This window comes from Amycolatopsis sp. H20-H5, from assembly GCF_035828755.1.
GTDB lineage: Bacteria > Actinomycetota > Actinomycetes > Mycobacteriales > Pseudonocardiaceae > Amycolatopsis.
Genome location: NZ_JAYMZS010000055.1, coordinates 1 through 57,671, shown reverse-complemented (window position 1 = coordinate 57,671; position 57,671 = coordinate 1). Strand labels below are relative to the sequence as shown.

Here is a 57,671-nt window from a genome sequence, read left to right as displayed (position 1 = left end):
CCTTGATCGGGTCACCGGCGGGACGCCATTCGCGTCCGGCGTTCGTGAACTCGCCGACGATTTCCTTCTTTTTCGTGTCCACACTGACGACCGGTTCCCCGGCGGCGTGATGGGTCTTGACCTGCTCGTTGATGTAGCGGAACTGGGCATCTCGATCGGGATTCTGTTTACCCTCCAGGGTCTTGGCGTTGCCTTGCAGGCTGAAACCCTGACTCCGCAGCACGTCCGCGACGGTGTCGGCGGAGACCCGGTGTCCTTGGGCGGTGAGTTCGCCTGCCAGGTGGCGGGTCGAGAGCGTCGTCCACCGCAGTGGCGACATCGGATCACCCCGCGTGTCTGGTTCCACCAGTGCCAGCAGCGCCGGGCGTAGTCCGGGGTCGGTGTCGACCACGCGTTTGCGGCCCCCGCCAGGGCGGCGGACCCGCCCCAATGGAGGCGCTCCGGAGTCGAGTTCGGTGATGCCCAACGACACGGTGGCTTCGCGGACACCTGCGGCGCGAGCGACGGTTCTGATTCCACCGTGCCCCAAGGACCTGGCCTCCGCAGCCAGCAGCAGACGCCGCTGACGCTCGTCCAGGTGCGGCAACAACACCGCGAACTTCGCCGCCAGCACTGCCCCGATGTCCCCAGCCTCACGCATACCACAAGCATGACAGCTACAACCGGACTCTACGGGTTATTCATCGGCGCGCCCTTAGTGCATCGCATGCCGCCTCCAGGTGGTGCGCCTTGACGCAATCCCAGAGCGTTTCCGCGATGGCCGAGCGCAGCCTCATCGGGGTGACGGTCGAGGTCATGCCGCTCCACCGAGTACGTCAGCCCTGACCGCGCCCACCTGAGCACGTCGGGTTCGCTGGTTGACCATCACATGACGGTAGCGCGCAGCACCAACAGTAGATCTCGGAGCAGCGCGGTGTCCGGCAGATGCCCAGGCGCGAGGGCGAAGCCGTCGTGAAGGGGACTCGACGCGGGCTCTTTTACCGCCAGCGCCGAGTCGCCCCACGAGCGCCATAGGCGCCGTTTGTGGATCAACCCCGGCATCACCTGCGATCAGAACCGCTATGCAACTGAATATCCGACAGGTCAGGTCCGAAGAGCGCGTTCTGCCGGTCGGTGCCGGCTCGGTGGCGTGCGTGGCGCGAATGGGCGGACGCGGTCGTACGGTGCGGTGTAGTTGCTGATCTCCAGGGACGCCGTGCCACGCTCGACTCGGACGAGGCCGTCCTGGTGGCCGGCGATGCGAGCTCCGGCGATTCCGATGCGGGCGTCGGTCAGGGCGACGGCGATGTCGTCGGCGGGGATCGGGCCGTTGTAATGCAGGATCCAATCGTTACCCGACCCCCACAAGTAACGGCGGTACGTGACCGCCTTCGGGTGACGGCGGCGCAGTGGATCCCAGTCCAGCTCGCCCAACGCCCACCTGTCGTCGGGGTCCTTGCAGCTCAATCGGACGACCAGGCCGGCGAGCAGCGTCTCCAGGTCGTCGTGCATCGCCGGGATCTGCGCCAGGACGTGCGCCTCGTTCTCGGTCAACGTCTGGAGCGGGGTGACCGGGTTCCATGAGTCCGGCCAGTCGGGTTCGGGACGGAAGCAGTACTCCTCCGGGGTCGGCCCGGCGTATTGCAGGCGGAACATGCCTCCCGTCCCGACGTGCAAGAACCGGTACCAGCGGCCATCAGGGTCGGCGTCGAGGCATCGCAGGCCGGGGATGCCGTGCACAGTCGAGGCCACGTCCCTCGGCAGCACCTTCTGGATGAGATGGTGCGGGATGTCGGAGAGCACGACCAATTCGTCGGGCCTGGCGGAAATGTGGATCATCTGACGCAGGACGCTGCTGGCAATGCAGCGGGCGACGGTGTCCTGGCCCAGGTTATGGTCGGTGTGCTCGTTGAGCATCAGAACGGCTAGGACGGCGCGAAATCGCCGCTGTTCGAGCGTGCACTCATCAAGGCCGTGCGAGCGGCCTCGGACGCCTGGAGCGGCCTGCTCGGTGGCTTCCCCGGTGAACTTGCGCCGTTGGGCGATCATGCGGCGACGAACGGAATGCGGCACAGGTGTCTCCTCGTGACGTCCCGGACAGTCAGAGAGCACTACGCACTCGGCGAGGACGAATACGACGATTTCACGAGGTGAGCGGCCAACACCCTCTCGCCGTGAACCTCGACCCTCCGGGTGGCCTGGTTCCGGCCTCGGTGCCTCGCGCTCCGAGTGATGTGGAGGGTACCGCTCTACGTGGCGCTGCTCACAAGAAGGGTGATCGACGAGTGCGCCGACCCCGCGAGCAGGGAACTTCCAGCAATGGCCGACACCAAGGATGGCGGCACAGATTGGGTAGCTGAGCCAAACCTCGCCCACGTTCATGGTCGCACCGCTGTGCGCCGGGCTCAGGGCACGCAAGCCAAGCCCTGGATTGACTGGCGCCTCGCCTCATCACGGCACTGTGCTGATTCCTGGGGAACCATTGCACGCAGGCACCTGCGGCTCGGGGCCACTCGGCTCAGTGGGTGCGAGTGCCAGACAGCCGGTCCGTGCAACCGCCAAGCGCCTTGCCACGCCGCCAGAAGCGAGGACCGCGTGTCCGGTCAGCCACAGCCGCGCGACGCACCCCGCGATCAGTTCCAGCGCACTGGCTGTGGCTAGTACCAGCTCCAGTTTCGGTCACGTCAACGACCGTAGCCAACCACAACGCGGATAGGAACGGGCGATCGGTCAAGTCCGACGCCTCCGTGCCGGAAGGTGGTCTTCACGAGCAACTGTCGGCTCCGTCCGAGCGGGGGTGCCGGAGTTGGCCCCCGATAGCCGCGCGGTGGACAGCAGGCAGCACGTTGTCGCGCAACTCGGCGACCAGAGTCGATTCGTGTGGTACGACGTGCTGCAATGCAGTTTCGAAGATCGCTGACCCGTCAGTGTCAGCCAAAACCGCGAGGACGGACGATACGTCGATTCCCTGTGCTGCGCCGTCTTTGAACGACCGCACCGCGCTAGCAGCAGTCCGGACAATCGCCAGCACGGGATCGGCTACCGGAGCGGTCTCGATCTCGGCGTCGAAATCGCCCCAGCCGTCAAGTGGCGGAGCCAGCGGATCCGCACCAGCGCGGGAACGCACGATGGCGAGCCCGTTGATACGTGCGCGTGCTCCGATCTCCTTGACGACCTTGGGCACCAGGTCCTGCAGGGCCTGGGTGGTGTCGCGAGCGGTGAGCGAGATTGCCTGCGCGTCGCGCAAACCGTCCTCGACTGCTCTTTGCTGTGCGTCGCCGGTGTCAGCGATACGGATCAGGGATCGCGCGATCGCGGTCAGGTCCTGCGGGCGTGGTTCGTGCAGGACCTGGAGAGCGTGGCGGACAAGCCGGTCTCGCGGCCGTGGCCAGGCGCGTGCCATCCCGTCGTCGATGAGATCCAGAGCAAGACGCGGGCCGACGGGCACGATGTTGCCGAGACGTTGGCCGGCGTCGTCATCGACGGTCTCGACGAGTTCGACGATGGCCTGATGCCTATGGTCCTGCGGTTCGGAAAACCAGTGCCCCGCCGCGAAGATAACCGTGTTGCGCCAGTGCGGACTGGCTGCCGAGACGCGTAGTCGTGCGAGTGCGGCATCATCGGTGCCGGTCGTGAGGTAGCGAGCTGCCATGAGTTCTTGGAGCGATCGCACATCGAAGCCGTAGCCTTCGTCGCCTCGCGGAACGATCAGCACCAACCGATGGGTGGCCGTGGTGAGGATCTTGTCTAGCAGTTCGGCGTCCGCATCGGATGGCTTGAAGCCGGCGTCATGCAGGATTTGCCAGGTGATCCCGTGTAGTTCCTGGCGGGTGAGGGCGGCAAAGGAGCGATCGGCGGCTTCGCTGCGCGTCTGCAGTTCGAAGCCAACGCGTTCATGCAGCCGCTGGATGTGCTGACCGTAGGTCTGCAGGATCGATCGTACGCTCGTGGTTTTTTCGCGCTCCCGCCTGAATACGGTGTCGTAGTAGCCCCAGAACAAGCTGTATCGGTCCGGGGCGAGATGGCCGGCGTTTCCGACGATGATGGTCATGATCAGGACTTGGAGCGGAGTGCGCAGCAGCAACCGGAGCGAGTCGTCGTGAGCGGCGATCTCCAGCTGGCGGACAATCCGGTCGATGCGGTCGTGGTCCGCCCGCAGCCGGGCACGAGTTGCCAGCTCGCCGTAGCGGATTGCCTCTCCGGCGGACAGGTAGTCCAGGTCTACTCGTTCGAATTGCGTCGGTGCGATGTTCTCCACGTAGCCCATCGGTCGTGTGGTCATGACGACGAACACGTCGCAGTCGTCGCCCTCGGCGTCGGTTACGAACTCGACGACGCGCTCGATGACCCACTTGCGCACCTTGGGTTCGGTGACTTCGTCCAGGCCGTCCAGAATCAGGAACGACGGCCAGCGTTGCAGCCACCACAGCACCGAGGACCCGCGGATGCTGCCCAAATCAGACCGGCTGGAGACCTTCTCGGCGATGTAACCGATCAGCGTGAAGCCGTCGCTGAAGCCGTGATCCTCCGCGTACTGGGCAAGGTCGATCCGCATAGCCCACCGAGGATGCCGAGGCAGGGCCCGCTGGAACCGTCCCAACGCGGCTTCAGTCCCGGCAATGACCTGCCGGTGGTCGGCACTGAGGTTGTCACCGTTGGCCAGCGAGGCGGCGCGATATGCCTGCGCGAGGAACTTGGAGATCGTGGTCTTCCCGTTGCCCGGGGCACCGGCGATGACCAGGTGGCGAGGGCCTTTGAAGGTGGTGAGCGTGGGCCTGAGCATGCGCTCGCCGCGATCGAGGACGTACTTGATCACGCTGTTGGATGCAGGGTCGTCCGGCAACGTGATCGGCAGATCGATCACGACGTCATGCAACGGCATGCCGGTGACGTCGCCGCTGCCGGCCTCGTCGAAGTAGACGGAGCTTTCTCCCATTAGCGTGGTACGGGCATGAGCACGGAGTCCTGGCTCCAGCTGGTTTTTCGGCAGGTACCCGGCGAGTTCGGACATGTGCGCGAACGCGTCGGCGGCGGTGAAGAAACCAGGGAAGGCAAGCCTGACGCCGGCGTTGACGTCGAGCAGGGTCTGGATCTGGTTCGCGTCCCAAATCCGGAACTCGCGAATGCGCGAGAGCCTCCGGTACCTGGCCTGGCGGTCGTCGCCGCTGCCCACGTCGCGGCTGTCATCGTTCAGGCTGTCGATGTAGTTGCCGATGTCCTTGATCGTCTGGTCGTGTCCCCCTGAGCCAGGCGTCGGGGTGAGCGGGACGTTGGTGATGAACACCAGATAGTCCGGAACCGGATCGCGGCCGGAAGCCGGGTCGGCCCATTTCTTCAGTTCGCTGCGAATCTGGCCTTGCAGCCAGCGAGCGTTGTCCGCGGGGCGAGCCTCCAGGCCTTTTTTGTGCTTGACCTGGAAGACTGTGTATCCGTCCCACACCTCGTTGGGTTGGCCGTCATCGCCCTTCCAGACGAGCGGTCCCCGGTGGTACAGGTCTCGGCCGCCATCGCGGCCCGATCCCATCACTTGAATGCCGGGACCGAAGGACGCGACGCAGAGCGCGCCTGCGAGATCCTGGAAGCCGATCGGGCCGAGCTGTTCAAGGTCCGCTGCCACGCTGATCCCCCTTCAACGCTAATCCCGACGCCGGAGTTCGCTAACCGCTGTCGGCAGGATAGTGGCATCAGGAGGAGGAACGAGGAGGGCATCGGATGGAGCAGCAGGCGAAGGCTGGCGGCGTCGGCGGGTGCGATCACCGAGAATTGTCGGACCCTGTTCTTACGATGCGCGCATGACTAACCTCGAAGAGTTATGGGCAGATGGCCAATTACTCGCGCTCGACCTGGAATCCACCGACGTCGACCCGCGTCGCGACCGCCTCGTCACCGCGTCCATTGTCACGATCACACCCAGCCGAACAGGCGGAAAACCGCAGATCGAAACCAGGAACTGGCTTGCTGACCCCGGTATCGACATCCCCGCCGACGCCACCGCTCTGCACGGCATCACGACGGACTACGCGCGCACCCACGGCCGGCCCGCTGCGGAGGTCGTCGAGGAGGTCAGCAGTCATCTGGCTCGGATCTGGACCGCGACCGTTCCGCTCATCGTCTTCAACGCGCCCTTCGACCTGACCATGCTCGACGCCGAACTGCGCCGCCACCACGGCCGCGGATTCGACCTGTCCGGCCCCGTCGTGGATCCCATCTGCATCGACCGCCATCTGCATCCGAAACGGGCGGAAAAACGCACCCTTGCAAACCTCTGCCAGCACTACAAAGTCCGGCTTGACCAGGCCCACAGCAGCGCCGACGACGCCGTTGCCGCCGCGCGGCTCGCATGGCGGCTGGCCACAGCAGAGCCGGAACGAATCGGTCGACTTGCGCCGCGCACGCTGCACAACCAGCAGGCCAAATGGTTCCGCGAGCAGCAAAGATCGCGCGCCACCGACCTCGAATACCGCCTCGGCCGCTTGCCTCGCAGCGACACCGCGCGGATCGACCGACTGCAACAGCAAATCTCAGACGCCCGAGCCGCTGCCACGGCCTGGCCGCTACTGCCCGAAACCACCGCCGCGCCCGCCCGACGAGTACTGCCGCCCCGACCCGGCGGACCCGCCCGGTCGCACGCATCCTGGACTCCTGCCCTGAAAGCCGAACTGCGTGAACAATGGCTCACCGCCGACTGCAACACGGCACCGGAAACCCTGCACGACCAGCTTGCCGAGCAACACTGCCGCAGTGTCGGCGCCATCTGCTCCCGCCTGATCAAGCTGCAATGCGACATCGACGCACCTGGCCAAAGCTGCACGCCGGAACGCGCAGCTGAACTCAAAGCCAGGATCGAGGCGGAGTACGCAGTTGCTCGCGCCTGACCGCTCCTCCACCTGTGTTGAGCAATACGGTTTCCGCGGAGGGGTACGGCGGGCCACTGTGCCCCTCCGCGGTCGTCTTCCGCTCGCGATTTCGGGGGACTCCGCTCGTCATCCGCCAATCCGGCCGGGATCTCTGACCTGCAACACCGCGCTTGATCTGCGCTGGTATAGAGGAGTCCTTGGCGATCGGCCAGGCGTCCAGTCGGCGAGCGCAAGGGGTGGGGGGCTGAATCGGTCCGCGAACAGGTCGTCGAGCAGGGCACGCAGGTTGGCGGGCAGGATCTTGTCGCGGCACTGCCGTAGTTCGTCTGCCCTCCACCAGCGGCCCTCGATCAGTCCGGCCTTCTCGTTCTCTGTGAGTTCGGCAGCGACTTGCGCGGTGGTCAGGGGCCGGCCGAGCAAGACGTGCTCGATGCGATGGTGGTCGAGGTTCTACGACATCGCGATTTTTGCCGATATGCGGCTTTTGGCAGCCAGCTTGCCCGAGGTCGTGCCAATGCTTGGTGCCGGCGACATCGACGGCGTTTCCGCGCTGAGGTCGCTGGCAGGTAATGGACAGTTGTGATCAGCCTTGGAGGGCGCAGACCCGATCGCGCTGAGCGGTGAACTCCTCGACCCGCTTGGTGCGCTGCTTCCACAACACGGCGAGCCACCGCAGGGCGATGGTCCGCCGCGCGGCGTCGAATCGGGCGCGGTTGCCCGGCGTGACGCCGAGATCGGCTTCGGCGTTGGTCCAAACGTCGTCAGGAATGACGCGGGCGCTGATGTGCTCGATGTGGTCGGCCGCGTCGACGGCGATGTCAGAGAAGCCGCTGAACTCGAAGTCCGCGACGTAGGTGGACTCGCCGTCGTGGAGCCAGTTGAGCAGATTCGCGTCGCCGCGGGAGTAGACGCGGGTAGCGGGCTGTGCGAGCAGTTCGGCGTCGCCGCTGTTCTCCCATCGGCGCAGGAGAGCGAGCATTTCCGGGGTCTGGGGATCGTCGGCGGCGTCGGCGAGTTGGCCGGCCCAGACATCGGTGAGCCGGGCGATGTAGTGGCCGATGGAGTCGACGCGCTCCAGGCCGGCAAGCGGCGCCTTCAGCGGAACGCTCTGCAGAGCGCGGGTGGTGTCGGCCAGCGACTTGATGGCCGACGCCGGGTCGAGAACGTCGAGGATCGGGGAGCCGGGCAGCAGTGTCATGCCGAGGGCTGGCTGTTCGGGGTGCTCGTCGAGCCATAGCGGTTCCGGAGCGCTGCCCAAGCCGGCGGCGTGGGTGAGGCCGTGCCACTCGCGCTCGACGCGCTGTCGGTCCGTCTTTTTGTAGAGCTTGATGCAGATCGGTGTGGTGGCCGCGGTCCAGGCGAACACGTCGTTGTTGCGACCACCGTCGAGCGCGTGCAACCCGTGTTCGTCGAGTGTGGCGGCCAGTGCGTTGGCTCCGGCCGTACGCGCAGTGCGCAGGGCGCTTAGCAGGTCGGTGGGAGCGGTGTTCTCGCGGTGGCTGGCCAACGTGGTCATCGTTTCGGACTCTCGGTTTCGGCTTGGCACGAATGGACGGAGTCTGGCGGGGCCAGCGTAGGAGACGGGCTCGGCGGTTTCGTGGTGCCCCGCACACGGGCTCAGGTCGATGTCACCCGTCTGGCTGATCTGACGCAAGGTGGCGTGAATGGCGAGGTGAGTGTCGACCGGGTCGAGGTCGGTGACATCGAGGACGGTGAGCTGGGGGTCTCGTTCGGCGAGCAGCGCGTAGGCGTGGTCGACCCAGGTGAGGTGAGCGCGCTGCTCGCTGGTGAATGCGGAGCGGCGGCTTCCGCCGCGTTCGTCAGCGCGGCGGGCGGCGACCTTCGGGGGTACCCGCAGCCAGAGCGCTCGGGTGGGGCGCGGCCCCGCCAGAGCTGTGAGGGCGTTCAGCCAGTCGAGAGCGACGTCGGTTGGGGCGCGGTGCTGGCGGAGTAGGGCGGCGATCGCGTAGGAGGCCATCGTGTGGATGCCACGGTCTTCGATCACGATGGCGGCAGGGTTCTCGGCCAGCGCCGGATCGAGGACGGTGGCGACGAGGTCAGCCCGGATCGCAGCGGTGATCATGGTGTCGGTGATGGCGTCGCCGCTGCGAAGGAAGGGGTCGTCTCCGGTGCGCAGCAGGTCGACGAGCGTGGCCGCGACGGGCTCGGTGTCCAGGGTGGCCAGGTCGGGGAGGGCGGTGACGGGCCAGCCGCTGGCTTCCAGGCACCTCGCGAGCATCCGGGTCTGTGTGCTCTTACCCGCTCCGGGCAGCCCTTCGAAGGTGATCAGCACGCCACGTCCTCCTCGCCGGTGAAGCCGTTGATCGCGCTCGCACGCTGGACGATGTCGAGGATGTCGTCGATCAGGGCGGGTGCGGCGGCGATGGTGCAGCGTGAGGCGGTGGTGTGGTCGGTGCCGTCGAGATCGGTCACGTGGGCGCCGGCTTCGCGGGCGATGACGGCTCCGGCGGCCATGTCCCAGGTGCGGTTGCCGAGGGTGATCGACGCGCCGAGGGCGGAGTCGGCCAGCAGCGCGAGGTCGGCCGCGGCGGATCCGAGCATCCGGATGCGTTGTGCTCGGGGCGCGAGGGCGGCATGGATCGCCAACAGCGTCGCGTTGCGGGTGGCGGCGCCGGGTCCGGTGCCGTAGTCGCCGATCGCGACGATCGCCTCTGCCAGCCGGGCCGGGCCGGCGATGCGGATCGGGCGGCCGTCCCGGCATGCGCCGAGACCGTCCGCCGCCCAGTACGTGCGGTCGAGCTGGGGCAGGGCGATGACTCCGAGCAGAGGATCCTCGTCGACAACCAGGGCAAGGGAGATGCCGGTCAGCGGGATGTCGTGGGTGAGGTTGGCGGTGCCGTCGACCGGGTCGATGACCCAGCGGGTGCCGCTGGTCGGGCCGCCTTCTTCTTCGCCTTGGACACCGATTCCGGGGGTAGCGCGGGTCAGCTCGTCTCGCAGGATCCGTTCGATGGCCAGGTCGACGTCGGTGGCCATGTCCCGGTCGCCCTTGCCAGTGCAGGTGCGGGGGCGGTGGGTGCGCAAGAACGCCGCGCCGTGCTCGACGGTCGCCTGCGCGATCAACAGCAGTCCTGGCAGTTCGGTGGTCACGAGGTCTCCACGGTGGTCGGGGCCGGCGGGCGGATCACGGCTTCGGACGGAGCGACGGTGTCCAGGTGACGCAGGATGATGTCGAGGTTGGTCGCGACGGGCTTTCCGGTGTCGAGCAGCAGTTTCGGGCCGGTGATCGGCACGGCGGTGGCGGCGAGTTCCTGGTGTAGCTGCGGGGTGCGGTTGGCCGCTGGGTGAAGGCGGTGCTGATGATCAGCGGCCAGCCGGGCGTGAGCGACGTCGATCGGGCAGACGCATTCGAGCAGCAGCAGGGATTGCCGGTGCGCCGCGGCGAAGGCGCGCAGGTCCTCGACCTGGCCGGGGGCCAGCCAGGTCCGCCCGTCGAGTACGACGGTCGTGGCGGGGGCGCGCAGCCACTGCCAGACCGCAGTGGCGAACAGGGCCTGGACGCAGTGGTCGTCCTGGTCGCGGGTGTAGGTGGTGTGCTCGGTGCCGAACAGCGCGTGCCGGACGGCGTCTTTGCGCAGCAGCAGAGCGCCGGGAATGTGGCTGGTGAGCTGCTCGGCCAGCGTGGTCTTGCCGACGCCGGGCAGCCCGGCCAAGGCGACGATCATCGGTGCAGCTCCTCGTCGGCAGGCAGGCGGGCCGGGGCGGCGGGCAGCAGCGGCCAATGCGAGCGCAGCACCGACCAGCCGGCGAGGACGTCGGCGTGGTGCGGGGCAGGCGGCGCGGTCGCACGGACCTGGCGGATCGCGTCGGCGGCGAGCGCCCAGCGCGGCCGGGCCGCGAGCCTGGCCAGTGTGTGCTTGACCGCGTCGGACGGCGCGAGAATGGGGAGCGGGTGGTCGTGTGGGGGAACGGTGATCCCGGCGCGACGGGCCAGCAGGCCGGGGACGTCGTCGTCGGTGCCGCCGCGAGGCAGGGTAGTGGCCAGGTCGAAGACGATGAGCGGGACGATCTGGTCGCCGGTCTGCCGCGTCCAGGTCCTGTTGTTCTGGCTGGGCTGGTAGCCCTGGGTGCGAAGGACGGCATACGTGCGTTCGGCGTCGCCGGGCGCGATGAGCACGTCGATGTCGCTGAACTGGCGGGCGCCGGTGCTGGCGTAGAGGGCGTGTTCCACGCTGAGTCCCCCGAGTACGACCGCGGATACGCCGGCAGTGTGCAACGCCGCGGTGTCGGTGAGCGCGGCCACGCGGCAGGCGTAGGTCTTGTACCGGTTGGTGCGCAGCGTGCTGTCGAGGAACCGCGTCACTGTGCGATCCAGCTCGGGGATGGGGTGGTCGTGCAGGTACGCGGCCAGTAGGCAGAGGGTCTTTGACCGCACCAACTGCTCAAGTACCGCGCCCAGTTCGGCGACCACCGCATGGGCGATCGTCTCGTGGCTGTCGGCTCCGGTGCCCCAGCACAAGGCCCAGACGGCGTCCTCGGCGAGGCGGCCTATCTGTCGGTCGGTCATCCCCGATCACCCGGCGTGGCCGCTTGGGTTGCTGTGTGGTCGAGCAGGGCAGTCACGCGGGCTGCCAACGTGGCGGGAGAGTTGGTGACCGGGATCCGAACACACGGCACGGTCCGGGCGAGTTGGTCCGCGACGGCGGTGAGCGCGAGCGCGGTCCGGTCTTGGTCGGGCGGCAGCAGCCAGTGGTTGCGGTGCGAGGTGACGCGGGTGACCGGGTCGTGCATGAAGAACTGGGTGCGTACCAGGATGTCGCGGACCTCGGCCGGCGGCACTGGCTCGGGCGGGAGGTCGCTGGCGCTGCGATAGGGCCAGAGCATCAGCGTGGGCCGGACCTCGCCGAGGATCCGCGTGTCGGGCAGCGCAGTCCGTAGCTCGCCCGGCTCGATTGCGATCTTGCCGCTGGGCGCCGACTGGCCGGCCGGGCTGTTCTGCTGCTGTTCGGCGGGCAGGAACCTGGTCATCCCCGGTACGGCACGCAGCGTGCTGGCGGTGGCCCGCAGGTGCATCGGCCAGGCGTAGCCGACCGTGCCACCGTCGGGGTCGCGGCGGAGCAGGAGCCGGTCGTTGGTGACGAAGTCCCCGCCCACCAGCCGCAGCGCGCTCAGCAGGGTGGTGGTCTTGCCCGCACCCTTCGGCCCTGCGATCAACAGGCCGCGATCGGCGCGCACGAGCGCGGCGGTGTGCGCGTAGACCGCGTCGTGCTCCAGAAGCTGGGCGGTCATGGCCTGCCGCACGAGTCGGACGGCAAAGAACCGCGCAGCATCCAGGTCGCCGGCGTGCACGGTGATCGTGCCGAGCATCTGGTCGAGGTGCACAAGGGTCGCGTGGTCGCGGATCCAGAACGCCCGGCCGCCGGGCACGCCGATCGACTGCGCCTGCAGGTTCGGGCCGATGTCGTGGTCATCGGCGTCGGCGAACAGGGCGTCGGCGCCGGCCTGGTCGACGGGCACGCCGGTGTGGAGGGTGATGGTCCACCGGCTGGCCGCGGTCCTGGTCCGCGCGTAGGAGTGGAGCGTGGTCTCCGCGTCCCTGATCAGCTCGCTGCGGTCGGCGCGCAGGGTGACGCTGGCCGGGCCTTGGGCGAAGCGGCGCGTCGCGTGAGCGGCCGCGGCATAGCCGATCAGCGGCCGGATCGGACAGGAGGCGTCGGCGGGCGCGGGTTGATGCTTGCGTGACCTTGTCATGACGCTGTGACGGGGATAGGGCGACGGCCGAGATGCGCAGCGTGCTCCTGCAACCGGGCCAGTTCGGCGGCCGGGGCGTGGCGGTAGAGCGCGGCCAGCCCGGAGGGCATCAGCAGGGCCTCGGCCCAGCTCGGGGACTCACCGCGCCGCAGAGGTCGCTCGGTGAGCTCGCGGCTGGAGCCGACCACGGCGATCTTCGAGGCCGTGCGTGCGATGGTCAGCGCGGGCGCGGGCGCCGCTCGGTACTTCAGGTCGCTGTCGACCGCCTCCCGGCTGGTGTGTCCGGTCAGCAGGTCGGCGACGTCGGTGTAGATGTTGAACACCGCAGCTGGGGCGTCGAGCACGACGGTCAGGTGCCAGGCACCGAACGGGATGACGACGTGATCACCAGCCTGGCACACGTGATAGTCCATTGTGGAGTTTCCATCGTCGTCGATGTTGGTGTGCAACATGAGAACCCGGCCGGACAGGCACTGGAAGATTTCTATCTGTGCCGGGGTGTTCCAGTGGCCGAGCGACCGGCCGAGTTCCGGGCTGCCACCGAGGTTCGCGGCGGTGTAGACGACGAGGTCGGCGAACCAGGCGTGCGTGCCGTCGGTGCTCGGCTGGCCGGTTTTGGGCCGGGGCGCGGCGATGTCGCGGTAGGCAAGGTAGAGCTGCGGGTCGATGCCGCGATGAAGCATCGCGCGCACCTCGTCGGGGTGGACCAGGTAGACCGATCTGTCGGCGTCGGCACCCGTAAGCAGATCGCGGAGGTGGCGGGCACGGCCTTCGCGTGCTGATGCCGCGACGAGTAGATCCAGGCCGCTCGGCGGCAGCGAGCGAGGAGCAACACGGGCCGTGGGGACGTCGAGCGGCGTGATTATCAAACGGGTTCCTCGGATCGTGGGTTCAGGAGCAGGTGGCCAGGACGGCGGTTGGCATCTGGTCGAGGCTGGTGATGTCCCGCACGCCGGTGGGGCAGGGTTTGCCGCGCGGGTTGAACAGCACCGCGCGGCATCCGGCGTTCAGCGCGCCGTGGATGTCGGTGGTCAGGCTGTTGCCGACGTGCACGACCCGGTTCAGATCCGTGCCTGCGGCGGTGGCGACCGCGGCGAACATCTCCCGGCGAGGTTTGGCCAGCCCGACGTCGGAGGAGAAGACGGTGGCGTCGAACACGGTGGTCAGGTCGTGGTCGTCGAGGATGAGCCGGGACACCGACGCCGGAGTGGCGAGGGTGTTGGAGGTCAACACGAGCCGAGCTCCGGCCTGCCTCAGTGCCCAGAGCGCGCTGTGCGCGCCGGGGATGAGGTCGGGGCAGGCGCGCAGGACCGCGTGGGTATGCGGGACGAGCAGGGTATCGACCAGCCGCGTGCCCGGAGACAGGCCCATGACGGTGAGCATCTGCTCGACTTGGCCACGCACCGGAGGTTGTTCGCCAGTCGTGCGTTGACGTCGCTGGGTGTCCGCGCGCACGGCGAGGATCGCGTCACGGACCTGGTCGTCGGGTAGGTCGTGACCGAATTCGGCGAGCACGGTCTCGAACTCGCGAATCCGCCAGGCGGCTTCGGCCTCGCGGTCGCCGTAGGTGATCAGCGTTCCCCACAAGTCGACGCTGACCACCCAGCTCTCCAACGGACCTGCCGCGACCGGTGTCACGTTCGCTCCTCGGCGCGCCGTCCGTCGAACGCCAAGTCATGCCGCTGGCGGTGAAGCCAGGTGGTGGTGGCGGCGAGGTCGTCGCTCCCCAGCAGCAGCGATCCGGCGACCACGGCGTCGGCACCGGCGTCGGCGAGCGTGGGAACGGTGTTCTCGCGGATGCCGCCGTCGGCGATGACGCGAAGCTGGTCTCGGCCGGTGCGGGCGGCCAGCGCCCGCAGTTGCCGGACGCGATCGGGCGCGGCCGGGTCCATCGCGGTGCCCTTGGTGCCCAGCGGCGTGCCGATGAGAACCACGAAGTCGACGTCGTCGAGGTGCGCCTCCACGGTGTCGATGGGTGTGTCCAGGCGCAGCGCGAGGCCGGCTGCCCCGCCTTGCGCGTGGATCGTGTGCAGGGCGTCGGCGACGTCGTCGGCTTCCGCGTGCACGGATAGCAGGTCCACTCCGGCGCGGGCGAAGTCCTCGACCAAGGGCAGGGCGCGCTCGGCCATGACGTGGACGTGGAACGGCACCCGCGTGCGCGGGCGCAGCGCCGCGACGAGATCGGGGAAGAACAGCGGGCTGGGCACGAACCGGGTGTCGGAGGCGTCGATGTGGAAGACATCGGCGTACGGGGTCAGCCGGGCGACCTCCGCGCCGAGGTCGGCCAGGTCGGCTGACCACAGCGATATCTCGACCGCGAGCCGGTCGCGCGGGTACAGGTCAGCCAGCGGCAGCATCGCGGACCACCTGCGCGTCGACGGGGAAGTGGGCGCGGCAGTGCTCGACGGAGCTGGTGATCAGCTTCAGCACCTCGGCGGTGTTGTCCTCGAACCGCGGGTAGACCTCCAGGATCACCGAGATGTCAGCCAGGTCGTTCTCGGCCAGGCAGGTCGCGAGCGCACCGACGTCGAAGGTGCCCTGCGGGTGCGGCCAGCCCCAGTGCGGGTCGCCGTGGCCGTCGGTGTTGTCCAGGTGGATCTGCCGGATGCGCGAGCCGAGGTTGTGGATCCAGCTCTCGATCCCGGCGTCGACGCCGTGCAGCCGCTGGAACAGCGCGTGCCCGATGTCCAGCGTGAGCCCGACGTTGCCGACCCCGCGCTCCCGCAGCGCGTTCAGCAGGGCCTGGCAGTGGTCGATGTAGGCCGGATACTCCCGCAGGATCGGGGTCGGCTCGACCAGCAGCTCGGGCACTCCACTGTCGGCGGCTCGGCGGGCGAGGCGTTCGAGGTGATCCAGGAGCTCGTCCTGGCGGTCGGCTCGGCGGTCGGGATCAGCGGCGTCGGCCTCGCTGATCGTGCCGAGCGGACCGCCGACGGCCGGAGCGCCGAGTTCGGCGGTGAGGTCGATGGCGCGTTGCCACCAGGTCAGGGCCGCGGCGCGGGCGTCGGCGTCCGGGTCGAGCAGGCCGCTGGGCACGTAGTGCGCCAGTCCGACGAAGCACGAGTCGATGATCAGGTCGTGGGCTGCGGCGGCGTCGCGTACCCGGCGGGCCAGGCGGGCGCGCTGCTCGTCGGGCCACCAGGGGTCGAGCAGGTCGAAGGTGAACTGCACCCGGTCGAGTCCGAGGTCTTCGCGGACGAACGCGGCCCATCGTTCCGGTTCCGGCATCCGCTTGACGGCGAAGCAAAGGTTGACGCCCAGGGGCATGGCAAGTCTCCTTGTCGGATCTGTGAGGGGGCAAGCGGGAGGGTTTGGTCAGGGAACGGGCGTCAGCGCGTCGAGGTGGGCGCGCAGCAAGGTGCTCAGCTCGTCGATCGAGCGGGCGATGCCGCCGTTGAGCGAGTAGTCGATCATCAGGTTGTTGGAGTCGGTGCCGCCGAAGCGGCGGGAATCGGTCTGCAGCCCGAAGCAATCCGCGCCGCAGGCGCGGGCCATGCCCAGTTCCACGCAGCCGCCCTCGTCGGGGACACGGCCGTCGAGGATGAACACGAAGATCGCGCACTCGGTGATCGCGGCGCGGTCCAGCTCGTAGAGCCGGCGCCGAACGGTGTCCTCGTCCAGGCCCTGGCGGACCAAGGGGGCGGCTTCGCCGCCGTCGCGCTGGGGCAGAAAGGTGTCGAGGCCGAGGGCGCGTACCGCGGCGTCGACTTGGAGGTTGAAACCTTTCTCCGCGTCGCAGAACAGCGGGGCAGCGATGTATGCCTTCATGGAGATGCTCCTCGATCGAGGGTCGGCAGGGTTTGTCAGCTCGCCACGGCCGCGCCGACGGTGGCCAGCGCGGCGAAGAACTCATGAGCCCGGTGGTCGGGGTACCGGCCATCGCGCATGGCCGGGACGTAGAACTCGCGAACCCGATCCCAGGTCCAGGGCTGCTTCTCGAACTCGGCCTCGATGCCGTTGTTGACCAGGGACGTCCAGCGGCGCAGGCAGCTGGAGCACTGGCCGCAGTGCACCGTGGCGCCGTCGGTGCGGCTGCAGGAGAAGGTCAGCAGCAGGTGCTCGACTGGCAGGTTCTGCGCGAGGTACCAGGCGACGATCTCGGTCTTGGTCATGTCCCAGAACGGGCTGTCGATGTGGACCGGGCGCCCCGAGAAGCGGGCGATGAACTGGTCCATGTCGGCGAACGCGCCGAGGCTCTTGTCGAGGGTGTGATCACCCTTGACCCCGATGCACCACACCGTCTCCGCGCGGTTGGCCGCGAGCATCGCCAGGTGCACGTTGCGCAGTGGGATGATCGCGTCCTCGGCTTCCCAGGCCCCGAGCCGCAGTTCGTCGCTGACCTCGACCTCGATCCCGGTGGCGCCGGCGAGCGCGGCGATGGCGGCGCGTTCCTGGGCGGCGTATCGGTGGCCGAGATCGAAGTACAGGCCGGGCGGACAGCCGAGGTAGTGCCAGGCGGGGTAGGAATCCAGGCCGGCGGAGAACAGCAGGACCTCGGGGATCCGGTTCGCGGTCATCGCAACGCTCCTGTCTCGGTGTGCAGCACTGGGCGCAGCAGTTCGTCGATCTCAGCCAGCACGCTGGACGTGGTTTGGGTGCCGGCCCGGATTCGCCGGACGCGATCGGGCTGGGCGTCGGCGACCAGGCGGTAGGCGCGGCTGTAGCGCGGCAGAAACAGCAGCCGTTCCACCGAGCCGGGGTTGCCGCCGCCGTGGCCGCGGTCGATAGCGCGCTCGCGGGCCAGGGGCCAGGGCATGTCCAGCCACAGCGCGAGGTCGGGGTGCAGGAACCACGGGGCGGCGACCGCGTGGACCTGGGCCAGCAGCGTCGCCTGGTCCACCGACGGGTGTTGTTCTGTCAGGACGGCGAGGGCATAGGCGAGCTTGGAGTACACGCCGTGGTCGATGACCACGACGTCGTGCTCGGCTAGGGCCCGCCGATAGAGGACACGGTGGTTGTAGGACTCCCGGCACAGCCGCAGCAGGACGTCGACTGTTGCGTGGTGCGCGGCGTCGTAGCCACCGAGGCCGTCCCGTCGGCGCAGTGGCGCGGTGTCGAGCATGTCCGACAACCGGGCGGTGACACCGTCGCGGGGCCTGTAGTGCATGACACGGGTGGAAAACCCAGCTGCGGTCAGCCGCTCGCCCAGTGCGGTGGCGGTGGTGGTTTTCCCGGCGCCCCAGAGCCCTTCCACGGTGATCAGCACACCGCGGGCGGCCTCGTAGAGCGGCGCCTGCGCTCGGCCGGCGGCACGGTCAGCGGCCACGCTGGTCTCCCCAGGTGAGCACATGCAGCCGGGTACTGAGGTGAAAGCCTCGCGCGATGGCGGGGTCGGCGATGTCGGCCAGTCGCTGGACAACCTCGGCGGCGGTGCGGCCTTCGGGCATGACGTACACGGGGTCCAGGTGGTGATCGGCGACGAGGTCGCTGATGTCGACGAGATCGGCCGGGCTGGTGACGACGAACTTGAACACGGCCCGGCCGCTGACCGCGAAGTGGTTGAGCACACCAGCCTTGATGCGTTTCGCCCGCGGCATCCCGGCCCCGAAGCTCGACAGCTTCGGCGAGACGTTGAACCGTGTGACCCAGGCCAGCAGGTCCGCGGTCGGCGTGATTGTCCCGTTGGTCTCGACCTCGACCTGCAGTCCAGCCTCCACCAATCCCCGTGCGAGCGGGATGAGACGGCGCTGCTGCATCAGCGGTTCGCCACCGGTGATCACCACGAGGTCGACCGGCTGCACCGTCGCCCAGGCCAGTAAGTCCTCGATCGGGGTGACGGTGACCTCGGCGCGCAGGTCAAAGCGGGACCCGTCCCAGGTGTAGGGGGTGTCGCAGTCCTTGCAGGTCAGGTTGCAGTTCATCAGCCGGATGAACACCGCACGGCGCCCGGTCGACGGGCCTTCGCCTTGGACGGTGGGCCCGAACCTCTCCGCGACGAGCAGTTCGTCGTCGGCCACCGTGATCGTCACCGGCCGCTCCGCTCGTCCTGAGCGAACTCCGCCCATCGACGCGGCGATTCCCACACGCGGACCGCGAGAACCGCGGCGGCGTCTCGGGTGCTGGCCTGGTCGAGAATGCAGGCGTACAGGTGCTCGGCGAGCAGTTCTGACGTCGGCTGGAACGCGAGCACGGCGTTCAGGTCGCGGTAATCCAGGTGACGGTCGAGGTAAACGGCAAGCAAGCTGCGGAGCCTTGCGCGGCGGCGGGGATTCGTCTGCGGGTCCAGCCGGAGATCCACCCGATAAGAGTGGCCGTGAGGCCGGCCGCACTTATGTCCGTCCGGCAGGCCCTCCAGGTGATGGGCCGCCTCGAAGGTGAAGGACTCGTCATCGACATGCTGGTGCGCCCCGGTTGCCGAGCTGAGTCCGACGTGGATGGCATGGAGCTGCTTCCCACGCTCGGGCGGCATGTGGGCCAGGAACCACGCGGTGATGTGCTGGGCGAGCGCGTCGGTGGTGGTGTCGAACGTGAACAACGCATTGAGGTCGCGATGGTCCAGTTCGCGCTTGAGGTACTCACCGACAGGGGCGAGTTCGGCGTAGTCCGCTACGAAACCGGGTGCCCGCAGTTCGGCGTCGATGAGCTCGACCTCGACGGTGAAGGTATGTCCGTGGGGTCGCCCAGCCTTGTTCTCGAAGTCGGGCAGATCGGCGAGGTGATGCGCCGCGGCGAACGAGAAACTGCCGTCTCCGATGCAGTAGCGTCCCCGAGCCAGGTCGCTCACCGCGACTCGGGTTGAGCTCGCTGGATGGGGGCTCACGGGTCCGTCCTTTCGTTGCTGCTTGTGACCAGCTCTCATGGAATCGCGATATGGATCGCGGCGGGAGGGCTCACGAGGGGGCTCACGAATCAACTGGCGTGTGGCGGCTTGCGCTCCCAACCGGTCTGACTGGCGACGAGGTGAATGGGCAGGCAGTGCGGCAGCCGTACGCGCAGTTCAGCGCCGACCTGCGCACGGGCCTGCGTGTTCGCCGACGCAATCCGCGCGCCGAGCGCCATATCGGCGGCGACGCGTGCGATGAAGTCCCAGGTCGGTCGCATCTCGGCGAGAACCGCGGGGTGACGCCGGAGTTCGTCAGCAGGGTGCCGGAATACCCATGCGCGCGGCCGGAGTTGCTCGACCTCGAACCAGCGGTCCGGTTCAGGATCGTCAGGAAAGGCATGCTCGAACCTGATTGACTCCACCTGTTCATTGCCGAGACGAAACACTACGAAATGGCCTTCGTCGTCGATGTCTCGAAGCGTCTGATCCAACAGATCGGCGTTCTGGGCGAGGACGTCATCACGAATGATGCTCGCCCGGCTGTCAATGCGCTCTCGACACCACTCCGCGCTGGCGGTGAACACGAGGGTGATCGTAGGTGTCCTAAATTCCGCTGCTATGTTGAGGAGTTGCGCGCGCTGATCGCTGCGGAGGTTCGTGGAGTCAACCACGGTGGTGACTTTGTTCCGGAGGCGCTGACGGAGCATGTCGAGCAGTTGCCTGCGCGCCGGCGAACTGTTTGACTGACTGGCTGGGTCGTTGCACATTCGGGCACGGAACTCATCCATCGAGAGGATCTCAATGGGCGCAAAGTGTCGGTGTGCGAAAGTGCTTTTACCGCTCCCCTGCAAGCCGACCAGAATTACCAGGGCAGGATTCGGAAGGTTGATTATAAATGTGTCGAAGGTTGTCACGATCAGGTTCTTTCTGTACTCAGGCTGCATATATTTCGCTCTTTACTCGACGTGTCAGTTCGGCCACGCCGGGTTCCGTGCGCCAGCGTGACATCCGGGAGATTAGGGCGTGAAGGTAGTCCACGGCGCGGGTCGAGCTGACAACGGCGAGAGCGGACACAGCGCGGTGGCCGTGGTCCAGAGCGTGTTCGAGGTCGGGCTGGTATCCCTGCAGGTAGGTGCTGCCGAGGACGCTTTGGCGGAGGGCGTACGCCCTGGCGTAGGTGTCGATAGGCATGGCGGCTAACTCGTTCCAGCGTTGTGCCTCGCGCGGCCGGCCGAGATCGCGGTGGATCTCGATTGCGTCGGAGGCGAGCCGATGCTCGTCGAAGAAGTCGATCCAGGCCGGGTCGTCCCCGGTGCGGGAGCTTGCGGCGTCCAGCAGGCGCTCGGCCGTGGCGAGGGCGCCGTCGGCCATGCGGGCGTTGCCGTTCCGTGCCCAGATGCGGGCCTCGATCAGCTTGAAGAAGCCCTTCACACGCGGAGTGGCGTGTCCGCCGACGCGGTGAAACGCGCTGTCGGCCATGTCGATCGCGTCGTCGTGGAAGCCGCCGAGGCTGCACTGCAGGGCCATGCAGGTCAACACGTAGCCGCCGAGCTGGAAATCCCCTGCGGCACGGGCTTGGCGCAGCGCCTGGATGTAGTGCCGTTGGGCGTTGGCGTGGTCGCCACTGTCGAACGCGGTCCATCCGGCGAGCCGGGCGAGTTGCGCCGTGGCGGTGAACAGCCGGCGCCCGACGACGTCGCTGTAGGAGCCGTGCAGCAACGGGGCCGCCCGCTCCTTCAGACAGACCGTCAGCTGCGACGTTCGCCAGTTCCCGCCTCCATAGCGCGAATCCCACTGCCGCGCCTGTTCAGCTGTTTCGAGCAATTCGACGACGTCGGCTTCCCCAACGCGCCGGAACGCCGCGGGTGACCGCGAGGCTGCGCTGCTGTCAACGGGGAGCGCCAGCCAGCGACGAACGGGGGTGTTGTAGTTGACAACGGCGACGCCGGGGCCTCGGATGTCGCGGCGGTCCACCTGGCTCCAAAACCTGGTCGCGACTTGCACGGCGGTGCCGAGCTCGCGTGGGAACTCCAAGCCGGTGCCTGAGTCGACGCCAGGATCGTGATCAAGGTCGATCTCTGCCAGGCTGACCGGCCGCCCGAGTCGTTCTTCCAAGACCTGGGCGATAAGCGGGCGTACCGCCTGTGCCGGACGCGTCCCCCTCTTCATCCAGTTCGTCCAACTGGTGTGGGTGTAGTGCGTCTCCAGACCAGCGGTCTCCGCAAGCTGGTTGAGCCTGAAGGCCAACGACTTCTTCGCTGCACCAGACGCCTCGACCAGACGGATCAAAGCGAGATTGGGCCGAGGCGTGGCACTCACGGACCGCGGTGGGCCGAGCGCTCCCGCCAGCACACCCGCGAGTGAAATCCCGTCGAAATGGAGGGCGGCCTCACCACCACTCACCCCTCAGCGGCGTGTCTCGGTGCACGGTTCCGGCTACCTGGGCTACGTCGAGCGGACGTTTGTTGGGGCGCCGCCTGCGCACGACGACGCGGCGACTCGTCGTTGTCATCGAGCCTGCTCCTCATGGCCGAACCAACAACCGCCAAGGTTCTGGGCAGAGGACGGTGGCGTTCGCGCCCTTTTCGGCGGCCACAGGCGTTCGTGCGAGTCGAGTGGGGACCGCAGGGCTCGTTTCATCGATCCTGCTCCTTCCGATCGAACCAACTGCCGGTGTCCCGCGGTGATGTCGGTGGTGACGGTGGCCTCCTTCGTGGCCACAGGCGCTCGTGCAAGTCGAGCGGCACTAGGTCGCTGAGTCGCAGGCCGGCAGCCAATGCACGGTGGGCCGCGTCATCGAACCCAGCACAGGGCCAAGACTGAGCCGAGCACAAAGGGCACGCCCGCGGCTGATCCGGCGCCGGCAGATGCGCCGCCAGGTCGTCGACTGCTTGGCTCACTCGACCGACCGGGCTGTCAGCCGCAACGATCACGGCGAGAACCTCGCGGACGCCCCCCACCTGTCACACCACCGCGTTTGGAGCACCACGCCATCGCACCTGCCCATCGACCAAGTACGCCTCCGTGTCATCTGTCGAGCTTTCTCCTACCTGCCAAGCGATTTGCCCCTCCGCCGTCGGCACATAATGCCCGCGCTGAACCGCGCCGAACAGGAATGCGCCTGCCGTTCCGCGGGGGCGTTTGGCTACCCATATAGGGAACTCCGCGACCGGAAGTTCTTGTTCAACCCACGACCGAGCATCACGGGATGACGGGAATGCCCTTTCCGCGACCATGTCTGCCGTGTCGTTGTCACCGATGCCGACACAGATCGTTGCCAGGAACGCGGTGGCGCCGGTAACGTGTTGGCCGGGCGACCTCAGTTGCTGAACCTGCAGGAGATCATCGACAGGCAGCGACTGGTCGACGTACCAGTGGACCACCTCAGTCTTAGTCATGTCCCGGAACGGGCTGTCGATTCGAATATCACGGCCGGCCACCTCGGAGATGAGCTTCGAGAGCCGCTCGAACGCCGCGGAGCTCCTGTCTGCGCCGAGGTTTCCTTTGACCGCGATGCACCAGACGGTGTCTGCGCGGTGGCACGCAAGGACAGCGAGATGTAGATGCCGCAACGGGATCACGCCGTCCTGCAACTCCCACGACCCCAAGTCGAGCTCGCGGCTCACAGGCAACCTGATGCCGTGTCGACGCGCGAGGGTGTCGAGGGCTCGGTACTCCTGATCACGGTTTCGGTCGCCGAGGTCGAAGTAGAGCGCCTGCGGCTTGCCGAGGTAGTGCCACGCGACGAAGCTGTCGATGCCGCCGCCGCAAAGGAGAATCTCCCTCGGGGGCGTCGTTGCGGTTGTCGCCCTGTTGGCGCTCACTCCGGTGCCGCTCGCCACGGCGATCGCTTCGGCGGTGCCAAAGTGTTGAGACAGCTCCCTCTCGTACAGATCGACTTGACCGGTAGCCCAAGGATCGGGCATTTGTGCTGAGACGGATGTCAACGCGTCGGGCAAAGTGATGGTCACGCGGCAGATCCAGATGCGGAGTGTTCGGCCGGTTCGTGAGAACCTTCACGGCCTACCTCGCGGTCCACCAGTCCGGCTGCATCCATGGCGATGAGCTCGCTCGCGAGTGCGGTCTCCAGCCGGCGTGCACGGTTGCCGGCCTTCCCCGACTCCGGGGACCTGAACGTCATCGGGCGCTGAAGGCGAGCCGGGACGATCATCAACTTCGGCGGCTCCGTCGTTGCACTCGGATGGTCGGGGTGGTCGGGGTGTTTCAAGTTCAGGAAAGCCCGAAGGGTCGGTTCAGCCTCGTTGCCGAAAGCCCAGACAACGTTGCCGGGGTTGAAGACGTCGAAGTCTGGCTCCAGGAGGGCTCGCGCGGCGGTCACGCGGTCCGACTCCGTGATGGTGAGCAAGTCGACGTGGCCCCTCAAGTGGTAGGAAGCAACCAGAGCCACCGGGTCCAGGCGCTCCCCGCAGAGGTGAAAGGCGAAGCCGTCGTCGACCAGCTGGTGGAGCATGTTGTCAACCGCGTTGGACCAGCCGTTCTTGATCGTCAGGCGGTTCATCGTGGTCAGCAGGCTCATGGTGATCACCGTGGTCGTCGTTGGGATGGGCAACCGGCCGCGGCGAGGTCGGGGGGCGACCCTCGCCGCGGCCGGTGCGTCCATGAGATCGTGACCAGGTACGACGGGGGTAGATGACATTCGATGACATTCGCGGAGGAGCAGGCGAGCGTGGCTCGACACGTGACGATCACCGGTACCCGCTCGATCCCCGTCGAGTCTGAGCTTCCCTACTTGTTCGACGGCTACCTCCGGCCGTTCTCTGCCCCGGATGCTCACTTCTACCTCGGAGGCGCCGCCGGCATCGACACGGCCGCGCTGGACTGGCTGGCCGAGCGCAGTCAAGCGTCGCTGACCGTCGTGGTGCCCTGCGCGGTGGCCGACCAACCGGCAGCAGCTGTGACGTCGATCCGCCGATGGCAGAACGTGGGCCGACTCGTCGAGATCGTGGAGTTGGGCGCCGACCGGTTGGGCACTGCGGCCTATCACGCTCGTAACCGGTGGATGGTCGATCGCAGCGGCTTCGTGATCGGCTTCCCCCGAGGCACCGAACCGACCAGCGGCACCTGGTACACCGTGAACTACGCAGCCGAGCAGTGCAAACCGCGACTGGTCGTGCCTGTATGACCTCGTCCGGATGGTGTACTGGACATTGTGACCACGACCGATCGGGAGTCCGGGGCGCTTCTGCTGCGTCAGCTGCGCGAGGGGCGCGGCTGGTCTTGGGCTGACTTGGCCCGAGCGCTGCGGGATACCGCGCGCCAGCTCGCGGTTGCCTCGTTGATGAACAGGCAGGTCGCCAGCATCCAGCGCACCGTCGCCCGGTGGGAAAGCATCGCCGACCGAACCAGGCCCGGCGATCGCTACCAGTTCCTTCTGGCGCAGCTCTATTCGCGAACCCCAGCCGGCAACCTGGCGATTGGTCCCGGATCTGATTTCGACACCCTGCTGGACGCGCTTCGTCATCTCGGAACGCCGCCTCAGCGGGTACGACAGCTCGTCGAACTGGTCGGCCACAGCGGACGAAGCGATAACGCTGACCTGTTCATGCTGCTGTCGCCTGGGACGCAGTCGACCATCGCCGCCATCCAGCGTGATCCCTCGAAGCTCGATCATGAGGTCGTCAGCCGGCTGCACGACTCGGTCGCGGCGATCAACGGGCTGGTCGGTACGACCCCGTTCGTCCGTCTCCAGCTCCAGCTCGCGCCCATCGTCGAGTCCTGCCGACGGTTGCTGGAGCTTGACCAGGTCGGTCCGCGGCAGGAGTTGATCCTGCTCGCCACGGCCGCGTACTCGCTCGCCGGCCGCTTGGCCTTCGAGACCCGTGACGACGAGGCGGCGATGGCCCTGTACGCCGATGCAACCAGGGCGGCCGGGCACCTCGCTGACCGAAGCCATCGAGCCTCCGTCCAGACGAGCCACACCATGGTGACCCTCCACGCGACCGACGACCTGGAAGCGGCGCAGACTATCGCCCGCGCCGCGACCGTCGACGCTCACCGTGGCGCCAGTTACGCCATTCGAGCTCGCGCCCACGCCGTGCACGCTGAAATCTGCGCTCGGGCCGGTCAAGCCAACGAGGCGGCTGCTGCCCTGGATCGAGCTTGGAAGACCGTCGAGCAGTTGACCGTCGACGATCCGCACGGCGGGTTCAACGCTGATCGCTTGAACGGATTCGATGGTCTGTGTGCCCTCCACTCGGGCGACGCGGGCCACGCACACGACAGTCTCGCTCGGTCGGTCTCTGCCTTGCGGTTGTCGCGAGACGCTGTCCAACGCGGCATCGTCAGCACCGATCTGGCGCTCGCGCGGCTGCGCCTTGGCGATCCGGCCGCCTGCGTCGATCTCCTGCACGAGGCTGTCGACATCACGGCGGCCACGGGGGGCCGGGTCGCCGCACAGCGGATTCGACTGGCTCGGCGCGATCTTCGGCCATGGCGAACGGAAGACTTTCTGGCCGAGCTCGATGACCATATTCACGACAGCCTGATTGGGCGCTGACCAGGATCGGCGTGCTCGGCACGCACGGTTGCCGGCCGCGGCGACCGCTGAGGCCGAGCGCGCCGCATGTCCGACATGTGACCACCCCCGATAACGATGCGTGCATGAACCGAGACGCATAGTCAACACTCCAAGATCGTGACGAGGTACCGTCCACAACCCGTCCGCTGGGCATCCGCGGGCCTCCTCCCGAGCATCGAGGCACCCCCGTCGGGCACCATGGCGGTGACCGTCATGCAGGCAGGAAGGATCTTCACGTGGCAAGGATCGAAGCGGTCTTCTTCGACGTGGGCGAGGTACTGGTCGATGAAACCCGCGAGTACGGGACGTGGGCCGACTGGCTCGGGGTTCCGCGCCACACGTTTTCCGCCGTCTTCGGCGCCGTGATCGCTCAGGGCGGGGACTACCGGGAGACCTTCCAGGTCTTCAAACCGGGCTTCGACCTCGCAGTGGAACGCGAGCGTCGGGCCGCCGCCGGCCAGCCGGAGTCCTTCACCGAGGAGAACCTTTACAGCGATGTGCGTCCGTGCCTGCGGGAACTGCAGGATTCCGGCGTTCGGGTCGGCCTGGCGGGGAACCAGACGGCGCGGGCGGAGAAGATCCTCAAAGCGCTGGAACTGCCGGTCGACGTGATCGGTACCTCCGACGGCTGGGGCGTGGAGAAGCCAGCACCGGGCTTCTTCGATCGGGTCATCGAGGAGGCTGGGGTGGCTGCGAGTTCGGTGCTGTACGTCGGCGATCGTCTGGACAACGACGTTCGCCCCGCTCAAGAGGCCGGCATATCGACAGCACGCGTCCGCCGCGGGCCGTGGGGGCACATCCTCCGCATGCCCGAGGTCGAGCAGCGCTGCCTGTTCCACCTGGCTGGGCTGGCCGAACTACCTGCTCGCGTCGCCGCCCACAACGCCGAGCACAGCTGATCACGCCTCGCGGACAGGGCCACTCAACGCCCGGACTCGCTCGTCCAGCTCGTCAACGTAGGGCGTGGCGCTCAGAGCTGCGCGAACGTCGGGTACCCGTTGTAATGCTGTGCTGTACGGGGTCTGACCAACCAGGTCGCATGCCTGTCGAACGGTGGCGACAGCATGTTCGGCATCGGTGGATGCATATGCCGCCGCGAGGTCGAACAACAGGACGGCCTTCTGCTTCGTCGCGGTTTCGGCGAGGTTGTCTAGCGCGTTCTGAAGCCGACCTGATGCTTCGCGGTTTCGGCCAGCCAGCAGGAGGGCGTTGCCGGCGAAGCCGTCGAGCCGCGAGGAATCGAAGAAGTCGAGCCACGTGGGGTTGGTTCCGGCTGTCACGAGCGCATCTTCGGCAGAGCGGATACGAGTGAGGCTTGCCCTCGGCTGCCCAGCGCGGGCGGACACCTCGGCGTCAACGCAGTGGAGCCAAGAACGCAGCAAAGGGCCCGCACCGTAGCGTGCGTGCGCATGCGCCGCCGAGAGGTAGTCGCTGGCCGGCTGCAGCTGGCCGGCGAAGCCGGGCACGAACGCGCGATGGCCCAACACAGCGGCTGCCAGGGCGTGATCTTGCGACGTGCTCGCCGCATCGTCTGCAAGCTGGAAGAACGGCTCAGCAGCGTCCCCTTGGGCCAGGTCGAAGAACAACAGTCGCGAGGCGAGGAGCGAGGACTCGGCGACGGCGGATGCCAGTTGTCGTGCCTGCGGCCCTTCGGCGTCGGAGGTCGACTTCAGCATGCCCGTGCCGAGGTGGACGTGCGCCGTGGCGGACGGCACGAGTTCGGCCGCTGCGGTCGTCCAGTACAGGTCACGATGGGAGGCGGTGATCGCGGCGAAGGCGTCGACGGACTGCCGGTCCAACCGCGTCCGCTGTTCGGCAGCCAGTGCTTCGGCACCATCGGGGATCGCGACGCCATTCGAGAACAGCGCTGCAAGACTCGCCCCGAGCAGGCCCTTTAAGAACACGGGCCGGCCGAACTCAGCATTGCCTCCCAGCAGCACCAGCATCACCTTTTTCACCACGACGTCGATGAGCTGCTCGTCCATGATGACGTTGGTCGTAGGCGCAGGTACGACCGGATCAGCCGGACACAGCGCCAACTCCTCAGAAGAGAGCAGACCGAGCTCACTGGCCGGAAGGTCGAAGACCAGCACGAGGTGCTTCTTGTACCGCGGGTCCGGCTTACGACCGCCCGTTTCCCATCGTCCGACCATGTCAGCGTTCAGGCCGGCCTCACCCTCGTCGGCCTGCTCGATGCTCCGCTTGATCTGTTCGACGACTTCTTGATGGCTCCAGCCGCGCTGGAGCCGTTGCCACCTCAGCCGCGTGTTCGTAGGGTGTTTCGGCGTCGACGTTCGACGTGTTCCCACCGCGTCCTCCTCTGGTCGACCTGGTGAACTCGCCTTACCCGAGGGTAGGAGCTGACGTAGCCGGGCGCGACGCTGGCCGGGATACGGACGGGCACTGGACGGCTCCTGGGCGGTAGTCCTTCGCCGCGAGCGGGGGTTCAATCAACAGTGGACCGCTACCAGCGCAAACGCAGGGATGCCGACGACAGTGACTGAAGACCAACGGGTGCTGGGTTGCGGGCGACGACGGGATCGCCGCCCGTGCGCACTACGGGATCTTCGGCAGGTTGAAGCTTCCACTCGCGGCGCCGCCAAGGAACGCCTCCCACTCCCCATGGTCGAAGACCAGCACATGCCCGTCCGGGTTCCGGCTGTCCCGCAACCCGACGGCGTTGCTGCTGAACGACACCTCGACGCACTGGTTGTCCGGAGGATTGCTCAGGGGCGACTTGTGCCATTCGGCGAAGTTGGTGTCGAGGTGGCGCTTGTGGGTGTCCTGAATGTCCATCTGCTTCTTCGTGCCCTTCCGGTCTCAAGTCGCAGGTCAGCTACAACGATGCGGCGATTTCCAACAGGGTCCGCCTGGTCTGCTCGGGCCCGCTGGCCGCCGCCTTCTGGTGCTCCCACAGGGTCAAGTACCGCGCGGTCCGCTTGCTGTTGTCGACGTACTCCCCGCCGTCATGCTGCTCCAGGTAGATGATGTCAACCGTCGGCTTCGTGTCGTAACCGAAGATCGTGTAGTCGTGTCCTTGCCCCATGTAGTAGCCGACGCTGAACGGCACGACCTGGAGCTCGACGTTTGGTCGGTCGATGGTCTCGACGAGCTTCGTGATCTGGGCCTTCATGACCGGGCCGCCCTCCGTCCGGCGCAGGGCCGCCTCGTCGATGATGAACCAGAACTTCTGGTCGACGTTGTCCAGAACGGTTTGCCGGGCCATGCGGTCGGCGGCATACTTTTCGATCTCCTTCGCCGACAGCGAGGGCCGCCAGGCCCGCGCGTTCGTGCGCGAGTAGTCCTCGGTCTGCAGCAGCCCTGGGATGACCAACGCCTGGTACGCCGAGTATCGGTTGCAGCTCGGCTCCATGTCGACGAGCAACCGGAGGTACTGCCGGAACCTGGTGCTGAACGCTCCGCGCTTCGTGCGGTGCTTGCTCTCGGCTTGGAGGTCACGGGTGTAGTCCCGGTCGGCTTCGTTGGCGCCGTAGAGATCCAGCAGGGCGTTCAGTTCGGTCAGCTGGATCCCGCTTCCACCTTCAATGTGGGCGATCTTCTGTTGTGTGCATCCGAGGACTTCAGCCGACCGTTCCTGCGTGACGTCCGCGGCGTCCCGGAGCCTAGCGAGTTGGTTGCCGAGGACGACCTTCATCACGGCCGGCGGCAACTCTTGGCGCGGCTGGATCACGGACTCTCTCACCTCCACAGCGTGTCTGATTGCGGAGCGTGTCCGCAATTCACCCGAACGGTCGCCTAGTTAATCTGAGTACACAAGTTATGGTCTAGGCGTAGGCATATCAAATCCCCAGGCCAAAAGGAGCGCAGAGCGATGAGTACACAAGTTAACATCGCCGCTGCGTGGTCCGCGGTCGCCCCCAGTGCCATACAAGCCCCTACCAAGATGTCGTGGGGGTCTGGGTTGGTGCTCGCAGCGACGCTCCTTCTCATGGCGGGCTGCGTGGCCGGAGTCGGTGCCGGCTGGTGGTACCTGAGCGAGCGGTGCCGAGTTCGGCGCTGCCAGGAACAGGTCCCTCCGCGCCCGCGCCCCGAGGCACCGCGGACGACGGACTTCGCCCTCGCCTCCCAGGGCGTTGATCTCCCCGTCGCCCGGCCACGCAGCCCCCGGCACTCCTCAGCCGCTCCTCATCGAGCCGGTAATGGTCGCCGGCGTCAGCCCGCAGCACAACCCGCGCTGCCTGATCACCCTGTCCACTCGAAGGAAGTGGTTCGCCGTGACCACGTCGACCACTGATAGCCCTGCCGCACGCTCGGGTTCAACACCGGCGGAACGGTGCGCCTTCTACCACCACGTATACCGACTGCCCGCGGCCGTTGACCCGGCAACGCACCGCATCCTCTTGCCGGTGGGTGGGCTGGTGGGGGCGATCACCATGCCCGTCGAACTCGGTCGGCGAGTGCTTGCTGGCTTGCGGGTTCGCATGCTCGCCGGCCCAGTCGTCGACCGCCCCCAGACTCAGCGATGGACCTTCATCACCGGACCCGGTCACAAGCTCGATGAGACGGTCTTTGCCGATCTGCTCCGGCTTGGGGCGTCAGTCGCTCCTACGGGAGACAACGTCGTGCTGCCGTCTCCCAGCGACGAACGTCTCGGGCTCTGGCGGTGGGAGCGCGTCCCGGAACAGTTGCATGACTTCCCGCCGCAGTCCGCAGTGATCGCCACCACGAGAGTTATGGCGACACCGACCGCTTGGTGACCAATCTTTCCAGCTGCGCTGGGGACCGAAGCGCCGGTGCCCACCGCAGAATCCCCCGACATGAGTCGGGCCACCGGCTTCAGTCGAATGCCAAGCCCCTCGATCTAATTGACGAGGCAACCGAAGGAAGGATCGACGATGAGCACTGCGACCCTGCTCGCTCCGTCGACTCTGGGCGTACCGACCCTCAGCAGGCCGGAGTGTCAGCGATGACCTTCGACTACACGCCTGACCGTCGCGTAGCGTTCGAACTGTTTAACAGCAATGAGATCTGCTCGATCAACGGCATCAAGCATAGCGAGGGGCCTCGTCTGGAGCCGGGAGTGTCGGCGTCGCTCGTCGCGCTGCATATCGAGGGCTATCTCGACGAGCACGCGGGTCGAGTCGGTCCGCGTGACCACAAACAGTGGTCGGCGAGGCTAGCGACGAACGCTGTTGGACTCCTTCCCATCTTTCGCCACGAAGACACGGGACGGCAGGCAGCGTCGGGCAATTCGTCACGACCGGCCAGCGACTGGCGATGCCACCCCAGGCCCTTCGTGCCTACTCGATTGTCGCCAACTCTGCGCGTCGCTGCATGCTTGCCGGTCCCTCGAAGTGCCCCGCTGTACCTGGCAGCCTCCCGACGACCTGCGCAGGCATTTGCAGAAAAGGGTGGGCCCGGCCATCGAACTGCACCGGCTCGGTGAACCATGCAGGCGCAAGCAGAGCCGAATACTTTGTTGTATTGGGGAACCAACCAACAAGGCGGAACCGGGGATCACTATGCGGGCCGGGTACATGTCGTCTGGCCGAACAATGAATGCCTCGCCCTGTGCGGGCTCCCCATCGAAGAAATATGGGAACAGCGGCCTCCGGTACCGGATAACTTGTGTCCATTGTGCTGCGTACGTGCGATGGCAGCCCTGTTCCCCGCCTTCTCCGTATCGCTACTTAGCGCGCCACCCGAGCCCGGAAGGCACGAACTCGCGACGGATTATCGGCACACGCCCCCGGAAGGCCCAGTAGAACGCACCGCCGTTATCCCCCTTGTCCCCAACGAAGGGCGCCCGATCTTCTGAGACGAATCAGCCGATCCACGCGACTGCCAATTTTAGCAAAAAATAGAAGTGGGGTGTGCAAATGGTTACTCGACTTGTCGGCTACCTTGACGAGCCGGAGGGATGGCGCAGTCTTCTTCGCTGTACGACAATTGAAAACTCCGGCAACCGAATAGCTCTCACTGGTTCAGAGTCCCGAGCTGATGCATTCGATTTGACTATTCTTGACTGCCTCCCAGGACGCGTGCCAGCCGAGCCTTACTCCCGCCTCAGTTGTGATCGTGCCGTTCCGTCGACCATCACAGCGCCGACCAGTCAAGTCCGAGTCTATCAAGACTCAGAGCTGATCGAAGCAGTTCGACACGGTGACATTGCTGCGTACGGCGGCCTGTACAAGCGCCACGTCCGTGCGGCCTACAACTTGGCGCGCCAGATGACTCGTTCAATGGCCGAGCAGGACGATCTCGTTTCAGAGGCGTTCAGCAAGGTGCTTGATGTGCTTCGTGAGGGCCGCGGCCCCGACTCGGTCTTCCGTGCGTATCTGCTCACAGTGTTGCGCCACAAGGCTTACGACAAAACTCGGAATGATCGCAGAGTTGAACTGACAGAGGACGTTACGACGACTGTCAACTCGGTTTTGATTGCCGTGCCGTTCAACGACACGGTGGTGGCCGAGCTGGAACGAGCACTCGCCTCGAAGGCGTTCACTCAACTGCCCGAACGGTGGCAGTCAGTGCTCTGGCGCACTGAGATCGAAGGTAAATCGCCGTCCGACATCGCGCCAGAGTTTGGGCTCACCGCGAATGGTATCTCGGCGTTGGCGTACCGGGCACGTGAAGGACTCCGGCAGGCTTACCTCCAAGTGCACTTGAGTGAGGCCAGCGCGAAGCCGTGCAAACCAACGATTAAGCTGCTCGGCGCCTGGACCAGAGGCGGGCTGACGAAGCGAGAGACGCTGCGCGTCGATGAGCACCTTCTTGTGTGCGAGTCATGCCACGCGCTGTCTGTCGAACTCGCCGCAATCAGTAGCGCGTTCCGCCTTGGCGGGGCAGCAAAGTCACCGTGCATCCGAACGGCCAGTAAACGCCAAACCCGCGGCAGGCAACTATCGCTGACAAAGGAAAGTGGCCATAGCTCAATCAGCATGAAGCTGGCGAGCTAGCAGCATGAACCTTCGCAAGTTGACCGCGCCCCGCCGTTGGAACTGGGGGTGGGGGTGGAATGTCGAGAATTCATGCAGGAGGCACTGCGGCGTCGAATGGATAGACGAGCGAGCCGTCAGGCCGCTGGCCAAGGAGCTGAACAAGGTCAGGGAAACAGGTCCTGCCCGCGAAGCCGATGTTGGCTCGCCTCAGCGTGCCGGGCGGGGTATGACGCGCCGCCGCAGCACTAAACGGGCCACGCGGAGCCGACGGAACTACCTTTGTACTCAAGTTTCGTCAAAAAGGAGGAAGACAAAATGATTAACGAACACGAACCGATTGAGTGTGACGCGTACGGCGAACTGATTCGTGACGCATATGAATCCGACCGCGTCGATGACAACAAGACAGATCACGTGCACGAATGGGAAGACGGGCATATCACCATTCACAGCGCGCGCTATCTGTTCCACGACCGGGACGACTGGCGAGACATCGAATGGTGGGGCATAGATCGCGTGACCGGCCACGTCCTGGACGTCGGCACCGGAGCAGGCAGGCACGCGCTAGCCCTCCAAGCGAACGGCAATCCCGTAGTGGCCTTGGACGTCTCAGACGGCGCGGTCGAGGTAGCACGACGGCGAGGTGTCGATGAAGTAATACAAGCTGATATAGCGGAAGCCGGGCAACTCTTTCGGCCCGGCCTGTTCGACACGGTGCTTTTACTCGGATGCGGGTTGAGCATGCTTCAAACCCCCGAACGCGCGCCGGGAATTCTTCGCATGCTGCACACGATTGCCGCGCCGGGCGCACGCATCATCGGCGAGGGATGCAAACCTCCCATTCCGAACAACGACCGAAATCGTGCACTACTGGAGATGCGAAAGTATGACGGACGTTGGCCAGGCCACGAACGGACCCGGCTTCGCTATCGCGAGTTCGCGACCCCGTGGCGTGATCAACTCTACGCCGAGCCGGACGTGCTCAACGAGCGTCTGACCGAACCGAACGGATGGCGACTGAACTGCTACGAGGTCGACCCGGAAAATCCTGCGTACGGGTACATCGCGGAATTTGTCCGCGTTGACTAGTGGACTTCACTCCCAGCCGGAGTTCGGCGCGCTGCTCGACTCCGAGACTTGACGGCCGCACGCAGCCAGCTTAGCCGCGGCTGGCAGCCTCTCGACCTGCTTGCACACCTTTGATCTGTAAAACGAACGCGCCCGATAGACCACGACATCCGCACGCCACCACGAACTCCCACCGACAGGTGACCACGATGAGCGACAGCACCATCTCCAGCACAGGGCCTCGCGTCATGGCCTACGCCTTGATCGGCCAGCAGAACAAGCTCCTGCTCGTCGCCGACGACAGAGGTCGCCATTCCCTGCCCGGCGGCGCGGTGAACGACGGTGAACCCGTCGAAAGCGCGCTTCGGCGAACCCTGCATGACCAGCTCGACGCGACCATCACTCACCTCGACTTCTGCTCCGTTGTGGAATACCACGCCGCGAAGCTCGGGCGGCACTCCGCATCCGAAGTGGCCGTACTCTTTGATGTCGCACTGACCGGCCTCGACCATCTCGATCCTCGTCGGCCGAACATGCCCTGGTGGGCAGACGAGCCAGACCTCGCGTCTCTGCGGCCTGAGGCGATCCGGGACGGTCTGCTCGCGGGCACGCTGTCGTCGGACTATCCGTGGTGGGCGTGGACACCGTGACCCCAGAGGGGCACGCGGCGGCTTTGGGCATAGCTTCCCACACTGCAACGATTCATCGATCTGTACTTCTCTGCGCCAAGCTAGAGGGCCAAGAATCACCGCGGCGTGAACGCACGCCCCTTCGACACGCCTTGTAACCGCGTTACTACTTCAGAGTGAATCTCGATAAATGCCACATCGCACTCCCCGCAGACACCTAATGTAGATAGTCAGGGTACCTACGGTGACCACTGGCATGCGCCCGTGGTAGGCAAGGGTGGCGGGGGAGCAGTGACGCAGGTAGCGACGGTCGGCTTCACGCGACCGCTGAAGATTCGCGAGTTTCGGGCGTTGTGGAGCGCCGAGCTCGTTTCGCTAGTCGGCGACCAAGTCGCCCGAGTCGCGCTGTCGCTCGTGGTGTTCAACCAGACCTCGTCAGCTGCGTTGACCGCGCTGACCTACGCGCTGACGTTCATCCCGACGGTGCTCGGCGGTTTCCTGCTGTCCGGACTCGCCGACCGCTTCCCCCGGCGAGCTGTGCTCGTGGTCAACGATCTCCTTCGCGCGGCCCTGGCGGCCTTGATGGCGGTCCCCGGACTTCCGCTGCCCGCGCTGTGGATCTTTGTCGCCTTACTGAGCGTCGCCGCCGGACCGTTCAAGGCCGCTCAGATGTCGCTTCTCCCCCAGGTCCTCCACGGCGAGGCGCTCTACGGGGCAGGCTTGGCGTTGCGGCAGGCAAGCACGCCGGCCGCACAGCTGGTCGGCTTCGCATGCGGAGGCGCACTGCTGGCCGTTGTTGATCCTCATCTCGGGATGCTGCTCAATGCCGGTACGTTCCTTGTCAGCGCTGCGTTGGTTCTCGGGGGCGTACGACCTCGAGCAGCAGCTCGCAGCACTACGACCACCGAGGACGACCGCGGCGCCCACCACGGCGTCGACCTTCCCCGCGGCAAAGCGAACCTCGCCAGCTTGTACGCGTTGGTGTGCCTGATCGGCCTATATATGGTCCCGGAAGGCCTCGCCGCACCGTATTCGAACCAGCTCGGTGGCGCAGCGTTTGGGGTCGGCCTGCTCCTGGCCGCGGATCCAGCGGGCGGCGCAATCGGCGCCTGGTTGACGACCCGGGTGCGCATCCCGACGTCACCCCTGTCCGCCTCAATCCTGGCGGCAGCTGCGGGCTTGGCGCTCGTGGGCTGCGGGGTAGGCCCCGGGCTCCCGCTTTCGGTCGCGCTCTGGGCAACCTCGGGTGCCTTGATGGCCGCGTATTTGATCAAGACTCAGCAGCTGGTCGTGGCCGCGGTACCCGATCGCAACCGAGGTCGAGTGATGGGGCGAATGGGAACCTGCCTGTACTGCTCCCAAGGGCTATCAGTACTCGTCGGCGGTGTCGTCGCCCAAGCCATCGGTTCCTTTCACGCCGTTGCCAGCGCGGGGTTGCTGGCCGCGCTGCTCGCGCTGGGGATCGGCATATTCTCAAAAATTGCTCGCTCCCGAAGCGATACCGGGAGCGAGCGCGACATCGTTCCAGAAAGCATCACCACTCCTTACCCTTCACAGCAGACACCTCCTCCCAGCACACGGACTGCCCGGACAATCCGTCGGCCCGTGCTGGCGAGGCATGGGAGACCGACAGGACATCCACGGACGCAGGTGCAGCCAGTATGACCGGCGAGGACAACGTCTCAAAGAAGCGGCAACGTATTGCTGCCAAGGGCGCCACCTGGCCTACTAACTGGGCGTTGTGGGAGCTACCACACCGCGTAATCGCCTTCGTGGTGTGCGCTGAACTCACCACCGTCGCCCTGACTGTGGTGCTGGCCACCTGGGCCCCCGTGAGCAGCGGAAACCCAGCGCACTTCCTTGTCCTCCTCGCGCTGGGACTGCTCGCCGCGGAGACCACCTGCTACATCGAGCGGACGCGTCGGCAGCTGTCGGACACCCCGCACGTGAACATGAGTTCGGTCTGGATCCTGGCGGTCACCTTGCTGACCACGCCCATCCTGGGCGCAGCCACCGCCGCGATCTTGTACCTCCACCTTTGGTGGCGAACCTGGCGCTGGGTCAGTGGCGTCACCAAGTATCGAGCGGTCTTCAACACCACAGTGATGATCTTGTCCGCGTATGCAGCGGCCGGCATCGCCGCGGCTCTTTCCGGTCAGCGACTTCTCCAAGCCGATCACCCGCAGCAGCTCGTCGGGCTGGTCGTTGTTATAGGCACATTCTGGGCCGTGAACTCGGTGCTGGTGGCAGGCGTGATCGGGCTAGCCGAGGGCGAACGCTCGTGGGGCCGACTGCTGGGCAACTGGAGTGACAACGCCTTAGAATGTGTCACCTTGTGCATCGGCGCGTTGACTGCGGCGCTGGCGGTCTGGCGGCCGTGGCTGATACTGCTCGTCCTGCCGACTGTCTATGTGCTGCACCGCAGCGTCCAGGTGAAACATCTGGAAGAGGCCGCGACGACCGACCGGAAGACCGGCCTGTACAACTCCGCCAGCTGGAACGCCCTCGCCGAACAGGGATTGGCCAAAGCAACCCGGCCGACGACTCCAGTCGCTGTGCTGATGCTCGACCTGGACCACTTCAAGGCGGTAAACGACACCTACGGACATCTCGTGGGCGACCAGGTTCTGCGCGCGGTTGCCGAGGTCATCCGCCGCCAGGTGCGCAAGGAGGATCTCGCCGGTCGTTTCGGCGGAGAAGAGTTCGTCGTCTACCTTCCTGAGGCAAACATCGACACGGCAACCCGCGTCGCAGAGCGCATCATGAAAGCGATTCGCGAGCTCCGCTTCGACGAGTCGTCAAGCGGAGCATCACTGGACAAACTCCGGCTCACGGTCTCCATCGGCGTCGCCGGATACCCCAACGCCGGAGAGCACTTGCCGGAGCTGCTCCTGGCCGCGGACAACGCACTGTTCTCCGCCAAACAGGCTGGCCGCGATCGAGTCCGGGTAGTGGGCAATCCACCGATCCGGAGCGCGCAGCAGCAAGACGACGTCCACCACTAAAGGCCTTCCGCGTGGGCCGTCAGCTGCGGTGTTTCGGCGCGGTGCCGTTGACCTGAAGTTGGTCTTGGTACTGCTGGGCCCACTTGATCAGCGGTCGAACGGCCCGGAGCAGCTCCCGTCCCATCGGGGTCAGGCTGTACCGACTCATTCCGAAACCGCGGGACTCGCCGTTCTTGTCGATCAGACCGTGCTCCTGCGCCCTCCTGAGGGTGTCGGTGAACACCCTGTCGGACAGGACGGCACCTTCGTTGGCGGCCTCCTCGTTGATCGAGGAAAGCAGTTTCGTGTACTGCACTTCGCCCAATGCGAGAGCGGTCAAAACGGACACCATCCACCGGCTGCGAAGCACCGCGACGGCATCGTTCACTCGCCGTTGGTACGAAACGTTGTCGGTCGTCATGCATCCCAGCTAACACGAGGCGACGGTTCGGCGAGGCCGATCCGCGACTTAAGCGCGGCCAGGTCGGTGAATCTGTACTCCAAACGGGTGATAGATGCCTTACTGAGGGAAGGCTCAGTGGCGACTTACCTTGCACTCAGTCGGACCTGAGGGAGTACTTCTGGAGTTCTGCCGGCAACGGACTGCACCGGCGACGCAGTAAATGGCGACGATGGCCGACCGGCTACCACGAAGGGAGAAGTCCAGCTCCGGTTGGCCATCGTTTGATAAGAGACAGCGAGGTAGGAGGACGGCGATGACGCCAAGACCAACGAGACCGACTTCAGGCCCGCCTTGGGGCCACGCAATCACCTCCTTAGCCCGACAACCTGCACCGCGTGGCTCATCCGAATGTGGACGTCAAACCAGCTTGACCATCGAAGGGATGTTCGATGAGCTTCGAACAGTCTCTCGCCGGGCCCCTCGCGATCGGCCTGTGGAGTGCATCCGGCTGGATGATCGCCAGGGTGTCGTTCGGACGCCTGGTCGAAGCCTCGCTCGGTCCGGTGCCGTCGATCGTTTCGGGCTTCCTCGACTATGCCGCCGTCGCGTCGGCGTGCGCGTTCGCCGGACTTGCGAGCACAATCAAAACGACCCCGCAACTCGCAATGGCGGTCTGCTTGATTCCCGTAATGCTTCCGCTGGCTGCGATCGACGCACTGACGCAGCGGCTTCCGAACAGGTTGATTGCCACGGCCAGCGCCGCGGCAGGTGTTACGGCAAGCGCGATGTGCTTGATCGGGTACGACAGCTCGCCATTGGTCGACGGTCTCGAAGCTGCTCTGCTCACTGGTGCCTGGTGGATAGTAATCGCGACAGTAACCCCGGGCCAACTCGGCAGTGGCGATGTCAAGATAGCGACGCTACTCGGATTCGCAGCAGGCTGGTCAAGTTGGCCAACCGTGGCATTGTCGGTCATCTTCGGCCCCGTTCTCGGCCTCATACAGATCGTCGGCCTGCGGTGTACCGGCCGCCGAGTCCACCAGATCGCGTTCGGGCCCGCCTTGATCGCGGGCACCTATGTCGCGTTGGTCGCGACCAGCTGACGAATACCAATAGGCCAGAGGAGCCCGTCATGGCGTTGAAATCTCTGTCGCAGCAGCGCTGGAGGACCGGAGCCGCAATGGCACTACCGGCTGCCGCAGCCTTCCTGATGGCGGGTTGCAGCGGTCCTTCACCAGCAGAGACCAACACTAGTGCGTCAATGCCCTCGACGTTGTCCTCCGCTCCGCCGCCCGCGTCGCCAGACAATTCGGCGAAGACGAAGGCACTCGCCGCATACCGCGGTATGTGGCAAGACTTCGTGGCAGCGGGACAGAGTTCAGACTGGCAATCTCCCACCCTGGGCCAGTACGCGACAGGGGTCGCCTTGACAAATCTCTCGCGGGGTCTGTATGCGGACCACTACAACGGCTTGGTCACTAAAGGGGCGCCGGTTTTGAATCCGAGCGTCACCTCCGAAGATCCGGTGGACAACCCCAAGAAGGTCGTCGTCGCCGACTGCGGAGACTCGACGCATTGGTTGAAATACCGCGCAGACAACGGCCAGCTCGCCGACAACAAGCCGGGTGGTCGCCAGCAGGTCAACGCCGTCGTCGAGAAACAGTCCGATAGCTCGTGGAAAGTTACAGACTACGGCGTGCACGACGTAGGGACGTGTTGAGCGTGCGACGTATCGCGACCATTACGGGAATCGTGGCCATCAGCGTGCTCGGCGCAGCAGCTCCGGCACTGGCCGACAATGGCTGGGGAAGCACAACCTGCAGCCAGGTACCGACGCCTGCTTGCAATCTCGGCGCAGGCTCGGGCGGTGACAACGGCAAGCCCGGAGGAACACCTGGCGACGGCGGTGGCAAGCCGGGGCACCCCGGCGGGTCCGGAAAGCCCGGCAACAGCAACAATCCCGGTGACACGATCATCGGAGACAGGAATCTCAATAGTTGCTCGTACGTCAAGAGTAGCTACCAGCCGCCGTCCGGCGGGGTAACCACTGCCGCCTTCACGCGACCCGCAAACACCGGTGTTGTCACCGTGCGGTCCGCCGTTTTCACCCGCTCAGCAGTCAGTGCGCAACTCGCTCCCGGGCAGCCGGGTGCTTGGTATGTCTGGAAGTGCTCAGGCGCCGGAGCGGTCGACGCACTGTACCGGCCGCCGATGTGGATTCCCGATGGACAACAGCCTGGCGCTGCACAGCTGCCCTCGCCGGCTCAACTGGCTGACATGGCGCACAAGCAGCTGAGGCTACCGACTCCCTCAATCGCGGCGAACCCTGCCGGAGACCAGCTGGTCAACCTGCCGACCTGGATGTGGCTGTCGAGCGGGTGGGCGCCATTGTCTGCAACTGCTTCGGTGCCCGGCGTGTCGGTAACGGCCACCGCGACACCGACATCGGTGTTCTGGGCGATGGGTGACGGCCGCACGGTCACGTGCGCCGGGGCGGGTACCTCCTTCCGTCCGGGAAGTGATCCGAAGGCGTCCTCTCCGGACTGTGGCCACACCTACCGCAACTCCTCAGCAAGTCAAGCGGGACAGGCGTTCCCGGTCACCGCGACCGTGCACTGGACGGTCACCTGGGCCGGTGCGGGTCAAGCCGGGACGTTCCCAGATATGTCCACGACGGGCAACGCCACCTTCCGAGTTGCCGAGTCTCAGGCCCTCAACAACGGCCACGGCTGACCCTTCGGGCCAGCAATTCCCATTCATAACAACAATAACCGCACCCCTCTCCGCTCGCTGATCATCTGCTGGCGACGCGGCGTGCTGCCCCCATGCCTGGAGGTACCGGCGTGACAACCAACGTCACATCCCAGCCAGACACCGATCGATCCACAACCTCGGCCACCACCGGCCGGTGGGTGGCCGACGGTAAGAAGACCGGCTCGCGACTACGAGGGACGGGCCGACGGCGCAGCATCCCGCATCTGCTGCTGGGTGCTCTGCTCGTACTCGCGTGCGCCGCCGCGTTCCTGGTGGTCTCGTTGAACTCCGACAACCGAGTGCCAGTGCTCGCGCTGGCCCGGCCAGTATCAGTTGGGCACGTGCTGACCACGCAGGATCTGCGGCAGGCCAGCGTCATTGTCGATCCCGAAGTGTCTGTTGTGGATGCTCGGCGAGCGGGAAGTGTTGTGGGAAGGACGATATCGACGAGTCTGCCCGCCGGTGCGCTGCTGACCCCGGACACGATCGGCGGAGGCAACATGCCCACGGCAGGACAGGCGATTGCGGCCCTGTCACTAAAGGCCGGACAGTTCCCGCCGGAGGTATCACCGGGGACCCACGTATCAGTGGTGTTTGCGCCCGGCCCGGCAGGCGGCACGGTGGCGAGCCCACCGACACCGGACTCGACAACGTCGTGGCCGGCGGTGGTCACCAACGTGACCTCGCCACCCAACGAGCAGACCACGGTGGTCTCGATGCAGTTCACCGAGGCCGCCGCCCGCCAAGTCGCCGCCGTGCCTGCTGGCCAGCTGTCGATCGTGATGCTCTCAGGAGGTAGTCGGTGATGTTGATAGCCGTTCTGTCGCTGAAGGGGTCGCCCGGCACCACTACGTTCTCGGTCGCCCTGGCCGCCCGCTGGCCGTCACCCGCGCGCCCGCTAATAGTCGAGGTCGACCCATCCGGCGGCGACATCGCCACGCGGTTTTCGCTGGAATCCTCGCCGGGGCTGCTGAGCCTCACGGCCGCGGCGCGGCGCAACAACGACCCGGCAGCGGTGTGGCAACACGCACAAGCCCTTCCTGGCGGCCTGCCGGTAGTGGCCGCACCGCCGGACGCCGACCGCGCACGGGCCGCGTTGTCCGCGTTGACTGCCGATCAGGCCGCTGGCGTGAGCATCCTGAGGGCGGCGGCGAATGCTGCGGATACGGTCGTGGTTGCCGACTGCGGCCGTATCGACGCCGGGTCTCCGGCTCTGCCGATCGTGCGCTGTGCCGATGCGATGGTGCTGCTGACCCGTGCTCACGCCGATGACCTTGCGCACTTGGCCCGCAGGCTGCCCGCAATCGGCCGCTGGAACGCACACCCGGTGATGCTGCTGGTCGGCGAAGGCTACTCCTCGGCCGAGGTAGCCCATGAGCTTGGCGTGCCGCCGCTGGGCCGCGTCCCCGACGACCCACACGGTGCGGGCGTGCTGTGCGGGCGGCCCAGCTCGCCGCGGTGGGGTCGCGGCGGACCGGCGCACTCGGCCTTGGGCCACGTCGCGCACCGGGTCGCGAAGGTGCTCGTGGCACGGCAGCCCCCACCCCCGACACTGCCTCACCAATGGCCGGAAGAACGCCAGACGACACCGGCGCTGCGAGCAATACCAGGGGTACCCGCCAACCCAGTCTCGATCAACGGCCTACGGCTCGCGCCACCGATCCAGGTTCCGGACTTCGGCTCGAATACCTCACGCGGAGGGCAAGCCTCATGACGTACCCGACCCACGAGCGCATGCCCAACGGCTACCCGCCCCCGGTACCGCTGCGTCCGAGCCAACAGCACGCCAACTGGCAACAGCCATCGACGCACCGGCACCCCAGCACAGGCCCAGCGCCGCTGCCGGGGCATCCCGCCGCACAGCCATATCCGCCTGTCGAGGAGCCGTTGGACTCGGCGGCGGCGGCGCGACTCCGCCAGCATCTGCGGGACAAGCTCGGCACCGAGCTGCCGCAACGGGTCGATGCCGAGCAGCGTCGGGCCGGCGCCGCGCTAACGCGCGAAGGCCGTCGCGAACTCGCGAGGGAGATCCTCGACGATGCCGTCCAGGTGCACGTTGAAGCCGAGCTGGAGGCCAATCACCACCTCGTGGGCCGCGATGTCGAGCAACACGTGATCACCGAGGTGATCAACGAGCTGTTCGGCATGGCGGGCCTACAACCTCTGCTGGACGACGGAGGCGTGGAGACGATCAACGCCAACCGCTTCGACCGGGTTTTCGTGCAGTACAACGACGGCCGCCGGGCGAAGGTCGCGCCGATCGCCGGGTCGAACGAGGAGCTGACCGATCTGATTCGGCTGCTCGCAGCGCGGGCATCGAGCCAGGAGCGGCGCTTTGACCATGGTTCGCCGGCGGTCAATCTCCAGTTGCCCGGTGGTGAGCGGTTGTTCGCGGTGATGGGGCTGACCGCGGGCGGGATGACCTCGCTGTCGATCCGCCGCCACGGTTACCTCACGGTCACGCTGCCCGAGTTGCGTAAGCGAGGCACCGTCGATCCCGGTCTGGAAGCGTTCCTGCGCGCGTTAGTGAGGGCTCGCAAGAACGTACTGATCACCGGCGGAGCTGGTGCGGGCAAGACAACTCTGCTGCGCGCGCTGGCATCCGAGATGGACCCGCTGGAACGCATCGTCACGATTGAGGACGCCTTCGAACTCGGCCTCGAAATCGATCCCGACATCCACGCTGATGTGACCGCCTTTCAGGCCCGCGAAGCCAACGTCGAAGGTGCGGGCGCGATCTCCCAAGCCGAGCTCGTCCGCTGGGGCCTGCGGATGAGCCCGGATCGCGTGATCGTCGGCGAAATCCGGGGACCGGAAGTCATCCCGATGTGCAACGCGATGTCGCAAGGAAATGACGGCAGCATGGCTACGCTGCACGCCTCCAGTTCCCGGATCGCCTTCACCCGGCTCGCGTCCTACGCCGCCCAAGGTGTCGAGCGGCTTCCCTTGGACGCCACGAATTTGCTCGTGGCGAGCGCGGTGCACTTTGTGGTGCACCTGGCCCGCGGCACCGACCGCAAGGCCCGCGTCGTGTCCTCGATCCGCGAGGTTGTCGGCGCCGACGGCCCGCAGGTGGTCTCCAACGAGGTCTACCGCCCCGGCGCGGACCGCCGTGCGCGGCCAGTGGCCGGGTCGATGCGCACCGACACCCTCGACGACCTTGTCGACGTCGGTTTCGACCCCGGCCTGCTGGAGGAGCCTGAAGGATGGTGGCCGCTGTGACATCTCCAGCGAACGTCACGCCCTCACTCGCCACCGTGCTGTCCACGCTGCTCGGCGTCGGCGTCGGGATCGGGCTCCTGCTGGTGGTCATCGGTGTACGGGGCGTCGACCCGCACCGCCGTCGACGGCGGCCGGACTGGTCCCGCCGCGGCCCGGACTCGCCGCGAGACCAGCGCCAGGCGCTGCGGATCGGCCTGGCCCTCGCGGTCGGGGTGCTGACCGGCGTGGCGACCGGATGGGTCGTCGGCGCCGTATTGGCAGGGCTTGCGGTCTGGACGTTGCCCCGGGTACTGGGGCGGGATCCCGGCCACGCTCGCCGGGTAGCGCGGATCGAGGCGATCGCGACGTGGACGGAGATGCTGCGCGACACCCTTTCGGCGGCGGCCGGGTTGGAGCAGGCCATCCTCGTCGCGGCACCGCTGTCCCCGCTGGCCATCCGCGCCGAGGTCACAGAACTCGCGGCCGCTATCGAGTCCGGCGACCGTCTCGCACCGTCTCTGCGGCACCTGGCCGACCGACTCGCCGACCCGACTGGCGACCTCGTGATCGCGGCACTCGTTCTGGCGGCCGAGCAACAGGCCCGCCAGCTGGGTGACTTGCTCGGCTCGCTTGCCCACGCGGCCCGCGAGCAGGCGTCGATGCGGATGCGAGTCGAGGCCGGACGGTCCCGCGCACGCACCTCGGTACGGGTGATCGTCGGCACCACACTGGCCTTCGCGGTCGCTGTGGTGCTGCTGAATCGTCCGTATCTGGCCGCCTACGACCCCGCCGCCGGACAGATCGTCTTGCTGGGCATCGGGGTGCTCTTCTCACTCGGATTCGCCTGGCTGGTGCGCATCGCCAGGGTCACTGAGCCTGACCGCTTCTTGTCGATGGCCGATGAATCATCGGCCATCGAAGCCCTGCAAGTCGCAGAAAGGCAGGTGTGACGTCATGGTCACCGCACTCGGATTGGGAGCCGGGCTAGGCATCGGACTGTGGGCCCTGGCCGTGTGGCTGTTTCCGCCTCGCCCCGCGCTCCGTGCGGTCCTGGCCCGCACCACAACACCCCCGGCACCGCCATCGATCCTGGCAACCGACGACACCGGATGGGCGGCGAAGCTCGGCCGCCCGTTCATTTCCTCGCTGCGGGCACTCGGACTGCCCGGCGAACGGCTGTCACGTGACCTCGCCGTCATCGGCCGTGCCCCGTCGGTGCACCTGGCCGAGAAGGCCATCCTGGCGGTTGCCGGGCTGCTGGCACCGACGGTGCTGCAGCTGCTGCTGGCCCTGGTAGATCTGTCGCTGGGTATCGAGGTCCCGATCATCGCCGGGCTCGTGCTGGCCGCCGCCGGGTTCGTCCTGCCAGACCTGCAAGCCCGCTCGGATGCTACGAAGTTACGGACCGGGTTCCGCCACGCCCTGTCGGCCTATCTGGACCTGGTCTGGATCACCCTCGCCGGAGGCGCAGGTGTCGACAGCGCCTTGAACAACTCGGTCGCGATCGGTCGCGGCTGGGCGTTCAACCAGATTCGCCGTGCTCTGGATACTGCGCGACTGACTCGTACGACGCCGTGGGCGACGCTGCGGCAGCTTGGCGAGGAACTCGACGTGACCGAGCTGGCCGAGCTCGCCGCGTCGGTCAGTCTGGCTGGTACCGAAGGCGCCAGGGTCCGCGCGTCGCTCGCAGCCAAGGCGGGGGCGCTGCGGACGCACCAGATTACCGACGCCGAGGGCGACGCCCAGGCCGCCACGGAGCGCATGTCGCTCCCGGTGATGACGCTGTTTCTAGGATTCTTGACCTTCATCGCTTACCCAGCACTAACCAGTGTCCTTAATGGACTATAAATACGAATCTGGCAGGAGAGAAAGTCGATGCTTACCAAGGAACTCTACCTGACCGAGCCAGCGTGGCCAGCTACATCCGATGGTGTATTCGAGGACGGGTCGGCGACCATGCTGTGGAATCCGAACCTATCGATGGCTGATTGGCGCCGCGAGAAGCTCCGGGCCGCACTAAAGCCCGCCACTGCTCTCGGACGCCTTGCGAGCTTCGCTATCGCAGTGACGGGTGCGTTCTTGTGGAATGGATTTGGCCTGGTTCTGTCGATCACTCTTGGTGTTGCGATTCTCGGTAGCACAGCACTGGCGGCTATTGTCGAGCTGGAGTTTTTCGCCACCGATCATGTGCATCGCCGGGGCGCGAAGTGTCGACTTGAGCGGCCTGGGCAGTTCTTCTATCGCAGTGCAGACTTCATGACAGCGAGCAGTACTGCGTACGCGATGGCGTCCGACATTATCGCCGCTGTCGACCAGCTGCACGCCAGCCCCGCCTGCGTCTGGATCGGCCGGTCCGCACTCCGCGAAGTGCATCTGGCGGCCTGGAACGCGTTACTACTCCTCGACCAGACTCGCACAGCCCGCGATTTTGCGAACCAGCTCCATGCCGAATCATCAGTCGGCGAACTACGAATGCTGGTCGATGACGCCCTTGCCACGAGCGACCAGACCACGGAGCGAGTGTTGAGCCATCTCAACGCGTGCGTCACTCTGGCCCAAGCGTGGTCGGAGAAACTCCAACGTGCCAACCTGAATGACAGGGCCGTTACAGTCCTGGAGTCACTGCGAAAACTACAGGTAGTCCGGGCAGACGTGGCGGCCGAATCGCTGCCACAGGTGATATTCGCCTACATTACTGCCGCGCGGGACGTCACCAACGCAGGACCGTTTCCCTGGGAGAAGCCGTGGGGTGTCGATACGGCCTCGATCTCGTTGGTTCCCACATGCCAGTCCAAAAATCAGTTCCAGGTGAACTGATCTCGTGCTAGACGTGAAGCAGGAGACAAACAATGCACCACGACTTGTTAACAGCGTTGAAAACGCAGTGGGCGACAACATCGTCAATACTGAAAGCACGATGGGACGCGCTCCGCGGCGAACCCGAGGCCGGGTACTCGACCGAGACGGTCCTGGTGACCGCACTGCTGGTCGTGGCCGCGCTGGCGATCATCGCGCTGATCGTCGCAAAGGTCACCGCCAAGGCCTCGGGCATCAGTCTTTAGCCATGGCCACCATTTCTTTCTCACGGCCACCGCATAACCGTGGCGTCGCCGGTCGCGGTGTGCGAATGAGCAAACCGGGCCGGGTTCGGCGTGTGTTGCACGGGGATCGCGGGTCGGTCAGCGTTGAGCTCGCGATCGCGACGCCGTTGCTCTTGCTGACACTGCTGGCGATCATCCAGTTCGCCCTATGGAGCCACGCCACACACGTCGCCCAAGCCGCGGCATCCCAAGGGCTCGCCACAGCGCGAGCCCAAGGCGGCACTGCGGCCGCAGGAAGCGCAAGTGCGCAGCAGATGCTCGAACAGCTCGCACGAGGCCCGCTGACCGGGGCCCACGTCAGCGCCGATCGCAGCGCTACGTCCGCGTCGGTGCGGATCACGGGCACCGCCACCTCGGTGATTCCGTTCCTGAGCCTGCCCGTTCACGCCGAAGCCTCCGGCCCCGCCGAGAGGTTCGTTCCCGATGTTTACGAGTTCACGAATTCTGAAGCGGTCGCCGACGGGAACCGAAGCGGTGGTGGTCACTAATGAGGGTAGATGAGTGCTCGGGTTCGGGAACTGGTGGCAAGACCTTCCAGGGGGCTCGACGGCGTAGCGGTCGTGTCAGTGCGAAGTCATGGCCGCAGGAGTTGGTTCGCGACGTCCTGCGCGACTTTCTGGGGTGGCAGTCCGGATGTGTCGATGATGGTTGCTGCATCACGCAACCATGGCAGAGCTTCCTGGTAGCGGGCGATGTGCTTGAGGCGCCAATCCCGTGCCATCGCGTCGATTTGGTCGCCTTCGATCCGGGTGACAAGTTCGTCTGCCGGCGCGTGCAACACGAAGTGCTGGACGGGGATGCCTTCGCTGTCGAAGCCTTGGAAGATCTCCCGTGCGTAGCGTTCGACCAGGACTGTCTGCGGGATGATGAGGGTGCCGCCGACGTAGTTGAGGATTTCGACTGCTGTGCGAGTGACGAGTGGGCGCCACGGTGGCCAGTCCTGGAAGTCGTCGACCGGCTCTGTCAGGACGTGACGGAGCATGTAACCGATCTGCTCGGAGTCGAAGATCCGGGACTGGGGTATCAACTGTGTCAGTTCGCGAGCGGTCGTGGTTTTGCCGACCCCGAAGGTTCCGTTCAGCCATGCGATCACGTGTCACGCTATCGCGATCAGCTACTTCATCGCCATACCGTGCAGGCCGGGGTGGTCGAGGATGGCCGTGTAGCGAGCGGCGGCTTTGACCGAGAGTCCGAACAGGTCGCAGATGCGGCGAACGTCGCCGCCGGTGGCGCGGACCTCGTCGAGGATGCGGTTGGTGCGGATGTCGCGGGCGGCGGTGCCCAAGACCAGTCCCGGCCATCGGGTGCCGACAGGTTTGGTGCCCAGCGCGCTCGTGAGTGTTCTGACACTGGCCGATGGTGAGTGATCAACAGTGGTGAAGACGAACCTCACACCGACGGAGATAGCCGCGAAGCGTTTGCGCGGCGGCCCAGGACGGCCACTGGTGCGCGAATGGCGCCGCCGGGGTTGGTGGGTGGCTTGGTGGCGGGCCGACCGGGGCTCGGTGGCCGCAGAAGTCACGCTGGTGGCCCCGTTGCTGATCATGTTGCTGGTGTTCGTGGCCGTGGTCATCCACCGGGGTGTGGATGCCCGGCTACGACTTGATGACGCCGCGCACCAGGCCGCTCGCGCGGCAAGCATCCAACGCAGTCCCGCCTCTGCCGCGACGGCGGCGCAGTCCACCGCGTCGGGCGCGCTGTCCTCAGCCGGGGTGACGTGCCAGTCGTTGAGGGTGGACACGACCACCGGCGGGGTGCAGCCGGGCGGCACCGTCGCCGTCACAGTCTCCTGCACCGTCGACGTCGGTGATGCACTCATCCTGGGCGTCCCCGGCCAGAAACGACTGTCCGCCACAGCCGTCGAACCCCTCGACACTTGGCGCTCGAAAGCCCGCGGTGCGCGATGAGCACGTCACCCGACCGGCGTCATGTCGTCGACGCATTGGCGGACCTGGAGGCCGGTGAGTGTTCGGTGGTCGAGCAGTGCGTCGGCAACCCGGCTGATTTGCGGCCAGAAACGGTCGACTGTGTCCTGCGCGATGCTTGCCCACAAGTCGGGCTGCCGAGCGGGAAGACCGTAGGCGCGCCGAGCGCGGGCGATGAGTGCCAGGTCGTCGTGGCCACCGTGCAGGTAGGAGTCGAGCCGGACGTCCTCGGCGGTCAGGTCTTCGCGCTGCCGCTCGGTGTCGCTGATGGTGTCCAGGACGAGACGGGCCTGAGCGAGCGGCCCGGCGTGGGCGACGACCGCGACTGTGGACAAGTCGACCCGGCGAGGCCGCACCGCGGTGAACCCCGCCTGACCAGCACCCCAAGGACGCAGGGTGACGTAGCGCAGCGCCCGACCCTGCAGCAGGTACACGACCGCGTGCCCAGCCTCGTGCCACGCGGTCAGCGTGTCCTCACTCAAGGCACGTGGCTGTGTCTGCGGGGCTGTCACGGTACCCATTCTGGCCGGGCCCGTTCTGGCCGCTGCCGGTGGCGGTCGTGGTGGCGCGTCGGGGAAGGTCGGGTGTCCGCGTTCGTCGTCGTGCTGATGCTCGGACTGCTCGCGCTCGCGGGGCTGGGGCTGGACGGCGGGCTGGCGCTGGCCGCGAAAGTCCGTGTCACAGGGGAGGCCGAGTCCGCCGCGCGCGCTGGCGCCCAGGCCATCGACCTGTCCGTCTATCGCGCCACCGGGCAGCTTCGTCTGGTCCCGGCGCAAGCCGATGCGCTTGCACGCGGCTACCTGGCAGGGATCGGTGCCACCGGGACGGTGACGGTCTCCGGCGACACGGTGACCGTGACCGTCACGACCACCTACCGGACCCAGCTGTTGTCGCTGGTGGGTGTGCGTGAGATCGGTGCGCACGGCGCGGGATCCGCGCACCCACAACGCGGCATAGTCGCAGAAGAAGCGTGATCGCGCCCGGCGCCTCGAGCCGGTGTGCGACGACTAGTGGAAGGAACCAGCCCGTGCCCACTCGTGACGAGATCGAACGTCGGGTCCAGCAGAACGACACCCCGTTGAGCGCGAAACGGTCCGCCGCCGCGCAGCAGGTCGGCGCACTCGCCGGACGACGGGCCGCGATCGCCGAACAGCTGCGCGAGGTCGAGCGGCAACTCGGCGACGTCCTCACCGACGCCACCACCGTGATGAGCATCGATGAGCTGGCGCGATTCACCGACGTCCCGGCCGCCGACCTCACCCGCTGGCTCACCGCCCGCACACCGGCCCGCGGCAAACGCACGAAGCCCACCGGCAACCCGCCCGCCACCCACAGCCGCGCGAGGCCGGAGCTGTCCGCGGCGAGGAACCCGAACGCCGGCCAAGCCTCCCCGACACCAGCGCACCCCGTTGGCGCGAGAAACGTGCCGGACCACGCCGCCCCGGTCCCGGCGCCGGCGCCGGTGCCGGTGCCCTGACGACATCAGGGCACCCCCCCGGGGCACCCCGATCCACAACCGCCAGCTGAAAGGTGGTCGACCCATGCCAGGACAGCACACCCCGCCCACACCATCGCCTCGTCGTCTGGCCTCGGTGCTACGGCAGGTGGTGCGGGGGCTGCGCATCACGTGCCGCGTGCTGGGACTGCTGATCCGGACCGCGATCATCGTGGCCATCGCGGCAGGGCTGAGCGTCGGGCTGCCGTGGGCGTTGGTGCGGTTCATCGGCTGGCCGCTGCCCGATCACGTTCCTACCCGCGCCGACTGGGACATGGTGCCGCTGCTGATCACCGGCACCCCCTTCGTTCTCGATGTGCTCGCCTGTCTGCTGTGGGTCCTCTGGGCGATCCTGATGGTCAGCGTCGTGGCCTGCTTCGTCGATGTCGCTCGTGGTCTGCGCTGGGACGAGATCCAGGCCCACGCCGGCCCGCTGCGGCGACTGGTCGCGGGGCTGCTGGCCGCGGTGCTGCTGAGCTGGCTCGGCCGCGGTGCCGCGTCCGCGACGCCCGCCACGTCCGCGGGCGGGGGAGTCACCGTGGAAGGCCGCAGCGCCGTCGTGGCCACCGCACCCGCCCAGCCAGGCCCGACGCGCTCCTGGACGGGCGCTAGCGGCTATGGGTACTCACCGGGTGCCTCCGCGCAATTCGACGGCCAGGAAGGGGCTCTACCAGGGACGGACCGGGTGCGGCCACCGGTGAACGGTGTGCACGACTCACTCTGGCGCGTGGCACTGCGGTGTCTCGGCGACGGTGACCGCTGGCCGGAGATCTGGGCACTCAATCACGGCACCGCCCAACCTCACGGCCGGATTTTGATCAACCCCAACCTGATCCACCCCGGAGACCTGCTCCGCCTCCCCACTCGCGCCCCCACAGCGGGCACTCGGGAGCCCACGCCGCATCCCACTCCCACTCCTGCACCGACACCCAGCCCGCGCACCTCGGGGACGCCGGGGCCCGCCGCGCCATCGGTGACGCGGCCGCCGGTGCCGGATGCTCCCGGTGTCGCCGAGGCCAGCGACCATCAGGGTCGGCCGGGAGGGGTGTCGTGGGGACCGGAGGTGTTCGTCAGCCTCGGCCTGGCCGCCGCGATCAGTGCCGCGCTGGCGCTGGCACGGCTGCGCCACCAGGCCCGCTACCGCCCCGGCAGTGGCACACGCGGCGACGACGTGCACGTCGCGCCGGTGGTGTACGAGCTCAACCTCGCGCACATCCAGGCCCGGAACTACGACGAGGACCAGGAGATCTTCGCCGAGGCCGCGCGAGACGCCGCCAAGGCAGGCGAGCCCATCATGCCGAGCACCGGGACCGACACCCCTGTCGCCCGGCACGCGTCCGTGCAGGTCCTGCCACCCCGGCAGCGTCAGCTCATCCACACCGGCACGACGACCCGGTGGCCGGCGTTGACCCCGGACATCGCACTCGCCACCCCCACAACCGTGGGAGGGGCAGAGGGGCGGGCTCTGGCGCTCGACCTGGCCCGAGCGCATGGTCTCGGCTTTGTCGGACCCGGCGCACGCGCCGCAACCCGTGCGCTGCTGCTGACCGTGCTCACCACCAGAACCACGCCGGACACCACCGCTGTCGTGGTCCCCGCTGACGACCTGACCGCGCTGCTCGGCGTATCTATGCGGGCAGCCGATCTGCCGCGCGCGATCGAGGTCGTAGCCGATCTCGACGCCGCCCTCGCCTCGCTGGAACCCGCCCTGCTGCCCAGCGCCGACCAGACCACGCCTGGGCGGCGGCCGCGGGTGCTGGTGGTCAGCCCACCCGCCGACCAACGTCAGCGAACCCGGCTGCAGGGGTTGCTCGACAACGGGGCCCACGCGGGCATCGCGGCGCTGCTGCTGGGGCAGTGGCAACCCGGGATCACCGCCTACGTCAACCAGGCGGGCACCATCTCCGCCACCAGCCCGGGACTGGGCGCAGCGCTGCGCGGCAGCCGCGCGTTCACCCTGCCTGACACCGCCGCACGTGACCTGCTCACGTTCCTGCGCACCACCCGGTCGGCGTCGTCGACCGGTGAACAATCCACCGGTGACGGCGAGACCCCCGCACCCGACGTCACGGTCGCACCCCAGCACGCGACGGACAGTGGAAGACCACAGACCGCGGTCAACGCGAGCTTGGAGATCACGGCCCTTCCGGATGCCGGCACCGCCGAAGGTGGCCGTGTGGTGCTTCTGCACACTCGTGGTGAGAAGGGTGAGGCTTCTGGCCCAGGAGAAGGACGGGTAGCGCCGCTGGTGCTGTCGGTGTTCGGAACGCCGTCGCTCGCCTGGCGGCCAGACCCCGCCCAGCCGGAACAGTTGAGGGCGATGTCGGGTGGGTTTTCCCGCCGGTTGATCGAGCTGCTGGTGTTGCTCGGTGTGCACCCCGCGGGAATGTCACGCGACGCGGTCATCGACGCACTGTGGGGCCAGAAGCTCCCCCGCGACCCGGGCAGTGTGCTGCGCACCGTTGTCTCGCGGATCCGGCGCGCCGTCGAGCGAGGCACAAGGGGAGCCGTCACCGAGCTGGTCCTGGTCGACCGCGGTCAGTACACGCTCGCCCCGGGCGCGGTGGAGGTCGACTTCTGGGCGTTCTCGGCCGCGGTGACGCGACGGCGCGCCGCAACGACCGACACTGCCCGCCTGGAGGCCTACGAGGCCATCGTGGATGCCTACGGCGGCGCGCTCGCCGACGGGCTCGACACCGACTGGCTCACCGCCGCCCGCGAAGCCATCCGCCGCGACGCCCTGGAAGCTGTCGCCGCCTTGGCGCGCGCCCACGTCCACGACGATCCCACCGCCACCCTGGACCTGCTGGAAACCGCGCGGGCATTCGACCCGCACAACGAACTGCTCTACCGCGACATCATGCGCCTGGAACACACCCTCGGCCGCCACCCCTCCATCTCCCGCACCCTGACCCTGCTCACAACCCGGCTCGCCGAAATCGACGCCACACCCACACCGGCCACCATCGAGCTCGCGGCCCGTCTACGCGACCTCGACACCGGCATCACCACCACACCCGATGACCGGTCCGGCGAATGACACCGGCGCCAGCCGCCATCGAGGCGCGCACACCGTGGCCTCCACCAGGCCCATGCGGACAAGAACACTGTCCACCGAGGGAAAATAAATACCTCGATATACGGGCCCTTGTCACGCTGCGACAATGCTAGCGTCGACCGTGTCAACGAAAACCCTGCCGCACAAGAAAAGTATCTCCGTGCACTCGTTCACGGCACACGATGCCACAGGTGGCGACGCCGCGAGAAAAAGAAACCTTCACCGGAATCGAACCTCGACGGAACAAAGTCAGAATAGCGCGCGGGCACTGGCGAGAGTCGCGATAAAGACCTCAGTGCCTCCGATGTCGCACCGTGTCCGGCTTCGCGGGCTTGTATCCGCCTGTCCGTCGGCGGTGAGCGCCATCGGCCTGCCGCGTGCGGAGCGTGGCCGCCACCACCGGGGGTACCAACGGGCCCGCCGCTCAGTCCCGCGTTCTGGGGGCCGACTAAGCCGGATCCCCCCTTGTCCCGCGTCTGTGCAGGTGAGAACCCCTAGAGGGGGATCCGCCGGTATCCCAGACTCGCTTGACATCAAGCAGGGAAGCACATCAGGCCCGGCGGCGATGTCACTCGCGTCCCTGTCGTGTGTGTCTGTACTCCCTTTCGTTGCCATCTCGCCTTCCAGCCCTGTCCATTCTCAATTTTGTTTATATTCTATTCTCTCGCTCATCTGCCGCGGTTGCCGGCGGCCCGCGGCCTGGCAAATCAATTCCTATTGCTCTGACCTGGGCAAACATTGTTGTGAATTATTCGGCGAAATCACAATTAATTGTCTAAATTCACCGAAAAAGGTGCCGGAAAACTATTGCGCGCCGCGCGTTCCGGGGTTACGTTTGTTGTGTCACCGGGAAAACCGGAAACCACACACAAACGCCACCCGGCCGGAAATGTCGCCGGGAATAGGTCAACCCGTCACCGTTCACGTTAGGGGCCCGCTATGTGCTACGCCGACACCGACACCCACGCCGACGGCACCGCCACCGCGTTTTGCTATTGCGGTTGGTCCGGCGACTACGCCACCCCCACCGCCGCCGACACGGCCGCCACCAACCACGAACGCGACACCGAAGAAATCGACGCCGCGATCGTCGCCGACGCCATCGCCGCCAACGGCTAGACCGCCCGCGAACACGCCCGCCCGCGCGCCTACCGCGCCACCGAAACGACACGGGGAAACGGCATGCACCGCAACGAAACGTTCACCATCATCAACAACGGCACCCCGGTCACGTGCTACCCGATCACGTTCGACGGCCGGAAAATGACCGTGCACGGCCCCGGCGGGCCCCGCACCCGCACCCGCACCCGCCGCAACCGGGGCGGCTACGCCACCGCCGCCATGTTGCACGCCATGGGATTCAACGACATCAAAAACGCCACCGTCGCGGGCACCACCGAAACGATCCGTTTCACCACGATCGGCGAATGGTGAACCCGCCCACCCTCACCCGAAAGGGCAACACCGTGAACCACAACACCAACCCCCGCGACGTCGTGCGCGTCATCGACCCGACCGCCGACCCCGCCCCGACCCCCGACATCGTGATCCGGAGTTCCCGGGAAAACGACTGTTTGACCATGTGCGTGATCATCGATCCCGCCGACCGTCAACAAGTGTTGTACGGCACCGTGACCCGCCCCGACGGAACCCTCATCGGCACGTACTACCCCGCCGACATCGTGCGCGGTGACGACTGGCGAGTCGTGTCCCCCACTGGAATTCAGTACGCGGTGGCCAGTGAATACGAGGCCGTGGACACGCTCACCACGACGTTTCGCGACCGCTCCTAACCCGCTCGACATTGTCCCGAAAGGACACCCGCGCCATGACCACGCCGACCGCGACCACGGCCCCCGCCCCGGGCGGTACCCGCTTACCCGCTGGTGAACTTCGCCGCCAGGTGGCCGAAATGCTCACCACCGCGACAACACCACTGACCCCGGTCACCATCGCAAACATGTTGGGCGGCAAGTCATCAGGCGCGGTCGGCAACGCACTCGCCACCCTGACCGCAAAGGATGAAGCGGCGAAAACCGGGGGCAGCCCGGTGATGTACCGGGCGACCGCGAAAACCGCTGCCGCCGCGAAAACCGCCACCACCACACCCCGCACCGCCACCACCACACCCCGCACCGCCACCACCACTGCCGCCGCGCCACCCTCACCCGTGCGCGCGCCCGTCGCACCCGCGCCGCCCGTGACGGGTCCGGTCCCGCGCCCCAACGGGCAGCTGTACCACCCCCGGAATTTAGCCGGGATCCCGGATGTCACCGCGCTACGGAAGTTGCGCGACGGTGGTGTCGCGGCACTGATGTACGGACCACCGGGAACGGGGAAGACGTCGGTGGTGGAGGCCGCTTTCCCCGACCTCATCACCATCCAAGGTGACGGCGACACCATCGTCGCGGACTTCGTCGGTGACCAGTTCAAAACCCCGCACGGCACGTATGAGTTCCTCGACGGGCCACTCGTGACCGCGATGCGCGACGGTCGCCCGCTGTTCATCGACGACGCGACGCTCATACCGCCGACCGTGCTCGCCGTGGTCTACCCCGCGATGGACGGCCGCCGACAAATCACCATCAAAGGCAACTACGGCGAGACCGTCGACGCCGCCGACGGGTTCTACGTCGTGGCCGGACACAACCCCGGGGTCCACGGCGCGGTACTGACCGACGCGCTCTCGTCACGGTTCTCCGCGCAGATCAAGGTCACCACCGACTACGACCTCGCCGCCCAACTCGGCGTGAACGTCCGGGCCGTGCGAGTGGCACGCACCCTCGCCACCTCATTCGACAGGGGCGAGATCGGGTGGGCACCGCAGCTGCGGGAACTGCTCGCGTTCGAGCGGATCGCCGCCGCGCTGGGCGTCAACTTCGCCGCCGGGAACCTGATCGGCACCGCCCCCGACGAGGACCGCGACACCGTCGCCACCGTGGTCCACGACGTGTTCGGCCCGTCGGTCGAACCTCTCGCCCTCGGTGCCCACATCACCTAACCCGCCGCCCGTCCGCGCCCGTCTGCGCCCGTACTGTTGTGAAAGGACACTCCGCGATGACCGCGCACGTGATCGCCCTACCCGCAGCCACGCCGACCGCCGTGTTCCCCGCCGCCCCGGGATGGGCCACCCTGTCCGCCGCGTTCGGCCGGGAGGTGCCCGTGATCGCCGACCGCGACGACCTCACTGTCACCGTCGCCCCCGGCGCGGGACACGGTTCCCCCGCGTGTTTCTTTCCCGACCTCGCCGCCATCGAAGTCGACGGTGTCCACTTCGCCCCCGGGGTCGACCCCGCCACGGTCGCCCCGCACCGCGTCGGCGACCGCAAACGCTACCGCACCGCGTGGGGCCTGCTCACCCACGAATGCGCCCACGCGAAACACTCCGTGTGGCGCGCACCGATCGGCGCGCCACCGGGCGCGGTCGAGGCCGCCGAACTGTTGGAAGAGTCCCGCATTGAAGCGGCGCAGCTGCGTCGCCGACGGCGTGACCGCTACTGGTTGCGTGCCAGCGCCACCAACCTCATCCTCAACGACGCGCGCGCCAACGCGCCCACGATGTCCAACCACGACGCCGCGAACGCCGCCGGGTTGCTGCTGGCGCGGGTGGACGGCGGGGTACTCAACCGCCGCGAAACCGCCGCTGTCCGCCGCGTGGTGACCACGATCCTCGGCGCGGGCACCCTCGCCACCCTGGAAGGTTTGTGGCGCGAAGCACATCGCACCACCGACGATGACGCCGACACCATGATCGAACTGGGTCGCAAGTGGTGCCTCGCCATCGGCACCGACCCCGACGGCCCGCCCCCGTCCCGCATCGGCGGCGGCAACGCCACCCCGTCGGAACTCGCGCAGGCCATCAGCAACGTGGTGCGCGGAATCGCCCGTGCCGTCGCGGCGGCGACCGCGCCCACCGACCCCGTCACCCAAGCCATGGAAGCGACAGCCGCCAACGACACCGCACGCGCGAAAGCCGCCGACGACGCACACACCGTGTTCGCCCCCGGTAGCGGCGGAGGTCCGGGCAGCCCCGTGTCGGACATCCGCGCACCGCGCGCGAACGAACGCACCGCCGCACGCCATCTCGGCCGATCGCTGAGCACCGCCGGAATCCGCGACCGGGTCACCACCAGGACCACGTCGGCCACACCGCCCGGACGGGTGCGCATGCGTGCTGTACTCGCCGCCGAAGCCCAAGCGGCCTCGGGAGCGACGGTCACCGCCGAACCCTTTACCCGCACCACCCGCGCGCTCGTCGCCGCTCCGCCGCTTCGGCTCGGGATCGCGTGCGACGTGTCCCGT

The 57,671-nt window shown here is 66.8% G+C and carries 58 protein-coding genes (1 of these 58 running past the window's edge); 30 read left to right on the top strand and 28 right to left on the bottom strand.

The window, feature by feature from the left end; genetic code table 11:
* From QMK34_RS27065 to QMK34_RS27055, 3 genes are all read right to left on the bottom strand, one after another.
* Positions 1–640: part of an ISAzo13 family transposase coding region (locus tag QMK34_RS27065; protein WP_326417258.1), annotated on the bottom strand (this coding region is incomplete at its 3' end). 163 nt of the annotated region lie to the left of the window's left edge; the window shows 640 of its 803 annotated nt.
* A 443-nt stretch (positions 641–1,083) separates the two neighbouring features.
* Positions 1,084–2,052, bottom strand: coding sequence for a hypothetical protein (locus tag QMK34_RS27060; RefSeq protein WP_326417257.1), 969 nt, complete (start codon positions 2,050–2,052; stop codon positions 1,084–1,086).
* Positions 2,053–2,743: 691 nt separating this feature from the next.
* Positions 2,744–5,596, bottom strand: a complete 2,853-nt coding sequence (locus tag QMK34_RS27055; RefSeq protein ID WP_326417256.1) for an NACHT domain-containing protein — start codon at positions 5,594–5,596, stop codon at positions 2,744–2,746.
* Positions 5,597–5,771: 175 nt separating this feature from the next.
* Between QMK34_RS27055 and QMK34_RS27050 the strand changes: the two genes are divergently transcribed.
* Positions 5,772–6,854, top strand: coding sequence for an exonuclease domain-containing protein (locus QMK34_RS27050; RefSeq protein ID WP_326417255.1), 1,083 nt, complete (start codon positions 5,772–5,774; stop codon positions 6,852–6,854).
* Positions 6,855–7,419: 565 nt separating this feature from the next.
* Here the strand turns inward: QMK34_RS27050 and QMK34_RS27045 are convergent.
* The 18 genes from QMK34_RS27045 to QMK34_RS26960 all read right to left on the bottom strand — a co-directional run bounded on the left by QMK34_RS27045 (position 7,420) and on the right by QMK34_RS26960 (position 23,848).
* On the bottom strand, positions 7,420–9,129 hold the full coding sequence (locus tag QMK34_RS27045) for a thymidylate kinase (RefSeq protein WP_326417253.1): 1,710 nt from the start codon (positions 9,127–9,129) through the stop codon (positions 7,420–7,422).
* Positions 9,123–9,947 (bottom strand): inositol monophosphatase family protein, encoded by an 825-nt coding sequence (locus tag QMK34_RS27040; protein ID WP_326417252.1) that lies wholly within the window; start codon positions 9,945–9,947, stop codon positions 9,123–9,125. The genes QMK34_RS27045 and QMK34_RS27040 overlap by 7 nt, the downstream gene beginning before the upstream one ends.
* Positions 9,944–10,522, bottom strand: a complete 579-nt coding sequence (locus tag QMK34_RS27035; protein ID WP_326417251.1) for an AAA family ATPase — start codon at positions 10,520–10,522, stop codon at positions 9,944–9,946. The genes QMK34_RS27040 and QMK34_RS27035 overlap by 4 nt, the downstream gene beginning before the upstream one ends.
* Positions 10,519–11,364, bottom strand: coding sequence for a nucleotidyltransferase family protein (locus QMK34_RS27030; RefSeq protein WP_326417250.1), 846 nt, complete (start codon positions 11,362–11,364; stop codon positions 10,519–10,521). Before QMK34_RS27030 ends, QMK34_RS27035 begins: the two co-directional genes overlap by 4 nt.
* On the bottom strand, positions 11,361–12,548 hold the full coding sequence (locus QMK34_RS27025) for a hypothetical protein (protein ID WP_326417248.1): 1,188 nt from the start codon (positions 12,546–12,548) through the stop codon (positions 11,361–11,363). Before QMK34_RS27025 ends, QMK34_RS27030 begins: the two co-directional genes overlap by 4 nt.
* Entirely contained in the window at positions 12,545–13,417 is an 873-nt protein-coding gene (locus QMK34_RS27020; protein ID WP_326417247.1) for a hypothetical protein, read from the bottom strand. The genes QMK34_RS27025 and QMK34_RS27020 overlap by 4 nt, the downstream gene beginning before the upstream one ends.
* A gap of 22 nt (positions 13,418–13,439) precedes the next feature.
* A complete protein-coding gene (locus tag QMK34_RS27015) occupies positions 13,440–14,186 on the bottom strand; it encodes an HAD family hydrolase (RefSeq protein WP_326417246.1) in 747 nt (248 codons plus the stop codon).
* A complete protein-coding gene (locus QMK34_RS27010; RefSeq protein WP_326417245.1) occupies positions 14,183–14,905 on the bottom strand; it encodes a ribulose-phosphate 3-epimerase in 723 nt (240 codons plus the stop codon). Before QMK34_RS27010 ends, QMK34_RS27015 begins: the two co-directional genes overlap by 4 nt.
* Complete coding sequence (locus QMK34_RS27005; protein ID WP_326417244.1) at positions 14,889–15,815, bottom strand: sugar phosphate isomerase/epimerase family protein; 927 nt, start codon at positions 15,813–15,815, stop codon at positions 14,889–14,891. Before QMK34_RS27005 ends, QMK34_RS27010 begins: the two co-directional genes overlap by 17 nt.
* Before the next feature lie 48 nt (positions 15,816–15,863).
* Complete coding sequence (locus QMK34_RS27000) at positions 15,864–16,316, bottom strand: nucleoside 2-deoxyribosyltransferase (RefSeq protein ID WP_326417243.1); 453 nt, start codon at positions 16,314–16,316, stop codon at positions 15,864–15,866.
* 35 nt (positions 16,317–16,351) lie between these two features.
* Positions 16,352–17,065: a 7-cyano-7-deazaguanine synthase gene (locus QMK34_RS26995; protein WP_326417242.1), complete on the bottom strand. Its 714-nt coding sequence runs from the start codon at positions 17,063–17,065 to the stop codon at positions 16,352–16,354.
* Positions 17,062–17,814, bottom strand: a complete 753-nt coding sequence (locus QMK34_RS26990) for a dTMP kinase (protein ID WP_326417241.1) — start codon at positions 17,812–17,814, stop codon at positions 17,062–17,064. The genes QMK34_RS26995 and QMK34_RS26990 overlap by 4 nt, the downstream gene beginning before the upstream one ends.
* Positions 17,804–18,517, bottom strand: a complete 714-nt coding sequence (locus tag QMK34_RS26985) for a 7-carboxy-7-deazaguanine synthase QueE (RefSeq protein ID WP_326417240.1) — start codon at positions 18,515–18,517, stop codon at positions 17,804–17,806. Before QMK34_RS26985 ends, QMK34_RS26990 begins: the two co-directional genes overlap by 11 nt.
* Entirely contained in the window at positions 18,514–19,308 is a 795-nt protein-coding gene (locus tag QMK34_RS26980) for a 6-pyruvoyl trahydropterin synthase family protein (RefSeq protein ID WP_326417238.1), read from the bottom strand. Before QMK34_RS26980 ends, QMK34_RS26985 begins: the two co-directional genes overlap by 4 nt.
* A gap of 89 nt (positions 19,309–19,397) precedes the next feature.
* Entirely contained in the window at positions 19,398–20,255 is an 858-nt protein-coding gene (locus tag QMK34_RS26975) for an AAA family ATPase (RefSeq protein ID WP_326417237.1), read from the bottom strand.
* The gene (locus tag QMK34_RS26970; RefSeq protein WP_326417236.1) at positions 20,245–21,600 is read right to left on the bottom strand and encodes a sporulation protein; all 1,356 of its coding nucleotides are present in this window, start codon (positions 21,598–21,600) and stop codon (positions 20,245–20,247) included. Before QMK34_RS26970 ends, QMK34_RS26975 begins: the two co-directional genes overlap by 11 nt.
* Before the next feature lie 674 nt (positions 21,601–22,274).
* Positions 22,275–23,282 carry a hypothetical protein gene (locus tag QMK34_RS26965; RefSeq protein WP_326417235.1) on the bottom strand — a complete coding sequence of 336 codons (1,008 nt, stop codon included), beginning with the start codon at positions 23,280–23,282 and terminating at the stop codon, positions 22,275–22,277.
* Positions 23,279–23,848 carry a hypothetical protein gene (locus QMK34_RS26960; protein ID WP_326417234.1) on the bottom strand — a complete coding sequence of 190 codons (570 nt, stop codon included), beginning with the start codon at positions 23,846–23,848 and terminating at the stop codon, positions 23,279–23,281. Before QMK34_RS26960 ends, QMK34_RS26965 begins: the two co-directional genes overlap by 4 nt.
* Positions 23,849–24,010: 162 nt before the next feature.
* On the opposite strand from QMK34_RS26960, the gene QMK34_RS26955 reads away from it, so the two are divergent.
* From QMK34_RS26955 to QMK34_RS26945, 3 genes are all read left to right on the top strand, one after another.
* Complete coding sequence (locus QMK34_RS26955; protein WP_326417233.1) at positions 24,011–24,454, top strand: hypothetical protein; 444 nt, start codon at positions 24,011–24,013, stop codon at positions 24,452–24,454.
* Between the two features lie 27 nt (positions 24,455–24,481).
* A complete protein-coding gene (locus tag QMK34_RS26950) occupies positions 24,482–25,828 on the top strand; it encodes a hypothetical protein (RefSeq protein WP_326417231.1) in 1,347 nt (448 codons plus the stop codon).
* A 257-nt stretch (positions 25,829–26,085) separates the two neighbouring features.
* Positions 26,086–26,748 (top strand): HAD family hydrolase, encoded by a 663-nt coding sequence (locus QMK34_RS26945; protein ID WP_326417230.1) that lies wholly within the window; start codon positions 26,086–26,088, stop codon positions 26,746–26,748.
* On the opposite strand, the gene QMK34_RS26940 is transcribed toward QMK34_RS26945, so the two are convergent.
* The 3 genes from QMK34_RS26940 to QMK34_RS26930 all read right to left on the bottom strand — a co-directional run bounded on the left by QMK34_RS26940 (position 26,749) and on the right by QMK34_RS26930 (position 29,552).
* The gene (locus tag QMK34_RS26940) at positions 26,749–28,158 is read right to left on the bottom strand and encodes a helix-turn-helix transcriptional regulator (protein ID WP_326417229.1); all 1,410 of its coding nucleotides are present in this window, start codon (positions 28,156–28,158) and stop codon (positions 26,749–26,751) included.
* Positions 28,159–28,405: 247 nt separating this feature from the next.
* Positions 28,406–28,645, bottom strand: coding sequence for a DUF397 domain-containing protein (locus tag QMK34_RS26935; protein ID WP_326417228.1), 240 nt, complete (start codon positions 28,643–28,645; stop codon positions 28,406–28,408).
* Positions 28,646–28,685: 40 nt separating this feature from the next.
* Complete coding sequence (locus tag QMK34_RS26930; RefSeq protein WP_326417227.1) at positions 28,686–29,552, bottom strand: helix-turn-helix domain-containing protein; 867 nt, start codon at positions 29,550–29,552, stop codon at positions 28,686–28,688.
* A gap of 457 nt (positions 29,553–30,009) precedes the next feature.
* Here QMK34_RS26930 and QMK34_RS26925 point away from each other — a divergent pair, with 457 nt between their 5' ends.
* The 6 genes from QMK34_RS26925 (at position 30,010) to QMK34_RS26900 (ending at position 37,453) form a co-directional block, all read left to right on the top strand.
* The gene (locus QMK34_RS26925; protein ID WP_326417226.1) at positions 30,010–30,567 is read left to right on the top strand and encodes a hypothetical protein; all 558 of its coding nucleotides are present in this window, start codon (positions 30,010–30,012) and stop codon (positions 30,565–30,567) included.
* 1,338 nt (positions 30,568–31,905) lie between these two features.
* The gene (locus QMK34_RS26920) at positions 31,906–32,769 is read left to right on the top strand and encodes a sigma-70 family RNA polymerase sigma factor (protein WP_326417259.1); all 864 of its coding nucleotides are present in this window, start codon (positions 31,906–31,908) and stop codon (positions 32,767–32,769) included.
* Positions 32,770–33,066: 297 nt separating this feature from the next.
* Positions 33,067–33,840, top strand: coding sequence for a class I SAM-dependent methyltransferase (locus QMK34_RS26915; protein ID WP_326417225.1), 774 nt, complete (start codon positions 33,067–33,069; stop codon positions 33,838–33,840).
* 188 nt (positions 33,841–34,028) lie between these two features.
* Positions 34,029–34,469 carry an NUDIX domain-containing protein gene (locus tag QMK34_RS26910; protein ID WP_326417224.1) on the top strand — a complete coding sequence of 147 codons (441 nt, stop codon included), beginning with the start codon at positions 34,029–34,031 and terminating at the stop codon, positions 34,467–34,469.
* Positions 34,470–34,739: 270 nt separating this feature from the next.
* Positions 34,740–36,113, top strand: a complete 1,374-nt coding sequence (locus QMK34_RS26905; RefSeq protein WP_326417222.1) for an MFS transporter — start codon at positions 34,740–34,742, stop codon at positions 36,111–36,113.
* Positions 36,110–37,453 (top strand): sensor domain-containing diguanylate cyclase, encoded by a 1,344-nt coding sequence (locus QMK34_RS26900; protein WP_326417220.1) that lies wholly within the window; start codon positions 36,110–36,112, stop codon positions 37,451–37,453. Before QMK34_RS26905 ends, QMK34_RS26900 begins: the two co-directional genes overlap by 4 nt.
* Positions 37,454–37,472: 19 nt before the next feature.
* On the opposite strand, the gene QMK34_RS26895 is transcribed toward QMK34_RS26900, so the two are convergent.
* Entirely contained in the window at positions 37,473–37,853 is a 381-nt protein-coding gene (locus QMK34_RS26895; RefSeq protein ID WP_326417219.1) for a winged helix-turn-helix transcriptional regulator, read from the bottom strand.
* 431 nt (positions 37,854–38,284) lie between these two features.
* Here QMK34_RS26895 and QMK34_RS26890 point away from each other — a divergent pair, with 431 nt between their 5' ends.
* From QMK34_RS26890 to QMK34_RS26840, 11 genes are all read left to right on the top strand, one after another.
* Positions 38,285–38,938, top strand: a complete 654-nt coding sequence (locus QMK34_RS26890) for an A24 family peptidase (protein ID WP_326417217.1) — start codon at positions 38,285–38,287, stop codon at positions 38,936–38,938.
* A 29-nt stretch (positions 38,939–38,967) separates the two neighbouring features.
* Positions 38,968–39,555, top strand: a complete 588-nt coding sequence (locus QMK34_RS26885) for a hypothetical protein (RefSeq protein WP_326417215.1) — start codon at positions 38,968–38,970, stop codon at positions 39,553–39,555.
* Between the two features lie 2 nt (positions 39,556–39,557).
* Positions 39,558–40,568 carry a hypothetical protein gene (locus QMK34_RS26880; protein ID WP_326417213.1) on the top strand — a complete coding sequence of 337 codons (1,011 nt, stop codon included), beginning with the start codon at positions 39,558–39,560 and terminating at the stop codon, positions 40,566–40,568.
* A gap of 110 nt (positions 40,569–40,678) precedes the next feature.
* Positions 40,679–41,395, top strand: coding sequence for an SAF domain-containing protein (locus QMK34_RS26875; RefSeq protein WP_326417211.1), 717 nt, complete (start codon positions 40,679–40,681; stop codon positions 41,393–41,395).
* On the top strand, positions 41,395–42,303 hold the full coding sequence (locus tag QMK34_RS26870; RefSeq protein ID WP_326417210.1) for a chromosome partitioning protein: 909 nt from the start codon (positions 41,395–41,397) through the stop codon (positions 42,301–42,303). The genes QMK34_RS26875 and QMK34_RS26870 overlap by 1 nt, the downstream gene beginning before the upstream one ends.
* Positions 42,304–42,323: 20 nt before the next feature.
* Positions 42,324–43,811 carry a CpaF family protein gene (locus QMK34_RS26865; protein WP_442785227.1) on the top strand — a complete coding sequence of 496 codons (1,488 nt, stop codon included), beginning with the start codon at positions 42,324–42,326 and terminating at the stop codon, positions 43,809–43,811.
* On the top strand, positions 43,796–44,740 hold the full coding sequence (locus QMK34_RS26860) for a type II secretion system F family protein (RefSeq protein WP_326417207.1): 945 nt from the start codon (positions 43,796–43,798) through the stop codon (positions 44,738–44,740). Before QMK34_RS26865 ends, QMK34_RS26860 begins: the two co-directional genes overlap by 16 nt.
* A gap of 4 nt (positions 44,741–44,744) precedes the next feature.
* Entirely contained in the window at positions 44,745–45,638 is an 894-nt protein-coding gene (locus tag QMK34_RS26855; RefSeq protein WP_326417206.1) for a secretion system protein, read from the top strand.
* Positions 45,639–45,665: 27 nt separating this feature from the next.
* A complete protein-coding gene (locus tag QMK34_RS26850; RefSeq protein ID WP_326417205.1) occupies positions 45,666–46,607 on the top strand; it encodes a hypothetical protein in 942 nt (313 codons plus the stop codon).
* A gap of 32 nt (positions 46,608–46,639) precedes the next feature.
* Positions 46,640–46,852 carry a hypothetical protein gene (locus QMK34_RS26845; RefSeq protein ID WP_326417204.1) on the top strand — a complete coding sequence of 71 codons (213 nt, stop codon included), beginning with the start codon at positions 46,640–46,642 and terminating at the stop codon, positions 46,850–46,852.
* A gap of 65 nt (positions 46,853–46,917) precedes the next feature.
* Positions 46,918–47,379, top strand: coding sequence for a TadE family protein (locus QMK34_RS26840; protein ID WP_326417203.1), 462 nt, complete (start codon positions 46,918–46,920; stop codon positions 47,377–47,379).
* 86 nt (positions 47,380–47,465) lie between these two features.
* Here QMK34_RS26840 and QMK34_RS26835 read toward each other — a convergent pair whose 3' ends face one another.
* Complete coding sequence (locus QMK34_RS26835) at positions 47,466–47,984, bottom strand: AAA family ATPase (protein WP_326417201.1); 519 nt, start codon at positions 47,982–47,984, stop codon at positions 47,466–47,468.
* 21 nt (positions 47,985–48,005) lie between these two features.
* Positions 48,006–48,176: a hypothetical protein gene (locus tag QMK34_RS26830; RefSeq protein WP_326417200.1), complete on the bottom strand. Its 171-nt coding sequence runs from the start codon at positions 48,174–48,176 to the stop codon at positions 48,006–48,008.
* Positions 48,177–48,267: 91 nt separating this feature from the next.
* Here QMK34_RS26830 and QMK34_RS26825 point away from each other — a divergent pair, with 91 nt between their 5' ends.
* Positions 48,268–48,798 (top strand): TadE/TadG family type IV pilus assembly protein, encoded by a 531-nt coding sequence (locus QMK34_RS26825; RefSeq protein ID WP_326417199.1) that lies wholly within the window; start codon positions 48,268–48,270, stop codon positions 48,796–48,798.
* A 5-nt stretch (positions 48,799–48,803) separates the two neighbouring features.
* Here the strand turns inward: QMK34_RS26825 and QMK34_RS26820 are convergent, their stop codons facing one another.
* Positions 48,804–49,298: a hypothetical protein gene (locus tag QMK34_RS26820; protein WP_326417197.1), complete on the bottom strand. Its 495-nt coding sequence runs from the start codon at positions 49,296–49,298 to the stop codon at positions 48,804–48,806.
* Positions 49,299–49,400: 102 nt separating this feature from the next.
* Between QMK34_RS26820 and QMK34_RS26815 the strand changes: the two genes are divergently transcribed.
* The 8 genes from QMK34_RS26815 to QMK34_RS26780 form a co-directional block, all read left to right on the top strand.
* Complete coding sequence (locus tag QMK34_RS26815; RefSeq protein WP_326417196.1) at positions 49,401–49,790, top strand: pilus assembly protein TadG-related protein; 390 nt, start codon at positions 49,401–49,403, stop codon at positions 49,788–49,790.
* A gap of 53 nt (positions 49,791–49,843) precedes the next feature.
* Complete coding sequence (locus QMK34_RS26810; protein ID WP_326417194.1) at positions 49,844–50,293, top strand: hypothetical protein; 450 nt, start codon at positions 49,844–49,846, stop codon at positions 50,291–50,293.
* A 64-nt stretch (positions 50,294–50,357) separates the two neighbouring features.
* Entirely contained in the window at positions 50,358–53,351 is a 2,994-nt protein-coding gene (locus QMK34_RS26805; RefSeq protein ID WP_326417193.1) for a BTAD domain-containing putative transcriptional regulator, read from the top strand.
* A 957-nt stretch (positions 53,352–54,308) separates the two neighbouring features.
* Complete coding sequence (locus tag QMK34_RS26800) at positions 54,309–54,488, top strand: hypothetical protein (protein WP_326417192.1); 180 nt, start codon at positions 54,309–54,311, stop codon at positions 54,486–54,488.
* A 63-nt stretch (positions 54,489–54,551) separates the two neighbouring features.
* Positions 54,552–54,803, top strand: coding sequence for a hypothetical protein (locus QMK34_RS26795; protein WP_326417191.1), 252 nt, complete (start codon positions 54,552–54,554; stop codon positions 54,801–54,803).
* Positions 54,797–55,162, top strand: a complete 366-nt coding sequence (locus tag QMK34_RS26790) for a hypothetical protein (protein ID WP_326417189.1) — start codon at positions 54,797–54,799, stop codon at positions 55,160–55,162. Before QMK34_RS26795 ends, QMK34_RS26790 begins: the two co-directional genes overlap by 7 nt.
* 35 nt (positions 55,163–55,197) lie before the next feature.
* Complete coding sequence (locus tag QMK34_RS26785) at positions 55,198–56,370, top strand: AAA family ATPase (RefSeq protein WP_326417187.1); 1,173 nt, start codon at positions 55,198–55,200, stop codon at positions 56,368–56,370.
* Positions 56,371–56,426: 56 nt separating this feature from the next.
* Positions 56,427–57,671, top strand: a 1,245-nt coding sequence (locus QMK34_RS26780) for a hypothetical protein (RefSeq protein ID WP_326417185.1), incomplete at its 3' end; no start/stop codon positions are given.

Excerpts from the sequence above, each read along its gene's own strand:
- QMK34_RS27050 (WP_326417255.1), top strand. The coding sequence starts at position 5,772 with ATGACTAACCTCGAAGAGTTATGGGCAGATGGCCAATTACTCGCGCTC.
- QMK34_RS27035 (WP_326417251.1), bottom strand. The coding sequence starts at position 10,522 with ATGATCGTCGCCTTGGCCGGGCTGCCCGGCGTCGGCAAGACCACGCTG.
- QMK34_RS27030 (WP_326417250.1), bottom strand. The coding sequence starts at position 11,364 with ATGACCGACCGACAGATAGGCCGCCTCGCCGAGGACGCCGTCTGGGCC.
- QMK34_RS27025 (WP_326417248.1), bottom strand. The coding sequence starts at position 12,548 with ATGACAAGGTCACGCAAGCATCAACCCGCGCCCGCCGACGCCTCCTGT.
- QMK34_RS27010 (WP_326417245.1), bottom strand. The coding sequence starts at position 14,905 with ATGCTGCCGCTGGCTGACCTGTACCCGCGCGACCGGCTCGCGGTCGAG.
- QMK34_RS27005 (WP_326417244.1), bottom strand. The coding sequence starts at position 15,815 with ATGCCCCTGGGCGTCAACCTTTGCTTCGCCGTCAAGCGGATGCCGGAA.
- QMK34_RS27000 (WP_326417243.1), bottom strand. The coding sequence starts at position 16,316 with ATGAAGGCATACATCGCTGCCCCGCTGTTCTGCGACGCGGAGAAAGGT.
- QMK34_RS26995 (WP_326417242.1), bottom strand. The coding sequence starts at position 17,065 with ATGACCGCGAACCGGATCCCCGAGGTCCTGCTGTTCTCCGCCGGCCTG.
- QMK34_RS26975 (WP_326417237.1), bottom strand. The coding sequence starts at position 20,255 with ATGCAGCCTGAGTACAGAAAGAACCTGATCGTGACAACCTTCGACACA.
- QMK34_RS26960 (WP_326417234.1), bottom strand. The coding sequence starts at position 23,848 with ATGAGCCTGCTGACCACGATGAACCGCCTGACGATCAAGAACGGCTGG.
- QMK34_RS26935 (WP_326417228.1), bottom strand. The coding sequence starts at position 28,645 with ATGGACATTCAGGACACCCACAAGCGCCACCTCGACACCAACTTCGCC.
- QMK34_RS26925 (WP_326417226.1), top strand. The coding sequence starts at position 30,010 with ATGGTCGCCGGCGTCAGCCCGCAGCACAACCCGCGCTGCCTGATCACC.
- QMK34_RS26915 (WP_326417225.1), top strand. The coding sequence starts at position 33,067 with ATGATTAACGAACACGAACCGATTGAGTGTGACGCGTACGGCGAACTG.
- QMK34_RS26910 (WP_326417224.1), top strand. The coding sequence starts at position 34,029 with ATGAGCGACAGCACCATCTCCAGCACAGGGCCTCGCGTCATGGCCTAC.
- QMK34_RS26900 (WP_326417220.1), top strand. The coding sequence starts at position 36,110 with ATGACCGGCGAGGACAACGTCTCAAAGAAGCGGCAACGTATTGCTGCC.
- QMK34_RS26895 (WP_326417219.1), bottom strand. The coding sequence starts at position 37,853 with ATGACGACCGACAACGTTTCGTACCAACGGCGAGTGAACGATGCCGTC.
- QMK34_RS26890 (WP_326417217.1), top strand. The coding sequence starts at position 38,285 with ATGAGCTTCGAACAGTCTCTCGCCGGGCCCCTCGCGATCGGCCTGTGG.
- QMK34_RS26885 (WP_326417215.1), top strand. The coding sequence starts at position 38,968 with ATGGCGTTGAAATCTCTGTCGCAGCAGCGCTGGAGGACCGGAGCCGCA.
- QMK34_RS26870 (WP_326417210.1), top strand. The coding sequence starts at position 41,395 with ATGTTGATAGCCGTTCTGTCGCTGAAGGGGTCGCCCGGCACCACTACG.
- QMK34_RS26865 (WP_442785227.1), top strand. The coding sequence starts at position 42,324 with ATGCCCAACGGCTACCCGCCCCCGGTACCGCTGCGTCCGAGCCAACAG.
- QMK34_RS26860 (WP_326417207.1), top strand. The coding sequence starts at position 43,796 with ATGGTGGCCGCTGTGACATCTCCAGCGAACGTCACGCCCTCACTCGCC.
- QMK34_RS26855 (WP_326417206.1), top strand. The coding sequence starts at position 44,745 with ATGGTCACCGCACTCGGATTGGGAGCCGGGCTAGGCATCGGACTGTGG.
- QMK34_RS26850 (WP_326417205.1), top strand. The coding sequence starts at position 45,666 with ATGCTTACCAAGGAACTCTACCTGACCGAGCCAGCGTGGCCAGCTACA.
- QMK34_RS26845 (WP_326417204.1), top strand. The coding sequence starts at position 46,640 with ATGCACCACGACTTGTTAACAGCGTTGAAAACGCAGTGGGCGACAACA.
- QMK34_RS26840 (WP_326417203.1), top strand. The coding sequence starts at position 46,918 with ATGAGCAAACCGGGCCGGGTTCGGCGTGTGTTGCACGGGGATCGCGGG.
- QMK34_RS26805 (WP_326417193.1), top strand. The coding sequence starts at position 50,358 with ATGCCAGGACAGCACACCCCGCCCACACCATCGCCTCGTCGTCTGGCC.
- QMK34_RS26800 (WP_326417192.1), top strand. The coding sequence starts at position 54,309 with ATGTGCTACGCCGACACCGACACCCACGCCGACGGCACCGCCACCGCG.
- QMK34_RS26795 (WP_326417191.1), top strand. The coding sequence starts at position 54,552 with ATGCACCGCAACGAAACGTTCACCATCATCAACAACGGCACCCCGGTC.
- QMK34_RS26790 (WP_326417189.1), top strand. The coding sequence starts at position 54,797 with ATGGTGAACCCGCCCACCCTCACCCGAAAGGGCAACACCGTGAACCAC.
- QMK34_RS26785 (WP_326417187.1), top strand. The coding sequence starts at position 55,198 with ATGACCACGCCGACCGCGACCACGGCCCCCGCCCCGGGCGGTACCCGC.